Source organism: Richelia sinica FACHB-800 (assembly GCF_014698825.1).
Classification (GTDB): Bacteria; Cyanobacteriota; Cyanobacteriia; order Cyanobacteriales; family Nostocaceae; genus FACHB-800.
On the sequence record NZ_JACJTT010000044.1, the window covers coordinates 1 to 43,533 of the forward strand.

Consider the following 43,533-nt stretch of genomic DNA (forward strand, 5'->3'; position numbering starts at 1 on the left):
AAAGGAATTTATAATCACAACTTAACTAATATATTTTAATTATTCGCCCAAAATTACCATATTTTGGGCTATTTTTATCTGATTTTTCTTAACATTCAACATTTCTGTATTTGTACTATATCCTTAGAGTAAGCATTTAATCTTTTTATAGCCTGCTTGAAAACCAACTGATAATTATATTGATTTTCTGAAGAAGAAATAAATATACTAGCACGACTCATACTGCAATAGGACTTTAATAAATCAATAGATATTTCATCCAGGCATCTAATATCTACTCCTGCAAGTTTCACTAACTTATACTCTTTGATTTGCTCAACTACCTCTGAATCAATTCGATGAATTTCTATAGCAACACCATTGACTAAAAGTCTTCTGTTGAAGAATAATCCACCATCATTTTCAATCTTTTTATTACCTTGATTAATCCAATTATTGGAGAAATTGTGTCGATGTTTGAATATTGATTTGAGAAAACGAATTATAATTTTTATGTCGCTACTGGGAAACCATTTAAAATTAATGCCAATATGTATCACCTGAAGAGATATCACAGATTTCTTGACTCTCCATTCCTCTCCAGTAGAGAGACAAGCTTCTACAAATTTTTGATCTTCTTGTCTTGGATCTTCTATACCTATTAAAAAACTATAGGGCGCAATAACCGTTAAAGTTTCTCGTAAAAGAGTTTCTGTTGGGCGAAAAATTTTATTTTTTACTATTGTGCCATTTAATTGTGGACTATACTCTCCAATCCGCTGCTTTTCAATTAAATCAAGTAGAGATTCATCAACTAATTCATAGTAAATCAGAAATTGTTTTTTACGTTGTCTCTGTAACTGAAATATTCTATGATGACTATTCCCTCTCCAGCGATTACGCAAATTTTTTGCTTTTCCTACATACCAAATAATAAATTCTTCATCTACAACATAATATATTCCTGATTGTTCAGGTAACATTTTTCGACTCTTGATGGATACATAAGACAATTGTGCAATGTATTCATTCTTATTCATGACTTTATCTATTTGTAGTCAGAGTGAGTTATAGTTGTAACCTCATTATCCAGTGCGATCGCTCTCTTTATATCCCTAAAGACAATGTAAAGAAAAGTTACAAGTTTTTGTAATTTATATGTGCAGTCAAGTATCACTTGAAAAGCAGTAAAGTTTATTTCTGCCCATTTACATAGTGCTTATCCTTCTGAAACAGAAATTTTAGAATATAAGCAGCTTTGATAATTTTACTTTCATGTTCCCTGGTTGTTATCGACCGCAATAACAGCAAAATTTTGTCCTGCTCATAAAATCACCAAAAATATGAAAACAGAAATGAAATTTGTTCCCGTTTCTCACAGCTGGTTAGCAGTAAACCCTCACCCGAAAGGAGTCGTTCAATTCATCGGTGGTGCTTTTTTTGGCACTTTTTTCCCCATGTTCTTTTATCGCTCCTTGCTCCAAACAATTTTTGACCATGGTTATACCATCGTTATCTACCCTTTTAACTTCACCTTTGACCATTATGCAGAAGCTGGTTTTTTAATTAGAGAACAGTATAATGTAATTCCCGAAATAGTGAGAATTGCCACACAAAATCCTGGCTATGAATTTACAAAATATATAGATGACAAAAACTATTATTGGTTAGGACATAGTATTGGTTGTAAATATATTTCCCTCCTAGAAGGTTTTTCAGCTTTGCCAGAAAATTCTGAAGCCAGAGATAAATTTATTCGCGATTTAATTACCGAAAACCCTGAAACTAAAACCTTCACTGCTGATGCTGTCATTGCTGACGTAGAAGCCTTAATTAACCAAGTCAGACGGGATTATATTCAGGCAAAAAAATTAGTGGAATATTACATCAGAAAAGCTCATCAAACACTCAATCAGAGAATTATTCCCACAGTTCAAGAAGCTACAATTAGTCGGATCTTCATTAAAGGACAGGCTTCTGTCCTATTAGCTCCCGTCAATAGCGGTACTGATAGTGCTATTCCCAAGCCATTAGCTGCAATTGTTGATGCCTTAGGTTTAGGAGTTAAACCAACACCTTCTTTAACATTCGACCTGATTAAAAAAGCCAAATTATTCAACTTATTAGGCTTAATTGCTTTTAATGATGATAAAAAATTAGCCTTCAATACAGTTGAGTGGTTTGATAATACATACGGGAAAGAAAATAGCTCTAATTATCACCCTGATTATCAAGATTTTCGCTTTACTCGTAATGGTGGTCATTTACGACCCTTGGGAATTCGTTCGGGAAATGTAGTCTTTAATTTTCCTGACAGTTTCCAAGTTCCCGTAATTGAACCTATTGAGCGTCGCATCCTAGACTTTGAAAAGTATGTAACTAACTTGTTAAGTAGTCTCGAACAAAAGCGCCGAGAAAAGGATAAGGAATAATCAATAAAATTGATAGATTAATCTGGAGGTATTACTTGTAATGCCTCTATTTTTATAGAATGTAAACACAATTGATCGTAAATTGGGGCGATCGCTCACACCAACTGTACTACACTGCTAATATATGACTTTTTTATCAGCAAATTTCTAGTAAGCACAGATGCCAAATAGCCAATCACTATCCCTCCCCACTATGGGATGCGGTACTTGGGCATGGGGAAATCAAATCCTCTGGGGATATAAAGAAACTATGGATGACCAGTTACAACAGGTGTTTAACCTGTGTGTCAATCATGGTGTTACCCTATTTGATACTGGTGATTCCTATGGAACAGGTAGACTGAATGGCCGTAGTGAATTACTGTTAGGACGATTTGCGAAAGAGTATCACGGACTTAATCAAGACCAAATTTGCATTGCCACTAAACTAGCTGCTTATCCCTGGAGATGGACAAGCCATGCCATGGTATCAGCTGGTAACGCCTCTGCTCAACGTTTGGGTAGAAACATTGATTTGGTGCAGATGCACTGGTCTACAGCTAATTATGCCCCTTGGCAAGAAGAAAGGCTACTAGATGGGTTAGCAGATTTGTATGAGCAAGGTTTGGTCAAAGGAGTCGGTTTATCCAACTTCGGTCCCAAACGCTTGTTATGGGTACAGAAAAAGTTTCAGGCAAGAGGTGTACCCATTGCTACCCTACAGGTGCAATACTCCCTCCTTTCCACCTATCCAGTTACAGAATTAGGTTTAAAAACCGTTTGTGATGATTTGGGAATCAAATTAATTGCCTATAGTCCTTTAGCATTGGGGTTGTTAACAGGTAAATTTACAGAAAACGGCCCCTTTCCCCCAGGCATTCGCGGCTTATTATTTAGACAACTCCTACCCGGTGCAAAAAGGATTTTAGAATGTCTGCGTGACATTGCCAATTTTCGCCATAAAAGTATTTCTCAAGTAGCAATTAACTGGTGTATTTGTAAAGGCACAATTCCTATTCCCGGTGCTAAAAGTGTGGCACAAGCTCAAAATAATATTGGTGCCTTAGGTTGGCAATTGAGTGAGAGTGAAGTGACAGAGTTAGATATAGCAGCTGCCAAGACAGATAAAAAAATGGTACAGAATATTTTTCAAACAAAGTAAATTCATATCTCTGGGTGAAAACAAAAAATTATATGCAGCAAATCCATCTCCATAAATTGATTGAAATCATCGACCAAGAATTACTACCTAACTTTCAAGTAGAAAGTGTTAACCCCCATGACCCTGTAGAAGTTCGTACTCTCCCTCATCCCTGGGAAATAGTAGGCAGAGGTAATTATGCTGCCGTCGTTTATCACCCTGACTATTTAGAATTTGTAGTCAAGATTTATGCCCCAGGACGGCCAGGATTTGAAGATGAAGTGGAAGTGTATAATCGTCTGGGTTATCATCCAGCCTTTTCTGAATGTTTATATGCAAAAGATGGTTTATTAATTCTCAAAAGATTACATGGAGTAACTTTATACGACTGCATTCAACGTGGGATAAAAATTCCCAAACAAGTTATAGAAGAGATAGACCAGGCTTTAGAATATGCTTCTCAACGTGGACTTCATCCCCATGATGTTCACGGCAGAAATGTAATGATGTATGAAGGCAGAGGATTAGTAGTAGATATTTCCGACTTTCTGTTTGAAGAAAAATGCGCTAAATGGGATAATCTCAAAAGAGCATATTACTGGCTTTATCTGCCCATAATCTCACCTCTGGGCTTAAGAATCCCCCCTTCTCTTCTGAATGTGGTTCGTAAAACCTATCGTTTCTTTTCTGGACTTAAAGAGAGAATTACCAAGTTCATTCAGCCCTAACACTAGTAGTGATGTGAATAGTAAACCTTCAACTTTTTATCTGGGATACTGGATTGGTACTTGCCCTGAAGATGGTAAATTAGCCGGAGAGTTTGTGATTGGTGGTTGCACTCCATAACTACCATAAGTAGGTTGGGATAATGGAATAGACTGCTGCACACCATAACTGTTGTAATTACCATATCCTCCAGGGTTAGAGGAATTTACAGTGGCTGGTCTTGGTTTTTGGTCAATGTATGTATTATTCGGTAGATTATAGTTGCCATAGCCATTTCCTGTTGCCGATATACCTGAATTAGGTAATGTTTGACTATTATTAAGAGGATAATTAGGATTTGGTTGAATGTTACTTAAAGCAGGATTGCTATTGTAAATCTGTCCAGCTACATTTGGACTAGTTTGTATTATTTGTGTATTTATTTCTTTAGCACTATTAATATTACTGTAAATTGGAGATGCCTGATGATATTGCTCCATTTCTAATGTCAATGGACTGCTCGTACCAGAAATGCGGTTATTGGTAACTTGATTGATTAACCCTGTTGGCAGGTAATCAACTGTAGTTACAGCAGTTTGTACAGGTGATGTTCTAATATTACTAGTCCTCAGAAACCTGCTATCAGTATTATTTAGATTTGTGTATAATAATTCTTCAGTTGCTAGGACAAAAGTATTAGCAGAATTAACTGTCTTGACATTACTAACCCCTATATTAGGGCTGGACTTAGCTAATTGGTTAGAATTATTTTGTTTATTAATGACATCTTCTATAAAGTTACTGTTATTATTTTCTGTTTTTTTCGCGGTAATATTCAAGTCAGGAAAGCTACTCACAGAAAAATCATTGATAATTACAGGCAAATTATCAATATCTGCGGCGATCGCTTTATTATCATCGGATATATCATCCTTATTAGCAGGTTGACTATTGACAACGGCTAGAGGCTGATTATCTGTAAGTAAATTAGGATTGAGCCAGTATTGCCACATTCCCACACCTACAAGCAATAAAAAAATTCCTGTTCCCCAAAAAGCTGGTTTTTGGAACTGAGATAACCTAGCTCTAAGATAGCGTAAGGATGCCGGGGGATAGTTGCGGTTAGCCATAATCAGGAATGGTAAAACCTGTTGAGAATATTCAATTTCTCAACGCTGGTATGGTAGTAGTCTTATCCTAAGGCTTTATCAATAATAATTTGTAGATGGAGATGATATTTCGTCAAAAATTCATATTATCTTTGAGCAATTCTCATTAATAATACTAAACCCACTCCCAAACCGAAAAAGTTAGGTAGCCAAGCACCAATAAATGGCGAAAGGATACCAGCCTGTGCTAAAGCCCCAGATACCGATAAAAGTAAATAATAACTGAATATGACTATAACACTAATACCAAAACTTGTTCCTCTACCTGTGCGTTGGGGAATAGTGCCCATGACTGAACCAACTAAGCCAAAAATGATACAGACAAAGGGAAAAGCTATTTTTTGTTGAATTCGCACTTCTAGTTTGCGGATTTTTTGCTGATTACCACTAAGACGTTCAATTTGTAGCTGTTCTATGGCTTGGGAAATATTCATTTCTCCATAATCACGGCTATTTTCTGCTAAATTCAGTGGTGTACGGGGTAATCGCAGTTGTTGATGTTCAAAGCGGAGAATATTACGATAGGAGCGATCTGGTGCTACTAAGTAAATTGTCCCATTGTAAAAATCCCAGACTTTTTGTGAAGTATTCCATTGAGCAGATTCCGAGACAACGATTTGACTGACTCCATCGCGGGAACGGTCGATGATGGTTAACCCTTTCATTCTCTGACCGTCAAATTGGTCAGCGTAAAACAAGCGTAAAAGAACCTTATTTTTAGTCCCGTCGGCTTCTTTCACTTCCTTGTATTCTGGATAGTAAATATTTTGTTGTTTAAATTTAGGTTTGTCGGACTTGAGGGCTTGTTCTAGAGTGATAGTTGCTTGGTAGTTAGCTGCTGGTGCGATTTGTTCATTGAAGACATAGGTCATGGCTGTGACGGTAGAACTTAACACAACGGCAGTTAGCACCATCCGATAGACACTGACACCGCATCCACGTAAGGCGATGAGTTCACTTTCACTAGATAGACGACTATAGGTCATCAAAGTTGCTAGTAAGGTGGACATGGGGAAGGAATAAACCATTACATAGGGCAGTTTTAATAAGAAAACTTGCAAAGCAATGGAGATAGGTAAACCTGATTCCACAACTTTCCGCAATAGTTCAAATAAACTATCAATTGCCAAAACTACGGAAGTAAACGCACCTACACCAAATAAGAACGGCGGTATCAACTGCAAAGCCAAGTAACGATCCATGATGGAAAATGGCAGCAGCGAACTGAGGGTGTAGAAAGGTTTAATATTCTTAAAAATCATGTTTTGGGGAAAGGGGAATAGGGGCACTAAATTACTTGTGGAGGTTATCAGCTATTGTTCCCTGTTCTCTAGTTGCAACTGAATAGCCATAACCACATTTATGCGGAGAAGTTATCACCTAAATAATATTGTCTGACCAGTGGATTGTTATAGAGTTCATCCGCAGTGCCAAAGGCGAGGATTTGTCCTTCACGCATGATGTAACCGCGGTCTGTGATGGCGAGAGTTTCCCGCACATTATGATCTGTGATTAAAATGCCCATACCGCGATCGCGTAATTGGGCCACAATTTGTTGAATTTCTGCTACTGCAATGGGATCAACTCCTGCAAAAGGTTCATCTAAAAATAAAAACTTTGGCCCTTCTTTCCCTGCCGCTAATGCCCTAGCTAATTCTGTCCGTCTTCGTTCTCCACCAGATAATTGAATCCCTTTACTATTCGCCACCTTCTCCAGGCGAAATTCTCTGAGTAAATTATGCACTCGTCTTGACCAGTCCCAACGAGGTACACCAGTCTGTTCTAAGACTAGTAAAATATTCTCTTTCACAGAAAGTTGACGAAATACACTCGCTTCCTGTGCCAAATAACCAATACCTAATCTTGCCCGTTTGTGCATAGGCAAACTAGTAATTTCTATATTATCTAACCAGACTCGCCCTTGATTGGGTTTTTCTAAGCCTGTAGCAATATAAAACGTAGTCGTTTTGCCAGCACCATTAGGGCCTAATAAACCCACCACTTCCCCTTGAGAAACTGACAGGCTGACTCGATTAACAATTGTTCGCTTGCCGTAGGACTTGTGTATATTTTCTAAAACAATTTTCACTATATTTGTTTTGCGAGGGTGTAGATGCTAGTTTAAGAAGGTGTTTTGTGTCCATCTAAACTACTTTAGTTAGAGCGTTTGAGGGCTGGGGTTTTGGGTGCTGGTACTTGATTAGCTTCTGTGTCCTGCACCATATAAATAGATTCTACTTGACGATTAGATTGGGGTAGGGCAATAAATCGTCCTTCATCAATTAAATAAGTCACTTTCTCAGCCCGAATGCTATTACCACCCTGTTGCAAAATATAAACATTACCACTGAAGTCAATGCGCCGTTCTTTACTAAAGTATTGTGCCTGGGCAGATGTAGCTTGGATTTGGCGGGATGGATACAGCATTTGCACATTTCCACGAGCAGTAATTACCTGGCTTTTGGCATCATACTCTTGTACATCTGAGCGAATGGTCAGGGGACGATTCCCCCCTGTTGATTGAGCCGCAGTTGGCACTTGTGAAGGCAAGATGACGCTACCAAGAATAGTGATTGGTAGGGTTAAGGCTAGTCCAATCCGAAACATTGAGGATTTGGGAAATGAAAAGGGGAAAACCATAGCTATTGGGAAAGGAAGATTGATGCTAGTAATCTCATTATCACAACTAGGTTAATCCAGAAATATCATCTACTGCCTGGATTAATTAACTCTTCCATATTTGACCACAGCGGTGATAACTGGCAACGGTTGACGCATTCCTTGACCTAAAGGTTTCACTACCATCACATCTTTGCTAATTCCCAGGGCAATTTGGTAATCACATGCCAGTAAGTATCTTGACTAACCTTAAGATTCTTCACTACATAAGATTTTCACAACTGGCCAAACCGGGTCTTCCCCTGTATCATTAGTGATCATCTGTTCAGGGTCTGATTGTTGTAGTGTGGTTAATAATGCACCACTGTCAGTTAACAATTCTTCAACGTTAATACCAGCAAAAATAGATGGGTAACGTCGCAAGCGATTTCTGCCTTCTCCTAGTAAAATCATGGCTCCTCGCCAGTTGCGATTACCAAGATGATATAGTCCTACTGCTATTTGCAGTATTCCTTGATAAAAGGTTTTTTCTGGCTCTATTGCCTCAATCCACAGAGCCTCTAATGTGTCATGACAAGCGTAGAACTGTTCTGAATTGAATTGTTCTACACCTTGCCAAAACTCTTGGGGCATGGTTTCCTTCATACCATGCTGTCTCTAACTTGCTTGATGGTGTCTAAAGTGATTTCTTGTTTGTCACCAGCAAAGTCATTGTCAGGAGTGAGGAATAGCATACAATGACACTCTTTGCGTTCGCGCATGGGAACACAGGGACAGTTCCAGTAAGCAGCGTTGACTTCTGCTTCTTTATCTTCATAATGACGACAAGGACATAGAGGTGAACCTAGTTCATCTTTATGTTTTGCTAGTCCTTCAATTACTACTGCGGTAACAGAAGGTTCAGAACAGAAGTATGTGCCAGTCCGCTTGGCGTATTGTTCAGAAAAATGCCGCATTGCTTCTAAACTTTTATCGCTGGATTGGGTATTAGCTTCTGATGAGATCATTGGATCGGCTACTCATAATTTAAATATTTCTTTGCATTGTACATCAGGGGCAGCACTCAATTACTGGGGAAAGTTCCCCAATCTCAATTTATGCCATCTGAATGGCTATGAGTGGAAATGCTTATCTGTCTTATGGAATAGAATGCAAAAGTTGGGCAAATCAGGAAAATTTAACTTTACAAAAGTGATTGAAACTTCAAATAGATACGATTTATATTCATAATTTATTAAGTGGTTTTTGTAATTGCAGTTGCAGTTCTTCTTGAGTTTGCAAGATGATGCCAGGATAATCGCGATTAATTACTACTTCACTAGTGGCTGAGGTGGGATTTTCCCATAATAACCAACGACTACCTAATGGGAGGGAGGAGAAGGAAGCGGGGTTTTGGGTGAGCCAAATGACTGGTTTATCATCTGGTAAGGGGCTGTATTCTTCTAAAGGGTTGGTGGCAGCTAAGGTATCGAGAACTACGCTATCACCTGTGATTAGTCCTGTGGCGGCTGTCCAAAGTTGGACTTGGATTTTTTGGCGTTGAGCATAAAAATATAAGGAGGCAGCGGCAATTACAGCTTGCTCAAAGTTTTCTTCTTGCCATTGGGCGGCACTATCTAAGGCGATAATCACATCTTGCCCACCAGTGATGGTTTCTAATTCTCGCACGCGCAATTCTCCATAACGCGCGCTGGTACGCCAATGGATGAGGCGGATGGAATCACCAATGCGGTAAGGACGTAGCGATCGCACTAAACCTGAAGCGGCTAACTGTAATGGTTTACCACGGGGATCGCCTCTTTGAGATTCATCTTGCCCAATTTCATCTACCAAGGGACAGGTATTTAAAGGTAGGACTGTGGGATAAACTACCGCCCTAGCTGGACATTCTCGTTGTCGGGAAGATTCAAACAACCCGGCAAAACCTCCATGGGTCAGTTTCACCGTGTGCCAGCGATATATGCCTCGACGCTGGGTAGGGTAGTAATAAGTCCAACGATAGGTTCCTTGGGGAGGAATAATTTCTACTTGGTGTGTAACAGGTTTACCCAGTACGAAAGGTAAATTATCGATCGCTCGCAACAAGATGACAGGTCGTTGCTTTTTGTTATGGATGTCAATTTCGATTTTGATTTCATCACCTGTGGTGACTGGGTGAATGGGTTGGCGTTTCACCACTAATTGACCAAGCGATCGCGGTGCGATCACAGCAGATATACCTAAAAAAGCTAACATCACCCCACTGATCACGTATAACCAGCCGATCATCGTGTTGATGGCACTAGCTAAGAAACACAGAGCAATGCCTATTAAAACCCAGCCACGGTAATCAGGGGTTGAGGCCCGGTATTCTAACCATTCAGTAATATTTTTGATAATTTTCATCTCAGCATTGGTCTGTCAGTGGTAGATTCTCCTGACCAACCATCATAATCCAGTTACTATGGGCGATGAGTACGGCGAATTTCCGTAATTTGGTCAGCTACTTCTAATAAAGATTTGGGCATCTCTGGGCCAGTCAGGATAATGTCAACGTGAGGAGGACGGTTGGCTAAAAATTCTAATACTTCTGCTTCAGGAATTAGCCCAAAATTAATGGCCAAGCTTAACTCATCTAAAACCACAAGGGAGTATTTACTGGCTGAGACTATTTGCTGAGTGTACTGCCATAAATCCTGTAAAGCTTGGGTTTCAGATTCGTCTAAATGTGGTGTATCAATACAACGGGGTAAATTGCAACGAATCCAATCAAGATTTTTGCCCATTTGGATTGGTCGGTCATGGCCTTGCCGAATACCACCTTTCAGGAACTGTACCACCAATACTGGCGTACCTTGTCCTGCAATTCTCAATGCTTGGGACATGACACTAGTAAAAAAGTTGCGGTGGGAGCTAGTAAAAACCTGTACTAGCCCCTCGACTGGGTATGGTAAGCTATCTGTTGAATTTAGACTGGGAGTTTCTAACTGGGCAACCATAAAGCAAAGTTTAAAAACTGAGAATAAATTTAAAGAAATTGTTACTGAAAATTGTAATTGCTCATCTGATCTGGGACAAACTAAGCAAAAGCTGTATAATCATCCTGTTTTGCACAGCTAGGCTAAATTTTCAGATTTGCATTCTTAGTCAAACACTACATTTGTTTTGAGTCAAGAGTTGATTTTATTTAACAGTTGCGTGTGAGGTATCTAAACATCTATTTATTTGCAATTTAGTTTGATTTTTTTGACAAACCAACCTTTTAAAGTATTGAATTTAACAGCGTTAGGAGTGAATTGTTGTGAAATTAGTGATTCTGGGAGGTTCAGGATCGGGGAAAAGCACTCAAGCCCAAAGGCTTTGCAATTTCTTTGATGTTCCTTTGATTTCCACAGGTCAAACTTTACGGAACTTCATTTATGATGATAATACCAATAGCGGCTACGCTGAACTAGGAAATTTAATTAGTCTAGCCAAGCCCTACGTAGAAAAAGGCGAGTTAGTGCCGGATGAAATGATGATTGAATTCATCCGTGTGCGTCTGAAACAACCAGATGTGATTAATGGTTGGATATTAGAAGGTTATCCTCGCACCGCATTTCAAGCAGAAGAATTAGACTTTTTGTTGGAAAGTTTAGGACAAAAGCTAGACTGGGCAATTTATCTGCAAGTTCCAGAAGCAGTAATGGTGAGTCGTTCCTTAGGTCGTTCTCTCCCGGATGACCAACCGGAGATTGTGCAGCGACGAGTAGAGTTATTTTACGATCGCACCATCCCCATACTAGAGTATTATGACCGTCGTCGTCGTCTTTTAACTATCAATGGCGACCAATTAGCTGAACAGGTACAACAAAATATTCTGACCTTACTATCTGGAACTTAGAATTTTCTCCAGTAATCCCTTTGACTAAAGAAGCAAGTCTAAATATTTGACCTGCTGTCGTCGTTTTAGTAATTTATTTTCCTGAATCAGTAGTAGGTGTGCAGAAAACATAACTGTTCACACTTTAAACATTGTTACTCATGAACTATTGACCAGCTGATGCCATCACTGGAACAGTGCATCGCAGGTGACAGGCTTGCCCTGAGTTTCGACTACGCTCAACTACCGCGTCAGTCGAACGGTGACAGTTCTAAAATTCATTGTCTAAGTTTGAGTTTTAGTTAATGTTCTAACTGCTTTGTCTACGGCTATAAATTGTCGAGACTATGTATTTTGCCTAACTACTGATGAACAAACATCATCCCCTAAATTTGAGGTAAATCCCATGGCTTGGCAACGTCCCGATGGTCGTCAACCTTGCGAACTCCGGCACCATAGTTTTGAACCAAACTTTACACGCTTTGCACCTGGTTCCGTATTAGCAAAATGTGGTGATACCCAAGTGTTGTGTAATGTCAGTATCACCGAAGGAGTCCCCAGGTTTTTACTGGGTAGTGGCAAAGGTTGGCTAACGGCAGAGTATAGAATGTTGCCAGCAGCGACACAACAGCGTCAGGAAAGGGAACTACTTAAATTATCAGGACGCACCCAAGAAATTCAACGCTTAATCGGTCGGAGTCTGAGAGCAGCATTGGATTTTAGGCTATTAGGAGAACGGACAATCACTGTAGATGCAGATGTGTTACAAGCAGATGCCGGAACTAGAACCACAGCCATTACAGGTTCCTTTGTGGCTTTAGCTTATGGAATTTCTCGACTATTAGAGCAAGGTATATTAGAGCGATCGCCTTTAACTAGACAAATAGCGGCTGTTTCTGTAGGTTTATTAGATGGAGAGCCATTTCTAGATTTGAACTATGTAGAAGATGTGGCTGCAACGGTGGATTTTAACGTTGTCATGAATCAAAATCTGGGCATTATTGAAGTCCAGGGCACGGCTGAAGAAGGTAGTTTTAGCCGTCACCAGTTAAATCAACTCCTCGATTTTGCCGAAACAGGAATTCAGGAATTATTAATTTCCCAACGACAAGCGATCGCTAATTGGGAGAGTTTATTGACCAATAATTAGTAAGTGATAGGTGACAGGTGATAGGTGAACCAAAAAGAGCTATAGAACAAGCTTGGAGTATTCGTTACTTTTCCACATTGTTGCTATTTGGGCAAATATGGCTGCATTTCCTGCAAGGAAAAACATATTACCGCAAAATTATTCAACATATGGTCACCGCTGGCCCAGTTTCCCTTCCTCCAGTCCTGCTTGTGGGCGGTTTTGCAGGCATGATTTTTACCATTCAAACTGCTAGAGAATTAGGCAGATTTGGTGCAGTGGAAACAGTAGGAGGAGCCTTTGCCGTGGCTTTTTGCCGAGAATTAGCACCAATTTTGACCGCGAGTATTATTGCCGGACAGGTAGGTTCTGCATTTGCCGCAGAACTGGGAGCAATGCAAGTCACAGAACAGATTGATGCACTTTATATGCTCAAAACTGATCCGATTGATTATCTAGTATTACCAAGAGTCATTGCCTGTTGTTTAATGATGCCTGTGATGATGATTTTTGCTTTAGTCATTGGCATCACTGGTGGCATATTTGCAGCATCAGAGTTTTATCAAGTAGCACCAGAAATATTTTTAAACTCAGTGCGAAATTTTCTGACAATATCAGACATGTTAATGATTTTGGTCAAAGGATTAATTTTTGGGTTGATAGTTGCAGTCAATGGTTGTAGTTGGGGACTAACCACCAAAGGAGGAGCTAAGGAAGTAGGAGAATCAGCGACCACAGCCGTAGTGACTACTTGGGTGACAATTTTTATTGCTGATTTTGTCTTGTCTGTGCTGGGAATACAACCCCTGACATTTTAAAGATTATTTAAGTTCAACGATCGCCTATACATATAGTCAACAAAATTTGGCATATATTGTAACTATTGACAGTTAGTACAACTGAATACTGACAACCGACTATAAATAGTGATAAAGAAGGTTTAGGTTGATAATTTGCCTAGTTACTTATTGATGTTAAAAGTTTCAAAAGTTAAACGGGGCAATTGTCATAAGTTCGGTATTGTATTGCTGGAAGCAGGCTACGTGATGAGAAAGCCATGAACAAAACGGTTGAAGTTCTACCGGACGTATCAGCGCTGGTAAACCGGTCGCTAGATTTGATCCTGTCTAAATTGGCAACTGCCATTAATGAGAGAGGACAATTTACCATTGCCTTATCAGGTGGTAGTACACCCAAGCCGTTGTACGAAGCGATCGCCTCTCAAAAATTGCCTTGGGATAAAATACATGTGTTCTGGGGAGATGAACGCTACGTTCCGCCAGACCATCCCGACAGCAATGAATTAATGACCCGTCGTGCATGGTTAGACAAAGTGCCAATCCCGGCAGCTAATATTCACGCCGTACCAACTTTAGCAGCTAACCCAGCCGTGGATGCAGCCCAGCATGAAAAACACCTACAAGAATTTTTTCATGTTACACCAGGGCAGTTTCCATCCTTAGATGTGGTTTTGCTGGGGATGGGTGATGATGCTCACACTGCATCTTTATTTCCGCACACCGCAGCCCTGAAAGTATGCGATCGCCTGATTACCGTAGGTAACAAAGATAATAGCCAACGCATCACTTTCACCTACCCATTGATTAATGCAGCGCGAAGTGTGATTTTCCTCGTTGCTGGAGCGAATAAACGACCTGCTTTAGCACAAGTTTTCGCCCCTGTCGCTGACGACTTCACCTATCCCTCTCGACTCATTCGACCCCAAGGAGAACTATTTTGGCTGCTAGATGCAGCCGCAGGTTTGGAACTCAAACCATAATTTTTCTCTCTAGGCTAGTTGTTAAAATCGAAAGTTAGAGTTGCTCCTCTGCTTGCCAGTAATATTTTTACGATGACCTTGACCAAGGCTTAAATCCATGATCGTCTGCCCTAATTGTAATCATCCCAACCCAGACGGCGCTGTTCAGTGTGAAGCTTGCTATACGCCGTTACCAGCAACCACCTACTGTCCCAGCTGTGGGGCAACTGTGCAGGCAGATGCTGCTTTTTGTGGTCAGTGTGGTTATAATCTACACTCCAATACAGCGGCCACTGTCGCAGCAGTACCAGCAACTGTGGCACCGGAAGTTCCTGTGGAAGTACCGCCATTAGTCACACCAGACCCAATGTTAGAACTTCTGCAACCAGATCCATTGGGAATTGCCGCATCAGTTACTTCTAATTTGCCACCAACGGCAGTAGCAGCACCACCAGCGGCACCAGCACCAGCTGCACCTCCTGTAGCGGCAGCACCACCAGTAGCACCAGCACCGGTTCCCGCTGCACCCCCTGTAGTGACAGCACCACCAGTGGCACCAGCACCAGTCCCTGCTGCACCCCCTGTAGTGACAGCACCACCAGTGGCACCAGCACCAGTCCCCGCTGCACCCCCTGTAGCAGCACCAGCACCGGAAGCCGTAACTCCTCCACCCATACCAGCGCAACTAGCACCAGAACTACTAGTAGCACCACCACCAGTAGCAGCCCCTGCACCAGACCCAGAACCAATAGTAGTGGTTGCTCAACCAGAACCTGAACCAGAACCAGAACCAATAGTAGTAGTTGCTCAACCAGAACCTGAACCAGAACCAGCCCCTGCACCCGCACCTGCACCAGAACAGGAAGTAGCATCTGTACCTGTAGCCAGAACCCAACTACAACAAGTGCTAGGACAGCTATTCCATGTTCAAACTAATCAGGAACTGGAATTACCACAAAATCTTTCCGTTATTCATATCGGTAAGCCCAACGATCGCATTCCTCCAGATATTGATGTTTCTGGATTTCCTAATTCCGAAATTGTCTCCCGAATTCATGCAGATATTCGTGTGGAAGGAGATGCTTACTATATAGAAGATGTAGGCAGTTCTAACGGCACTTACATCAACAACTTGCCTCTATTACCAGGGAATAGACACCGCTTACGTCCAGGCGATCGCATCAGTTTAGGTAAGGGAGATTTGGTGACCTTCTTATTTCAACTCTCTTAGCCACTCCCCCTTTACAAATCCAGACTAGGCTAGGGTGTATTCCCACAAACGCTGCTTTATTGAATTTCATTTATCCCAACAGCAAATGCTCCTGTTGAGGATGCAGCAATTATTTACAAAAGACGACGGTTAACTATTAATCGTCGTCATCTTATTCTTTGAGATTTTCAATTGGGAATCGTGAGTCATGCCCTTGTTTTCTTAAAGAGAAAGAATAGAATTATTATTAATAATTTAGTGATTTTAAAAACGGGCTGATTCAATAAAAATACTGAAGGATTTTCACCCATGCGAGAACCCCATCAAGATTTGGCATCATTATTTACTCAAACAGCCCCACCAGCAATGGAAAGAATGGGACTAACTTGGCTGATTGCCGCCGCCATAGCCACAACGATTCTCTGGCAAATTCCCGGAGGCAATTATATTTTATACCCCTTTACAATTTTAGCCACTTGGTTTCACGAAATGGGTCACGGCTTAATGGCCTTATTGTTAGGAGGAAATTTTCAGAAATTAGAAATTTTTAGTAATGGTTCCGGTCTTGCCCATTATGCCATGCGCTCAACCTTGGGAAATCTAGGTTTTGCCTTAGTAGCTGCATCTGGACCTATGGGGCCACCAATTGCTGGTGCAATTCTGATTATGGCTTCTCGTAATTTTCACAGTGCTTCCCTGAGTTTAAAAATCCTGGGTGGTGTTTTATTACTGTCTACATTAATTTGGGTACGTTCCTTTTTCGGATTATTGGCAATTCCTTTATTAGGGTTTCTAATTTTAGGAATTGCGTTGAAAACTCCCCAATGGGTACAAGGTTTTGCCATTCAATTTTTAGGGGTACAAGCTTGCGTGAGTACCTACCATCAAATTGATTATTTATTTAGCTATACGGCTGGCCCCTTGGGACTTTCTGATACAGGACAAATGCAAAGGTATTTGCTCTTACCTTATTGGGTATGGGGTGGTTTAATGGCTATAGCTTCCTTGGTGATTTTGGTGCAAAGTTTACGTATTGCCTATCGTTAGTTATAAGATTCAAGTTTTGATTTGTGCTATCAATGATCATGGCGGGCAAGATGCCCACCTCACCAGAGTTTCAATGGTTGGTAATATCGGGTAAAATCAACCGGGAGGCCATCCCATGGGGCGGCCACCTAAAATGTGAATATGCAAGTGATAGACTGTTTGACCACCATCAGCACCGTTGTTGATGACCAGACGGTAGCCATTGCTAAGTCCAGCTTGTTCTGCTACCAGTTTGGCTGTCAATAAAAGATGTCCTAATATAGCCTGGTCTTCCGGTTCTGCGTTAGCAACGTTGACGATGGGTTTTTTCGGGATCACGAGAATATGAACCGGTGCTTGGGGATGAAGGTCTTTAAATGCTAAAGCTAAGTCATCTTCATAAACGATATCCGCAGGAATTTCTTTGCGGATAATTTTGCTAAAAATGGTCTCTGTGGTTTGACTCATGCAGATTCACCTATTCATCTGCTAGAGATTTTAAGGTATGGCTGGGGCTGTGCAAAGCATTTGGTGTGGTGGTCTGGTTGGGGGCGATCGCTTTTTTTGCTAAGTTTGTATTAGATAGGGTATGACTACCAGAAATTATAAGGTGAGATATGGAAGTTTTAAGTATATACAATTCTGCTTGATTTTATATTGATTTTAATCAGATATTACCTGCTTGAAAAATCTGTTGTGCAGTCAAATTTAATTCTGGAAAAGTTGGGGATATTATCTTTTCATTATCTTTAAATTGCTGTACTTGGTACTCACCTTCAATCAATAAGTAAATAGATATCGTAGGCTGTTTAGGACTACCTATATAGCGAACACCACCTAAACCTAAATAATCAATAATCCAATATTCAGGGATGCCAATCTCTTCATAATCTCGTAATTTAGTCAAATAGTCATCACGCCAATTAGTGCTAACAACTTCAATAATTAAGGGAATAGATGCAGCTTGAGTTACAGTTGATTGTTTTTGCCAAAGTGGTTCATTGACTAAATTGGTTCGATTTAATAATAAAATATCCGGTACATAACCTGATTCACTTTCAGGTGGTTTGACTAATGCTTGTTTAGGAATGGAGTAAAACAGATTTAATCTATCAAATTCTACAGTTATTTTTCTAGCTGTAAAACCTATGATATCTTCCTGTTCATTCAAGAAACATTTTTCATTCTTTAGTTTATCTACAGAGAAAGCATAACCTATTCCTACATTAGCAGATCGTTCAATCTGTTTAGCGATTTCTAGTAAATTAGCATTATTTTGTGACAATTTCTCTATAATTCCTTCTATGGTGTCTCTATAATTTATGTTATCTTGTATTTTGTTATATCCTCTCTCAAAAATTCCTTTATTAAATATGGCATCATTAATTCTTTTTTCAATTTCTTTATCTTGTTGTTGTATGAAAGATAATCTTGTTGAATCTAGAAAGTCTATATTGTTTTTAACAACAGAATAAAAGGAACTAAAATTTTTATCTAAACCTGTTTCTTTGCGAGTAATAATGCCAATAACTTTGTGTGTAATTGGATCTATAAGTGGACTTCCTGAATTGCCACTATTGACACTTGCATCAATCTGTATAATATGACTACGATTCCTTTCATTAAAAGATGATATAATGCCTGTATGGCAAGTAAGTTGAAAATTATCAAAATGATATCCCAGGAAAAAAATAGGTTCTCCTATTCTTTTGTTTTCATGAATTCCAAATGAAAAATTATATAATTTTAATTTTTCTTCTCTTAGTTCAGGAATATCAAAAACAATATAATCATTTTTATTTTCTTCACTCAATGCCTGAATAAATGAACCATCTCTTTTCTCTCCTTTATTAGTTAAACCTGAAAAATAACCATCTTCATCACGTTCTAATTCAATTATTCCATTTAAAGGTTTATTGCGATCACTGTCATAAGTTTTTAAAACTATTTTTGATTCTTTCGGTGCTTGATAGACAACATGATAATTTGTGACTAAATAGCCATTAACCATGAATCCAGTCCCAGATGAAACTCGTTCTCCATCGAAGTTTATATGAATAATATGAATGATTCCTGATTGAACTTTTTCTACAATATCCGCAATAGAATTATTTTCCATATATTAATTATTCCTTTAATGCTAATACAAAAAAGATTATCTTGGCATAACATCATCTAATCGCAGTTGCAGCGAAGGTAAAAGAGGAGATTTAATAAACTCACCTAAACGATATTTTTGCTGGCTGTAATCTTCACCAATTAGTTGACAAACTGTAAATGTCGGTTGTTTTGGTTTACCCATAAAAACTACTCCACCCAACCCACGATAATCAACAATCCAATATTCAGGAATTCCTAATACAGCGTATTCTTCAACTTTACGTGCATAATATTTTTCCCAGGTTGTACTCACCACCTCAACTACTAATTTAATTGATTGTCCTAAAGCAATAACTGGTTCGTTTTCCCAAAAAGGTTCGTGGTGAAGCAGCGTTTCATTTAATACTACAATATCAGGACGACGGGCTGTGGTGGTTTCTGCAAAAGGACGGATAAGACAGGTGCGAGGAATAAACCAGGGAAGTTGGGCCTCAGTGATGGCAATACCCAGTTTAGTTGCCAGTTTACCAGCAACAGCTTCATGGGGGCCAGTTGGTTCCATGTCAATCAATTCTCCATCAGCAAGTTCATAGTGGGGGTTATTACCGTATTGGATGAGGAATTCTGCCAAGGTTAATGGTTTTGTGAATGCTTGAACTATAATTCACCTACATCTCTAGCTGCCATTATTGTAACTGGACGGTTTTGAGTACATAATTCTGATTATTCATCCCGTTCTTGAGTGGTTTTACTCATGCAAATTTACTTAGATATCTGTTAGAGATTCTAAAGGGTTACAGGTAAAGTCAGAAATGTTAGCTAGGGTTTGGAGTGCGTCAATTTTTGGTATTGATGCGGTGAAAGTCGGGGTAGAAGTGGATGTTTCCGGGGGTTTACCGGGAATTGTGGTGTTGGGTTTACCTGATTCAGCAATTCAGGAATCAAAGGAAAGGGTAAAAGCGACTTTGAAAAATGCCGGTTTTGCTTTTCCCCAAAGAAAGATTGTAATTAACCTGACTCCAGCAGATTTACGTAAGGAAGGGCCGTCTTTTGATTTGCCTATCAGTGTGGGAATTTTAGCGGCTTCGGAACAAGTCAGGGCTGATTTGTTAGGAGATTTTCTGTTTTTAGGGGAAATGTCCCTAGATGGTAGTTTACGTCCTGTAGCGGGGGTGCTACCGATAGCAGCTACGGCACAAAAAATGGGCATTTCTGGGTTGGTGGTGCCAGCAGATAATGCCCAAGAAGCTGCGGTAGTGGAAGGATTGGCTGTCTATGGATGTCAAAATATATCTGAGGTGGTAAATTTATTAAATAATCCTGGACGTTATCAACCTGTTCAGTTTCAAAATCGTGAGTATGGTGAACAGGTGTTGTCTGGAGGAGTAGATTTACAGGATGTCAAAGGACAAGCCCATGCGCGTCGGGCTTTGGAAATTGCAGCTGCCGGCGGACACAATCTGATATTCGTAGGGCCACCTGGTAGTGGCAAAACTATGTTAGCTAGACGCTTACCGGGAATATTACCCCCACTTTCTTTTTCTGAGTCTTTGGAAGTGACGCGGATTCATTCGGTGGCTGGGTTGTTGAAAAATCGTGGTACTCTGGTATGCGATCGCCCTTTTCGCAGTCCCCATCATTCTGCATCCGGGCCTTCTTTGGTAGGTGGTGGGAGTTTTCCTCGTCCTGGTGAAATTTCTTTATCCCACAGAGGTATTTTATTTTTAGATGAATTAACAGAGTTTAAACGGGATGTGTTGGAATTTCTCCGTCAACCCTTGGAAGATGGTTATGTGACCATTTCTCGGACTCGACAGTCAGTGATGTTTCCGGCCCAGTTTACTTTGGTAGCTAGTACCAATCCCTGCCCTTGTGGTTACTATGGTGATACGATTCAAGCCTGTACCTGTTCTCCCCGACAACGAGAACAATATTGGGCAAAACTGTCTGGGCCATTGATGGATAGAATTGATTTACAAGTAGCGGTAAATCGTTTAAAACCAGAGGAAATCACTCAACAAGCTACGGGAGAATCATCTGAGTCTGTACGCAAAAGGGTACAACAGGCACGCGATCGCGCTATAATTCGGTTCCAAGGTGAAGGAAATCTGCGATGTAATGCCCAAATGCAAAGCCGTCACCTACAGCGATGGTGTCAGTTAGATGACGGAAGTCGGAACTTATTAGAAGCTGCTATTAAAAAGTTAGGCTTATCTGCTAGAGCTAGCGATCGCATTCTCAAGGTAGCACGGACTATTGCCGATTTGGCAGGGGATGAAAATCTTAAACCCCAATATGTTGCTGAAGCTATTCAGTATCGGACAATTGACCGAATGCAGTGAATCTATTTAGGGATATCTTTTACTACCCGCACCCACTACACCGATTTTATGACGATAGGAAAGTTCTGCCCCAAACCACCCGGAAATGCTGGTTAATGTCCCCACAATTAAGGAAAGTAATAAACCCCAAGGTAAAATTCGTCCTTCTATATTTCCCCAGCGCAGAGAAAAGTTAATTACTGTAAATAATAGTAAAGAAATATTCAAAATCATGTGCGCCCAACCTGCGGCACGTTTGCGGACTCTTTCAATTTGTAAAAAGTCGCTCATCCCAATGACCGCAGCTATGATTCCTGTGAATAATCCTAATCCAATTAACCAAAAAGAAGCTCTAGCCCAAAAAACGTCACGGGTTAACCAATAGCCAAAATCACTCCCTAAAGCTGCGGCTAAAAAGGCGATGGGAAAGATTATACTCAGAGGATGGAGAGGATGTCCAGCGATCGCTACTGTACTGGGTACACCACTATCTTGATATTCTCGATCATCGCTTTCAATAATGGGTGGAATATGAGGAAAAGGAGTAGAAGTTGTTTCTGTTGTTGTTGTGTCCATAATTTTGCATCCAAATGATTAAGCAGTAGGAATTTGGGCAACATCAGCTGCCGCTTGCAAGGTGAGTTTTCCTGTATCCACCTCTAATTGGTTCACCCGCAGACTCATGCCTTCTAAATCAAAATTACTCAAATCTAAAATTTCACTGGTTGCATCAATTAAAGCCTGGGTTAATTGTGGTGAAACTTCCTGGTTTTGAGAACTTTCTACATCTTTTAAATAAACAGTTTTTCCATCAGCACTAATTTCAGGAACTGCTGAAAATGCCACTTTTTCAACTACTCCTGTATCGACCACTAAAACGCTGGCATCGATACTGACTTTACCGTTACCAGGTAAATCAAAATTCACATGTTCGGGAGAAATTTTTGTAGTTTGTCCATTAATTAAAATCTGCTGATTTTGCAATTGATTGCGAACATATTCTGAGTTAAATGCCCGATTTATATCTGCTGCGGTTAACACCACCCTAGCCTTACCCATAGCAGGTTTAGTCAGTTCTATTTTGCCTAAAGCTACACTCAGAGGATTGATAGCCACATTGTTGATTTGCATATCCATTTCTGCCATGCGGAGGTCTTTTTGCATAACGAGACCTTCACCCGCAATGGATACCGCTTCTACCTCTCCTTGAACTAATTTTAGAGGTTCAGCTTTGATGTTGACATCTAAATTTTCTACTGCATCTAACTGACTAGATATGCCCATTTCTGCCACTTTATTCAGTGCTTGTTCTCCTATTCCAGGACTTTCTGGCATTATCAATTATTCTCCTCTGAACAATTCTGGTCTGGTATCAGCTACCTGATGTATCTGTAGAGTCAACCCAAAATCGAAAATCTCAACTCCAAAATCAGATGACTATCTTTGAGTCAATCTAGAAAAATCAAAATCATAATTTATCTATCCATAGATGGAACCAGCAAATAATATTATCTTTCTCTGAGAATAACCACAGTTTTTAGACGTAAAATCTGGTTTTATATCTATAGTTGAATCTAGCGATCGCTCAAAAGAAAGATGGAAGACAATTTATCTTTGTGGCAACCTGAGATAGGCGATACATTCCCTATCAATATTTGAGGAGAAACTAAAATGGTTACCACATTAGATGATACAAAACGTAATGCTATTGGTGCAAAATTAGCTGGAATGAAATTAATTCAGCAGTTGTTAATTGATAACGAACAACAGTTTATTAGAGAATGTAGTGATGGAGAAATAGTTGAAAATCTCCGCAGGATGCTGGATGATGATCAAAAAAATCAAGGTATTTTAGCAACCGTAATTGTTCAATATGGTATTCAAGCACAACCAAAAGAAAATTTACAAGATTTAGTGCAGCAAATACGCCAATTAATGGAAGGTAACGAATTAAGTTTTTCTGAAAAAGTATTTCAACATGAATTACTTAAACATCAACAAGTAATGACTGGTTTAGTAATTCACAAAGCTGCTCAAAAAGTAGGGGCTGATGTCATGGCTGCAATTGGCCCTTTAAATACTATTAATTTTGAAAACCGCGCGCACCAAGAACAATTAAAAGGTATTTTAGAAATTTTGGCAGTGCGAGAACTGACAGGACAAGAAGCAGACCAGGGCATTTGGGCCAGAGTTCAAGATGCCATTGCGGCTATTAGCGGTGCTGTTGGTAGTGCTGTTACCCAAAGTTCCGATAAACAGGATATGAATATTCAAGATGTTCTCCGTATGGATCACAACAAAGTGAATATTCTATTTACAGAATTGCTACAAAGTAATAACCCTCAAAAAATTCAAGAATACTTTGGGCAAATTGTTAAAGATTTGAGTGCTCATGCTCATGCAGAAGAAGAGGTTGTTTATCCTAGAGTCAGACCTTTTTACGGTGAAGCCAACACCCAAGAATTGTATGATGAACAAGCTAGGTGGCCCATTGTCTTTGAACAACTCCAATCCCTGAGTCCTTCTGCACCTGAATTCAAAGATAGAATCAGACAGTTAATGGAAGAAGTTATGGATCATGTGCGTCAAGAAGAAAGCACCATGTTTGCCGCAATTCGTAATAATTTAAATACTCAAGAAACTGAGGAATTAGCTACTCAATTTAAATCAGCTAAAAGCAGAATTCAGAAAGAAATTGCAAGAACTAGGGGAGCAAACGTTTAATCAACTGCCAGTGGAAGATTGTTAATGTAAAAATATCAGCGTAGTGAAGATTGTTAAGTAAACAGAAAATCGCATTGTCAAGAGTCAGTGCGATTTTCTGCAATTGACAACTATATCTCGGTCATAGTTTAACATTGATTCAATTTTTATGACCTGGATAGTTACTCTCTAAGTGCAGTAATTTCTTTTTACCTACTACCCCAGTGGTAATTTGGGATTGGTAAAAGGCTAATCACGATTAGCCAATTCCTAACATGCGATTTACCTGGGCTGATGGTAATGGTTTACGCTCTATAGCTTGAAAACATTCTATTTTTTGTAAATGTAAATAAGCATTTCTAAAGTTACTAAGATTCATTAATACTATATCTTCATATATGGTATCTTGAGGCGATCTCACATCTACAAATAACTCTTGTAACTGATTTTGCTGAATGGCAATTTTTAAATATTTTAAAAATACTTCCCGTTTTTTAGAACGGACATTAACCAAATACCAAGTATTATTTGTTTGTTCTGTCATTTCTGAAGCTTTTGGTTCAATGGGTGCCATGATTTAAAATGTCTGATTCTAAGGCTAGGGTCGAAATTAAAAACCAGAAATTTATTTATATGCAAATATTTTTTGCCAGGTTTTTAATAATGTGATTATAGCATTAATTTTTTCTGTAAATAATCTTATTTACGTAATTTTTATTCTTAATCAGGATTCTAAAGAATAATCAATGTATGCAATTAAATACAATAAATCCTGGAGATAGGTCAATGGTAATTGGTAGATTGTGATCAAGAAATTATCCAGATTAATTCTATTTTTTCAATGATTAATTGCTGCCAATTACCAATAACCAACCCAGACAGTGGCCACATCATTTGCTGTTCCAGTATTTATAGGCGGCGTAAGCTAAAGTCACCACACCTGTAATCATGGCAGATTCATCAACTTCAAACAGGGGATTGTGTAAAGGGTGATTAATAATTCTATCTTTGTAGCCTACACCCAAACGAAACATAGAACCAGGGACTTTTTCTAAATACACAGAAAAATCCTCAGCCCCAAGGGATGGTTCTGGTAAAACTTGAATGCGATCGCTACTCCAGGCTTCTTCTGCTGCCGATTGTAATAATTGGGTGAGTCCATAATCATTTTGGACACTGGGTACACCTTGGCGATAATTAACTTGGTACTTTGCCCCATAGGAATTGCACACACTAGCAACAATGTTGTCAATCCAATTCGGCAATTGTGCACGGGTTTCAGGATGAAGCGATCGCACCGTACCCAATAACTCTACTTTATCCGCAATCACATTGGGCGCTCTACCGCCCTTAATTTTGCCAATACTCAACACCACTGGTCGCAACGGATTTTGTGTGCGGCTAATTGCCTGCTGTAGGGCTGTAATCACCTGTGATGCAATCCAAATTGCATCAACAGCTTCATGGGGACGGGCCCCATGTCCTGACTCACCAAGAATCACTATCTCCAAATCATCCGCAGCCGCAGTTAAAGCACCATAACGAATGCCTATAGAGCCAGCAGGGATGGAAGGAAACACATGAACACTAAATATGGCTCCTACCCTATCCATCGCCCCGTCTTTGACCATCCAGTTAGCTCCCTGGGCAGTTTCTTCAGCTGGTTGGAATAAAAACCTCACAGGACCACCCAATTCTTCCGCAATTGCCGACAGCACCATGGCTGTACCTAATCCAACAGTAGTATGGACATCATGACCACAAGCGTGCATTACCCCTTCTCGTCGAGAGGCAAATTCTAACCCAGTCCGTTCTTGAATGGGCAAAGCATCCATATCCGTGCGAATTGCCAACACAGTATTGCTTGAAGGAGTTCCTTTGAGTTCACCAATTACCCCTGTTTTGCCCACCCCTTCCTGCACATGTAAACCGCTAGAAGATAAAACACCTGCCACAAAAGCCGCAGTTTGATACTCTTGACCACTCAATTCAGGGTGAGAGTGAATATGACGGCGAATTTCTACTAAGCGGGGTGCTATAGCAGTAGCTAAGTCCTTAATCTTAGTCAACATCGGCTCAATCTTGTTTGCTCAACTTTGTTCCCATGATAAAGAAGTGTTCATGAGCAAAATGCTCTTGTCAGACAAGAGGAGTCAGTAGGGGCGGGTTTACAGATATCATCAACTATGAACGAGAATTTTGGTAAACCCGCCCGTACAGGAGTATGCCTACGGCACGCTGCGCGAACAGGAGTTGAAAAATGTAAGAATTCAGCAGCAATGGCATGAATTATTCTGTAACTCCTGCAACTTCTGCAACTTCTGTAACTTCTGTCTTCTTCTTTCTGTGCCACGCTGCGTGAATAGGATTTGCAGAATTTTTCATCAATAAAGGAAATTTATTCTTGTTAAAAGATAATTTATATCCCTTGATAGATGACAAATAATGTATATAGTTAATAATTTAACTTTTGTGTTCAGAACGAGTACGGACACAACTTTTTTGGATTTCTCTGTTGCCAAGGGTAAATCTGACCTTAAGCATATGCTATGACGAATTTGTCTCACAGCTATTAGCAGTCAGCAAGGCTGATGTTTGGGGAAATTCTCATTCCCATCTGTTGATCCAAAAAAACTCAACCAGATAAATTGATTGAGTCTATGGTAATCAACAGTCCAGTTTATTTGTTTAGGACAGTGTTGATTTAGACCTGAAAAGCAGTTCCACAGGCCCAGCCCCTCAGTATAATTCTTTGATCCCAGTAAATAATTCTTCCTTTAGGTATAGTGCCTGGGCAGAAGACGAATACTCACCCTATTACTAAAATCAGGAAGATGTATCCAAGTGCAAAAATCTAGCCAATACAAGGATTTGCATTATCAAACCTGGGATGAGAGTAGGTGATTTGAGCCACGATATCTATGGTCTGACTGAGGGGTATCACCACGATTGCTAATTAGTATGAATGTAAGCTATCTTGCACTAGAAATCGCGCAGCTTCCTCAAAGTACATCTGTCATAGGAAATGCCTACCATACCTCTCGTTACCACTTGGGCTAACTTTGTGGCAATTTGATGTCACTGGGCTTCGGGGCAACTACTGGTTTATGGATTCGGCTAAAGCGGCTTTTTTGGTCTGTACGGGGGGTACTTTCATCCCAAATTACAACCCTCATTCATTGCCTGGAAAGAAATTCACAGGAATGCCTATGTGGTGAAGGAAGCTCGCTTACCACTATGTCAGCGAACTAGAAGAGGTTCTTCACACCTCGACAGCAGCGCTAACTTGGGGATAAAACTAACTGACGTTGATGGCTACCTTGGTAATGGAGTAGTACCAAGTGTTGTAGTCACTCAACCCAGAGCCACTTGGGGTGAGCATCGCCATTTATCCCCTCAACCATAATGTTTGTGCAAAAGTATCACAGGGCTATTATGTTCAATCTAACAAAAAATCTCGCTACGCTCAATTACTCTCTGGAATCAATCTCTAATTACCAGGGCCAGATTAATAACTCATGCTCATTGGATGACATGGGTGATAGAGGATCTGGAAGAATCAGATTTTGATTACTGATTTGATTGTACTTTAAGGTTGCTAGATATACAAAGATTAGGGGAGTAATTTGTGTGAAAGCTAATTCGACAAACTTCTCCCAGCAGCCCTCTCATTCCGCCAGGGCATAGCTGGCTTGGGCTTCGGGGATGGGAGGAGCAACCTGATGTCAAATATTGCCACTGTTCCTCGAGACAAGTCAAGTCTATTCATTGACTTAATACTCATAGGAATTCACCAACATGTCGGCAGTAGCTTTTGGTGTGGTGTTTGATTTTGCTGCTGACATCATCCTAATTTTTATCGTTTTCATGAAGAGGAGGCGGTTGGTTTCCCAAACTTGACAACCTTTGATAAGCTTTATCAAAACAACTTAAAAAAATCTAAAAATTGTTGGTCACGTACTCGCGCTGATTACCAAATTTGTTGTTCGAGATGTTTGTCAATCGTCGGGGAGTCAAGTCAATGAAGATATTAGTGCTGAGTTGGGAATTTCCACCGAGGATAGTAGGAGGGATTGCACGTCATGTTGCAGAACTTTACCCGGAACTAGTCAAACTAGGGCATGATATCCATTTGATTACACCAGAGTTTGGGCAAGCATCGCTGTATGAGGTAATAGAGGGAATTCATGTCCATCGAGTACCAGTAGCACCGGGAAATGATTTTTTTCATTGGGTTGTCAACTTAAATGAAAGTATGGGCAACCAAGGTGGTAAGTTGATTTTGGAGGAAGGGCCGTTTGATGTGATCCATGCCCATGATTGGTTAGTGGGAGATGCAGCGATCGCTCTGAAACGACTTTTTAAGATTCCTCTGATTGCTACAATCCATGCTACGGAATACGGTCGCTATAACGGTATTCACAATGAAACTCAAAGCTATATTCATCAAAAGGAAAATTTACTAGCCTACGATGCTTGGCGAATTATCGTTTGTACTGAATATATGCGGGGAGAAGTACAGCGTGCTCTACACAGTCCAGTGGATAAAGTCGATGTGATTTTTAATGGCATTCGTCCTGAAAAGAAAAAGCATCACGAGGATTTTCACGCTCAGGATTTTCGCCGCCAATTTGCTGCGGATCATGAAAAAATTGTTTACTATCTGGGTCGGATGACCTATGAAAAGGGAATTCCAGTTTTATTAAATGCTGCACCCAAAATCCTGTGGGAAATGGGTGGTTATGTCAAATTTGTGATTGTCGGTGGTGGCAATACTGACCATCTCAAACGTCAAGCGTCGGATTTAGGAATTTGGGATAAATGTTATTTCACAGGTTTTCTTTCTGAAGAATATCTCGATAAATTCCAAACTGTGGCTGATTGTGCAGTGTTTCCCAGTCTTTACGAACCTTTTGGGATTGTGGCCTTAGAAAGTTTTGCTTCCCGTGTACCTGTGGTAGTTTCAGATACAGGCGGTTTTCCAGAAGTTGTCCAACATACAAAAACAGGTATTGTCACTCAGGTAAATAACTCGGATTCTTTGGCTTGGGGCATTTTGGAAGTGTTGAAAAATCCTGGTTATAGTCGCTGGTTGGTGGATAATGCCTATGAAGATTTAGAAAGGCGGTTTAGCTGGCCAAAACTGGCCCAGCAAACGGAAGCTGTATATCAAAGAGTGGTGACAGAGCGATCGCTCTTAGAATGGCTGTAAAGGGTCATACTGTGCAGAAAATTTTCACTCACAATCGATTATTTTGGGCCATTGGCATCTTGAGTAGCGCCTTGATAGTCACGCTGTTTTTATCTGTGTCTCAAGGTGCTGTGTCCTTGCCTTTAGGTGAATTGTGGCAAGCATTCTTACGCCAAGGTGACCCAACTACACAAACGATTCTTTGGGATTTACGATTTCCCCGCATTGTCGCAGCGTTGGTAGTGGGTGCGGCTTTGGGCATGTCTGGCGCACTTTTGCAGGGGATGCTACGTAACAGTTTAGCTGACCCCTTTATTTTGGGCATTTCTGCTGGTGCCGGATTGATTGTGATTGTGATGATTGTTTTGCAGGTGTTCCCCGTTGCTATTCCCATTGCAGCTTGGTTAGGAGCAATTTTCACCTCTGCACTGGTGATTTTTTTGGGTCGTGCCGGTGGGGGAATTTCTGTAGAACGATTGATTTTAGGGGGAGTAGCGGTCAGTGCCTTATTTGGTGCTATCCAAAGTACCTTGTTGCTGTTAGCAGAAGATGGACAGATCCAAATTGCTTTGAGTTGGTTGGTAGGGAGTTTGAATGGTCGCGGGTGGAAGGAAGTTTCCACGGCTGGCCCTTATATTATTGTGGCTTTGTTAGTGGGGTGCTTGCTGGCGCGATCGCTGAATGTATTAGCTTTGGGTGATGATTTAACCGTGGGTTTGGGTGTATCCTTGGTGCGATCGCGGCTATTAATTGGCGGTGTAGCGACCTTACTGGCCGCAGGTGCAGTCAGCATTTGTGGTTTAATCGGTTTTGTGGGCTTGGTTGTACCTCACGGCGTGCGCCTCATTGTAGGTACAGATAACCGCTTTGTTTTACCGATTTCTGCCCTCGCTGGGGCTTGGTTACTGTTGTTTGCTGATTTACTCGCGAGACTAGGGGCTGTAGAGTTACCAGTAGGTTCAGTTACCGCTTTGCTAGGTTCACCATTATTTATTTGGTTACTTTATCGTCAGGCTGATGGAATAGGTAAGTAATCACTCGAAAGAGTTAGACTCCCTGGAACGAAAAAAATTCTCTCTGTTGCGTCCTTGCCGTTCTGAACTGATAACTTCTCTTAGTTCCTGTCTTTGGGTACGGAGAATTTCCTGCACTTGTTGTCGTTGGTCTGAGGACAGATTGAGCGATCGCAACTTACGCAGAGTCCATTCCTGATTTCTGCGATAGAGTTCATTAAATTTTTCTTGTTGTTCCGAGTTGAGAAGAGCTAATATTTTTTCTTCTGTTTCATCACGAATTTGTCGAATCTGGGTTCTTTGTCTACTGCTTAAACTAGAATTGGAATTGTTTTCTGAGTTATTGTCGAAGTTACGGTTAGAATTCCGTTCTGAATTACTGTCAAAGTTACTGTCAGAATTCCTTTCTGAATTATTTTCAAAATTGCGGTTAGAGTTCCGTTCTAAATCCCGATTTCTATCTCTTCGGAGTGAGGAAGAATTAGAATTATTATCCTCATCTGAAGAAGAAAAAGTATTGGGGTTAGAAAGACCATTGGAAGTAAGCCCTTGACAACCAGTCGTGAGAATTGCACTGATAACCAGCAGCAAGATGAACTGGAGATGAAATTTATAGTTCATAGGATGAATATTCCATCAACACATATCATATAACAAAAACAGATTTTGAATTTTATCGGTGTTTGTTTATATACAAATCATTTTTCCCTGTTTGTAACAGATTGCCTAGAAATTTTGATAAACTTGTCACAGTTAATTTAATTGCTGCAAAATAGGAAATTGATAGTATTTTTTTAATTATCATGACAAAAGTTAGAATTTGCAGATATAAAACTTCCTAGTCTAATAAATTACAAAATTATCTCTGTCCATCTGCGTTTAATTATTACTGCTGCTCACTGGAATGGTAATTGCTATATTCACTATTAGTCTGAACTTATCCTCAGTATTGCTAAAATATAGATACCAATCAACTATTCATGATTTCATTTATCATCAATGCCCCTAGAAATCCAAGATATAACAGGCGGTTATACTACTGCACCAATTGTGAAAAATATTAACCTAGCATTGCAAACTGGCGAATGGTTAAGTTTAGTTGGTGCTAATGGTTCAGGTAAATCTACCTTATTAAAATTAATTAGTCGCATACTCTCTCCTCAACAAGGATTGGTGTTATTAGATGGCAAAGCCATTCATTCCCAACCACCCAATATAGTTGCCCAAAAATTAGCACTTTTACCCCAACAACAAACCTTACCTGTCGGTTTAACTGTGCGGCAATTGGTCAGTTTAGGTAGAACACCCCATCAACCTTGGTGGCAATGGGAATTAACCTCTGAAGATTGGCAAAAAGTTGATAAAGCCATCCAAGAAACCCAAATTGCCAATTTAAGCGATCGCTTGGTGGAGCAGCTATCGGGTGGAGAAAGACAACGGGCTTTTTTAGCTTTGGCTTTAGCACAGGAACCAAAAGTTTTATTATTAGATGAACCGACTACTTATTTAGATATTAATTATCAATTACAGTTGTTGGAATTATTAAACAATTTAAATCAACAGCACAGTCTCACTATAGTTACTGTTTTACATGAATTAAATTTAGCTGCCCGTTATAGTTCTCGCATTGCTTTATTGAAACAAGGTCAAATTTGGGAAGTCGGTACACCGGAAGTGGTGTTAAATCCAGAAAATATTGCTGAAGTTTTTGGTGTAGAAGCGACTATTATTAATACACCTGTTGGGTTACAGGTGTGTGCTATTTCTTCTGTGGGAAATTAAGTTATCTCGCAGAGGCGCAGAGTCGCAGAGAGGAGAATGAGATTTAGAACTTTTCTATTGGTAATTGTGATTATTTCATGAGCATTAATCGGATTGGTTCTAAATGTACATACCAAGGAAAGGGTTGGTCTTTAATTGTTACCCATTTTTCTTTATATACTTCTGCTTGTAAATGATAATCTTGGGGATTTTGAGCAGGAAAATGTAATTTGAGAAATACGGTCATACGATGAGGTGTTTCACTGGTTCTAACTAACCAACAAGGAAAGGTATTTGCTTTTTCAGCATCTTGAGTAAAAATCAATTGATGAGCGCGAATACCAATATGGGATAATTCGTCAGGCATGGGTTCTATAACTTGCAGTTGACAATCCCAATCAATGGCTTTTACTATTTGTGGTGAAGTAATTTCTGCACGGGAAAAGTTTTTACAACCAGTAATTTGTGCCACATTTTTAGTGGCTGGATGTTGGAATATTTCGTATTTGGAACCGTAATGAGCTTCTGTGCCATTTTCTAAAACTAATAAGTTGGGGCATAATCTATATGCTTCTTCCATGTTGTGGGTGACGAATAAGGTAACACCTGGATAATCTGCTAGGGTTTCTGTCATCTGCTGTTCTAGCTGACTTCGTAGATGTGTATCCAATGCAGAAAACGGTTCATCTAAGAGTAATGCTTCTGGTTGACTAGCTAATGCTCTGGCTAAGGCTACTCTTTGCTGCTGTCCACCGGAAAGTTGATGGGGATAGCGATCGCCTAATCCCTGTAATTGTACAGCTAATAGTTGTTGTTCGATCTGCACCCGCACACTGCCCTTGGATAATCCTTTGGGTAAGCCAAAAGCTATGTTTTGCGCGACGGTGAGATGGGGAAATAAGGCGTAATTTTGCACTAAAAACCCTATTTTTCGTTCCCTACTAGGAAGATTAATTCCTTTTTCTGAATCAAATAAAACTTTGCCATTTAAAATAATTCGCCCTTTGGTTGGTGTTTCTATGCCAGCAATGCAGCGCAATATCAAACTTTTACCAGCACCAGAACCACCTAATAATCCTAAAGGTTGATCATCACTGTGAAAAGCTACCCGCAGTAGAAAATTTCCTAATCTTTTCTCAATATCAACTATTAAACCGGAGGTGGTGTTGGTAGGTAGGGGAAAGAATTGACTTGCTGATTCTAGGTTTTTAGTTGCTTTGGTTTCTTTGGGCGTGTGTCGCTTATTTTGTTTGAATTCTTGCCCAAAATTAACTAGAATAATCCCTGAGAGGGATATCGACATAATAGCGATCGCCCAAAACCAAGCTTCATTCATTGCCCCCGCTTCTACAGCGAAATAAATCGCCATGGGTATGGTTTGGGTTTGTCCGGGAATATTCCCCGCTAGCATCAATGTGGCCCCAAATTCACCTAAAGCACGGGCAAAAGCTAATACAGTACCTGCTAAAATCCCTGGTAATGCCAAAGGTAAGCTAATTCGCCAAAAAATGGTTGATTCCTTTGCCCCTAAGGTTCTCCCTACCCGCAGTAAATTGGCATCGATTTGTTCAAAAGCCCCCAGTGCAGTTTTATACATTAATGGAAATGATACGATTATTGCAGCGATCGCTGCACCATACCAAGTAAACACAATCGTAAAATCAAACGGCTCCATTAATTTACCAACCGGGCCATTTTTCCCAAACAATAGCAGCAATAAAAAACCAACCACTGTTGGTGGCAAAATCAACGGTGCAACGAATATTCCTTCTATCAAGGATTTCCCTTTGCCTCGATATCCCAGCATCCAGTAGGCAGTAGCAATACCCACAAAAAAGGTAATGAAGGTCGCTAAAAATGATGTTTTTAGTGATATCCAGAGGGGCGATAAGTCCTGTGGCATGGTTTCTCAGAACATCTGGGTGTAGATAAAAATTACTATAAAATCCCTATTTCCAACTTAGTTGGTATTGTCATTTTAACATTAATTTTGAGATCACACCCTAATTGAGAAATTTCCTATTGTATCTGCATCTCAATAAGCACTGTCACCATTAGGTAAAACGACAGGAATCAAAGGTAAATTACAGTTTTTATCTTTTAATAAATTGGTGACTGCAACAGCATAATTTCCTAGAGATTCTTCTCATTTGTGAGAGCCATATGATTTTAGAAATGAAAACAAACTCCAAATTCTGCTCAAATTTTATTTTTCTGTAAAAGTCCAAACTCCATCATCCCAGTCTCTATCAGAAGGAGGAGATTGTAACCAATGTTGACAACGGTAGATGTGTAAAAGAGCCGCTTTATCATGGGCATCTGCGGTTAAGACTTGCTCAAACTCCGCGTGGGCTTTGGTAAATTGGCGGTTGAGATAATATTCTCTTCCTTGATGATAATGCTCGATTACTTGTAATTTGGTGCTGTCAATTTGGTCAGAACGTAAGCTAATTAATTCGTAAATAGATACTGGTTCGTTTCTACCTTTGACCCGAATGTAATCTAATTCTCTGGCCCAAATGTTGTTTTCGCAAAGTTTAAAAGTGTTGTCGCTAATAATAATATCGCAACCGTATTGTTTGCTGACACTTTCTAGCCTTGAACCAAGGTTGACTCCATCCCCAATGGCGGTAAATTCCATCCGCTTGCTAGAGCCAATGTTGCCACTAATTACGGTATCTGAATTGATGCCGATACCAATTCTAATTTTGGGTTTATTGGTGGCTATGCGTCTGTTATTCAAGTCTTGTAGACGAGAGCGCATTTCTAAGCTGGTACGTACTGCCATCCACGCATGTTCTTCTAGGGGCAGGGGAGAGCCAAATACAGCCATGATGGCATCACCAATGTATTTGTCGAGGGTGCCTTTGTGTTTGAACACCGCCTCGACCATTGATTCAAAGTATTCATTGAGCATACTCACCACTTCTTCAGCGTCCATGTTTTCTGTCAGGGTGGTGTAGCCGCGAATATCGGAGAATAAGATGGAAACTTCTTTGCGATCGCCCCCTAGTTTAGCATCATCTAATTTCAATAATTCTTCAGCTAGCTCTTGGGTCATGTAACGGTACATTGTACTCTTGAGCCGCTTTTCATCGCTGATATCTTCCATCACCACCAAGGCACCACACACTTGGCTTTGGTCGTTGACATCGGCAATGGTATTGAGGGATAAATTGATACTATGTTGTTCTTCTCCCGTGGTTAGGAGTGTGCGATCTGGATAATATTGCTGGCAGCTTTTGAGGTCATTTCCCTTGATTGCATCTGTAAACCACCTGCGAAAATCTCCCTCTTTAATGCTGACAATATCACTAACTACTCTGCCTTCTATTCGTTCTTCTAAATCGTAACCTAGTAGCCGTTTAGCACTTTCATTGGCAGTAATAATTGAGCCACTTTTATCAGTAGAAATTACGCCATTGGAAAGACTCCGCAAAATGTCGCGCTGCATTTGTTCTTGTTGTTTGACTTTGGCAAACAACTGAGCATTTTGCAATGCTACCCCGGCTTGAATATTAAATGCCTCCATAAATTCTTCATCGTTGCGGTCAAAACTTGCTTGGAAGCATTCGGGAGCCTCTGGCCAAAAAGCTGGATTATAACTAGGAAAGTCTCCTACTTTCTTTTTATTCACCAGTTGGGTAACACCAATCAATTCCTGATCGCTGTTAAAAACTGGCATACACAGTAAACTACAGGTACGATAGCCATTTTGCTGGTCGATGGCTTTAGCGGTTTCTGAGTCAGGATGATTGTACAAGTCGAAGGGAATATTTAATTTTTTCCCTGTGGCTGCGACTATGCCTGCAAAGCCTTTACCAATGGGTACACGTAACTCTTTGGTGGAACCGTTATCTTGGGCAATTTTTGTCCACAATTCCCGTCGCTCATGGTCGATTAACCACAATGTACTGCGGTCAGCGTTCATCAGTTCCTTAGCTTCATCCATTACCCGCTTCAGAGTATCCTCTAAATCAAGGCTGCTTTGACTTAAGGATTTAATCGCCTTCATCAGTGCTGCGGCTGCTCTTTGTTTTTGTGTGGCGACATAAAATGAGCGTGAAGACTCTAGAATTAGTTGAATTGAAGGTGCAAATTCTTGAAATAATTGCTCATCAGAATTAGTAAAGCCGCGGGTATCAATTCTGTCTACTAAAGCATCACTAGGGTCGTGTACAGGTTTGAGTTTATTTAATAATTGAACTACCGCTACTAATTGGCCTTCAGAATTTAATAATGGCAACGCTAACATAGTGTATGTGCGGTAGCCAGTTCTTTTTTCTTGCTCTTTAGCAAAGGCAGAGCGAATATCATCATAAAAGTCAAAGGGAATATTCACTACTCGTTTGAATGTAGCTACTTCCCCGGCAATACCTTGATCAGCTGGGATACGAATTTCTAAGGAGCGATGATTGTCTCCTTCAGCTAAAATTGACCACAGTTCTTGTTTTTCTTCATCTAATAAAAAGATTGTGGTTCTATCGGCTCCTAATAACTCACCAATTTTTAAGGTGATGGAGTGTAACATTTCTTGGAGAATTGTCTCAAATCCCTGAGAATCGAGCATTGACAAGGTTTGATGGACAATCTGCAATTTTTGTTCAACGTCTTGAACAACTTGTTTAAAAGTATCTTGTGTTAAGGGCGCTAGAAACTGAGAAATTGTTCCTTGTCGTGTGGCCAGAGAAACTACAGGTGCAGAATTTTTATGTAAACCATACTTTTGTTGGTTATGAAAACCAATCATTAAATCGGTTGTTTCTTCAGCAGTAGGTTGATGCACTGACATACTTGGCACCCGATATAATAAGGATTTTAAATTTAAAAATGGTTAGCTGTATGTGTATTCGTATGATTATCTAGGCTGATAGCCATAATTTAGTTGGAGCATATAGCGAGTTTGCTCATGGGCAATTTTTTTTGCATTTATACCCCCGTGATTAATAACTTTGTTGGTGATGGTTTAGCCATAGACAGTTTTTAAACTGTAACAGTAGAAAATAAAATTGTAACTTTAGCTGAATTTCAAATAGAGACAGTAACACAAGTGACTTAGATTATAAATATACCACGTACTCTCCGGCTCAGTGTTGAAAATCCCAAATTCAAAATAGAAGTAAATATGAATTCTATTACTTGAGTCGGAAGAGGGGAAAAATAGTTGCTCAATTGTTGCACAGATAGTTTACTCATGCCTCAATCAAGTCGGCAAGCGATCGCCTGAAGTCAATACCCAGTATCTAAAGTTTCGTTGCATCACGATGACCCCGAAGAAAGAAAAAACAAAGGTTGATTATTGCCGACGAGTCAAGCTAGTTCAAGATTACATAGCTAACCACCTGGCTGAACCGTTATCACCAGTGGAGTTGTCTCAAGTTGCTAACCTATCACTCCACCATTTCCATCGAGTATTTCGTGGTGTCACAGGGGAGTCGATTTTGGAGTATGTTAGACGCTTAAAGTTAGAACGGGCAGCCCGTCGTTTACGTGTTACCAACCAGAAAATTATAGATATTGCCTTTGATGCTGGTTATAGCTCTCATGAGGGGTTTACGCGGGCATTCCGTGAATATTTCGGGGTAGCGCCTTCAGAGTTTCGCGGACAACTACCAATTTATCTAGGGTCTCCTATTTCTCCCCCAGATAGGGTGGAAATTCGCCACATTAACCCCATATCTGTGGCTCAAATTCGCCATGTTGGTGCTTATGGGGAAAGTGGCCAGGTCTTTTCTAGGCTGTTGAGTTGGGCTGTATCTGCCAATATCAATGTTGCACAAGCTCGACTGTTTGGGCTTTGTGCTGATGATCCAGATATTACCCCAGTAGATTACCTGCGATTTGATGCCTGTATTGAATATCACGGCAGAGGAGATGTGTTGAGGGGAATTACCACAGGATATATACCTGGTGGAAAATATGCGATCGCTACTCACATTGGCCCATACAATACCATTCTTGATACCTATCTGGCTTTAATTGGTGGATGGATACCGCAGACAGGCTATGAACTCCACGATGAAGCTGTGGTGGAGTTTTATCTAGACGACCCAAATCAGACACCCCCAGAACAATTACGCACTGAACTTTGGATACGTTTGCGGCTGCCATCAGATTAAAAATAGCACTATCGGTCAAGCGAGTTAGGCTTTATTGATTTTAAGATTTTCCCAGCAAAATAATAGACAGCAAGCCAATAGCAGGATATGAAATATTTATGGATATTAGGGGCAAGTGTCGCGGTATTGGCCCTTTTGCTTTGGATGATCACAAAATTGCTACCTGACCAAGTGATAGTTGTTCGCAGGACTGAAATCAACGCATCTCCGGCAGTGGTGTTTCAAACTGTCACTGATGTTGCAGGACAAACTAGATGGCGTAAAGACATTAAAGCTGTGAGAATGCCAGCTTCTGGTCGTAGTTGGACTGAAGAAACCATCCAAGGTACTGTGATTGATTTCCAAGTGCTTCATCAGCAGACCAACAGCAGATTTGAGATTGAGTTTATTTCTACTCAAGGATTCTGTGGCACCTGGACGGGAATTTTTACTCCCTATGCTCAAGGAACAATGTTAGAAATTACAGAAACTATAGCTATTCGCAACCCTATGGTCAAAATCATATCGCGCATTTTTGCTGTGACAGATCATCTGGTTGACACATACATAATGGAGTTAAAAGCAGCAGTGGAAAATACTGAAAACCCTATAGTTAAGCCGCAGCAGTAGCACGCTGGCTTTGCCCACCATAGGCATCGCTAACTAAATGCCCATCTTCCATGTATATGATGCGGTCAGCAATATCTAAAATGCGGTTATCGTGGGTGACGAGCAAAATTGTGCAGCCTTGTTCCTTGGCTAATTTTTGCATCAATTCCACCACATCACGACCAGATTGTTTATCCAGGGCAGCTGTAGGTTCATCAGCTAAGACTATTTTAGGCTGACTGACCAATGCACGAGCGATCGCTATTCGTTGTTTTTGCCCCCCTGATAAATTATCTGGGTAATAATGGAGGCGATGTCCCAACCCTACTGCTTCTAACATAGCTTGGGCACGGGCAAGCATTTCTGAGGGTGAGACTTTTGGATGAACTTCCAAACCCATACGTACATTCTGAATTGCTGTCAAACTGCCGTGTAAGTTATGGGCTTGGAAAATATAACCGTTGCTGCGGCGTATTTCCGTTAACTGTTTACTATTAGCACCGCAGAGTTCTTTACCCAACACCTGCAAACTACCAGATTGAGAAGCGCGTAAACCACCCACTAAGGTTAATAATGTGGTTTTACCAGAACCAGAGGGGCCAGTCATGATGATTATTTCCCCCGCATTGATTTCTAAATTGATATTAAATAAAACTTGTTTACGCAGTTGACCACTACCAAAATAATGGTCTAGATTCTGGATAGAAATAACTGAAGGCATAATAATTTTTCACTTATTTATGATTGATATTGATACTTTATTAGGACTTACGCTTTCTTAACGTATTTTCGTCATTGCGACCGTAGGGCAGGAATCTCAAACCTATATCTTTCGTAGCCTGTGCGTAATTGCTGAGGATTAATTATTCTGTAACTCCTGCAACTTCTGCAACTTCTGTCTTCTTCCCTGTGTCACCTATCAAAACATATCCGCAGGGTCAGCCGCTTGCAATTTCTGAGTAGCAACAATCCCAGAAATAGTACACATAATTATTGTTAATAATAAAACTGTCACCGCCCTAGCCATGGTCATATAGATCGGTAAATCCGTAGCAGCAGCAGCTAATTGATATAATCCGAGCGGAATGATAAAACCTGGAATAAAGCCTAGCCCAGCTAAGATAATTGCTTCTTCAAAAATCACTCCTAAAAGATAGGAATTACCATAACCCATGGCTTTAAAAGTGGCGTATTCCTTGAGATGGGCATTCACATCTGTGGATAGAACTTGATAAACAATTATCACACCCACCATAAAGCCCATGGACACACCCAAACCAAAAATAAATGCAATGGGGCTTTCTTTCTTTAAATAATCTTCTTCAAATTTGACATATTCTGCCTTCGTCATTACTCTTACATCATCTGTTTGTAAATGAGATTTTAATCCCTCTATTACTTTCTGGACATCATAACCTGCTTGCACATTAATCAAGCCTAAATTAATACTTCCCGCTTGTCGTTTCGGAAATAATCTTAAAAAATTATCATCACTAGAAATAAGTGTCCCATCTGACCCAAAGGACGCACCTAATTTGAATAATCCATTAATACTAATTGTGCGTTTGTCTACTTCTGTGGTGACAACTTCACCTGCATCAACTTGGCTGAAAACTTGTTGATATTCACCTCTAGCACCACGGTCAAACAAAAAAGAATCGGGTAGCTTAATTTTATCTAATTGATGATTGACTTCTGGTATATCCAGGGATGGCTGTTCTGGATTAAAACCAATGGCTTGGACGGTGGTTTTACGTCGTGTTTGGGGATTCTTCCAAGTAAGTGAACCGATATACATGGCTTGAGTGGATTTAACACCTTGTACATCTGCTGCTTGCAGTAGCCGTCGCCGGGAAAATGTGCCTAAATTTTGCATGTTCCGGCTTTGGGGACTAATTAAAACTATGTCTGCAAGCACGGCACGATTGAGACGTGTGTTGCTGTCATAAAGTGCGTTCTGAAAGCCAAGCTGCATAAAAATGAGAACGTCAGCAAAGGCAATTCCTGATAAAGCTACTAAGAGGCGGCTACGATGACGACTGAGTTGCAACCATCCCAATGGTGTACGGCGTTGTAGTTCTTGTACAAATCCTGTCATAGTTGAATCACCGCCTTGACTTGTAAATTGGTAAATTTGGCAGCTTTCTCGCTGGAAGCTTTATCTAGTCCTACATGGACTTCCACAACTCTAGAGTCAATATTTTCGCTAGGGTCGCTGTTGATGATGTTTTGACGCTGTATTTTCCAACCTACCCAATCGACTTTGCCATGTAAATCGCTTGGCAAGGAATTGCTGGATATTTTCACCGTTTGTCCTGGTTTAATTTTGCTAATATCACTTTGGTAAACTTCCACAACCACATACATCTGATTTGTTTGCCCAATTTCCACAATGCCGTCACTAGATACCATTTCCCCAGAGCGGGTATGAATATCAAACACTATGCCATCTTGGGGCGATCGCACGTAAGCCTGGTCTAAATTTGCCTTGGCTTGTTTCGCGGCAGCTAATGCCCGTTTTACTTCCCCTTGGGCTGCGGCCACATCCACAGGACGCACTTCGGCAATTTGATTTAAGGTGGCTTGGGCTGATTTAATCTGCTTACTACCTGTGGCGTTAATTCGTGCGAGAACGGTTTTGGCTTCCTCAACCTGCTTGCTGCCTGTACGGTCAATTCTTTTGAGTGTGGCGTTGGCTTCCTGCAATTGCTGAGTAATGGTATCAACACTCAATTGCTTGCTATCAAATAAAGACTTGGAGGTGGCACCTTCTTGGTAAAGTTGCTGATAGCGTTGAAATTCTATTTGGGCGTTTTTGAGTTCTGCTTCTAGTTTCCTAATTGCTGCTTGTTGCGCTGTCTTTTCACCTTCCCATTGGGCTTCTAACCTGGCAACAGCTTCTCTTTGCTGTCCTTCCTCTCCCAGTGTTTGGGCTTTGACACGGGCGATTTCGGCTGTTTGCGCTTGAATTTCACCTATTTTAGCCCCAGCTTTGACCTTTTCTAGATTGACTTGGGCAAGGTTCACCGCTTCCTGGGATTCTTGCCAAGCAGCTTGCAGGCGATCGCGATTATCTAAAATAGCAATTACCTGCCCAGCTTTTACTTTGTCCCCTTCCTTCACCAATAGCTTTTCTACTCGGCTACTTTGGCTAGATGCAGGTGCAGACAGTTTGATTACCTCGCCCTGTGGTTCTATTCTGCCCAAAGCTGTCACCGTTTTGATTTGAGGTTTGACTAAAGAGGTGGTGACAGCCTCAGAAGCCGGCGATGGCAATTGCAAAAATCTATAACCTTGAATTCCCCCTATGACTACGGTTGTAGCAGCAACAGCCATCATGATTTGGCGAGAATTGGGTTTGAAAACTAGGAAACTTCTACTTCCAGCATCATTGACCATAAGCGTCCTTGTTATATTTAGGATGCTAAATAAACTAAATAGTTTAATTTTTCATGTTTATAAACTAAACTGTATAGTACAATAATGTCAAGAGTCTGATAGGAAGATTTAACTCTCCCCTCATCCTTGTTCGTTTCAGGGTGAATCGTTATAAGCTGTTAGATATGAGAAGGAAAATGCGAACAACAGAAGACGAACATTCAGAGCGTGTGCTGTCAGCAGATAAAGTGGAAGCGATTCTTGCTGGTGCTATGCAAGAGTTTTTGGCACATGGTTTTGCTGCGGCAACGATGGATCGGGTAACAGCTGCCGCAGGAGTGTCGAAAACCACCGTATACAGCTATTTTCAAGATAAAGAAGACTTATTTACCAAGCTGATTGAACAATTAACAGAGGATGGATATGAAGAAGTATTTAATCCTCATGATCCGCAGTTTCTTCAGGGAGAACCGCAAGTTGTTCTGCGTCGCATAGCTACAAATATTCTCAATGAGACCACCTGTGAAAATATTTTTCTGAATTTGGTCAGAGTAATTATTGGTGAATCAGGACGCTTTCCGTCCCTGGCCAGAATCTTTATCGAGAAGACAGATAAACGGATTTTGGAGTTGATGACTGGGTATTTTGCCGCTCATCCAGAATTGCAACTCCCAGATCCAGAAGTAGCCGCACGGATGTTTCTGGGAACATTGGTACATTACACCATTCTCCAATATATGCTCCATGGTGCGGATATTGTACCCATGGAAGGCGATCGCTTGATCGATAATTTAGTTCACGTACTGACTAAAAATCAAACTACCAACGCAGTCTCTGTCAATCAATTTTCAGGGACCAGACAGAAATCATCCAGACGTAAACGCAATGCCGCAGGGAAATTTGAGAAAGACTATGGTAATGAGCCTAAACAGTTACGTTCCATTAGATTAACAGACACAGCCTGGGAAAAATTGGCAGAAATCGCCGCTAAACACAATTTAACTCGCAGTGAAATGATTGAAATCTTCGCTCGCAACGATGCGTTTGTGTCTGAGGAATCCAACAGTTAGGAAGTGTCTGCATTAATTGTATATACATGGATATTGGATATTTAGATATACATGGTGCAATTTCCACCTGATTATTTTTAATTAGTCAGGAAAAACTTTAGATAAATCCAAGTGTAAATCTTGAGAAAATGGCAATTTAACACAATCATTAGGCAGGAAAATCAATTTGCAACGATAGCCATATCTACCTTGTCAGAAATGTTGAATGTCGATACAAAACTTTACATCTTTAGATAGAGTAGCTCTAAAAAGCCTAAAATAGTCAACATAACATTATCTCCTCAAGCCAATGAACATAAC

At 40.4% G+C, this 43,533-nt stretch carries 41 protein-coding genes and 1 pseudogene; 18 read left to right on the forward strand and 24 right to left on the reverse strand.

Annotated elements, in window-relative coordinates; translation table 11 throughout:
- Positions 1–95: 95 nt before the first annotated feature.
- On the reverse strand, positions 96–962 hold the full coding sequence (locus H6G73_RS21115) for a GIY-YIG nuclease family protein (protein ID WP_190608039.1): 867 nt from the start codon (positions 960–962) through the stop codon (positions 96–98).
- Positions 963–1,322: 360 nt separating this feature from the next.
- On the opposite strand from H6G73_RS21115, the gene H6G73_RS21120 reads away from it, so the two are divergent.
- From H6G73_RS21120 to H6G73_RS21130, 3 genes are all read left to right on the forward strand, one after another.
- Entirely contained in the window at positions 1,323–2,411 is a 1,089-nt protein-coding gene (locus H6G73_RS21120; protein WP_190608041.1) for a DUF1350 family protein, read from the forward strand.
- Between the two features lie 160 nt (positions 2,412–2,571).
- Complete coding sequence (locus H6G73_RS21125; protein ID WP_190608043.1) at positions 2,572–3,552, forward strand: aldo/keto reductase; 981 nt, start codon at positions 2,572–2,574, stop codon at positions 3,550–3,552.
- A 32-nt stretch (positions 3,553–3,584) separates the two neighbouring features.
- Complete coding sequence (locus H6G73_RS21130) at positions 3,585–4,259, forward strand: serine/threonine protein kinase (protein WP_190608045.1); 675 nt, start codon at positions 3,585–3,587, stop codon at positions 4,257–4,259.
- Between the two features lie 36 nt (positions 4,260–4,295).
- Here the strand turns inward: H6G73_RS21130 and H6G73_RS21135 are convergent, their stop codons facing one another.
- From H6G73_RS21135 to H6G73_RS21170, 8 genes are all read right to left on the reverse strand, one after another.
- Positions 4,296–5,366: a hypothetical protein gene (locus H6G73_RS21135; RefSeq protein WP_190608047.1), complete on the reverse strand. Its 1,071-nt coding sequence runs from the start codon at positions 5,364–5,366 to the stop codon at positions 4,296–4,298.
- A 125-nt stretch (positions 5,367–5,491) separates the two neighbouring features.
- Positions 5,492–6,607, reverse strand: coding sequence for an LptF/LptG family permease (locus tag H6G73_RS21140; RefSeq protein WP_242034269.1), 1,116 nt, complete (start codon positions 6,605–6,607; stop codon positions 5,492–5,494).
- A gap of 158 nt (positions 6,608–6,765) precedes the next feature.
- Positions 6,766–7,494: an LPS export ABC transporter ATP-binding protein gene (gene lptB, locus H6G73_RS21145; protein WP_190608050.1), complete on the reverse strand. Its 729-nt coding sequence runs from the start codon at positions 7,492–7,494 to the stop codon at positions 6,766–6,768.
- A gap of 65 nt (positions 7,495–7,559) precedes the next feature.
- The gene (locus H6G73_RS21150; RefSeq protein ID WP_390840584.1) at positions 7,560–8,012 is read right to left on the reverse strand and encodes an LptA/OstA family protein; all 453 of its coding nucleotides are present in this window, start codon (positions 8,010–8,012) and stop codon (positions 7,560–7,562) included.
- A 261-nt stretch (positions 8,013–8,273) separates the two neighbouring features.
- Positions 8,274–8,669 carry a DUF309 domain-containing protein gene (locus H6G73_RS21155; protein ID WP_190608054.1) on the reverse strand — a complete coding sequence of 132 codons (396 nt, stop codon included), beginning with the start codon at positions 8,667–8,669 and terminating at the stop codon, positions 8,274–8,276.
- Positions 8,666–9,031 (reverse strand): ferredoxin thioredoxin reductase catalytic beta subunit, encoded by a 366-nt coding sequence (locus H6G73_RS21160; RefSeq protein WP_190608055.1) that lies wholly within the window; start codon positions 9,029–9,031, stop codon positions 8,666–8,668. Before H6G73_RS21160 ends, H6G73_RS21155 begins: the two co-directional genes overlap by 4 nt.
- Before the next feature lie 217 nt (positions 9,032–9,248).
- Positions 9,249–10,409, reverse strand: a complete 1,161-nt coding sequence (locus H6G73_RS21165; RefSeq protein ID WP_190608057.1) for a DUF58 domain-containing protein — start codon at positions 10,407–10,409, stop codon at positions 9,249–9,251.
- Positions 10,410–10,465: 56 nt separating this feature from the next.
- Positions 10,466–11,002 (reverse strand): P-loop NTPase family protein, encoded by a 537-nt coding sequence (locus tag H6G73_RS21170; protein ID WP_190608059.1) that lies wholly within the window; start codon positions 11,000–11,002, stop codon positions 10,466–10,468.
- 302 nt (positions 11,003–11,304) lie between these two features.
- Between H6G73_RS21170 and H6G73_RS21175 the strand changes: the two genes are divergently transcribed.
- From H6G73_RS21175 to H6G73_RS21200, 6 genes are all read left to right on the forward strand, one after another.
- A complete protein-coding gene (locus H6G73_RS21175; RefSeq protein WP_190608061.1) occupies positions 11,305–11,886 on the forward strand; it encodes an adenylate kinase family protein in 582 nt (193 codons plus the stop codon).
- Positions 11,887–12,271: 385 nt separating this feature from the next.
- A complete protein-coding gene (gene rph, locus H6G73_RS21180; protein WP_190608062.1) occupies positions 12,272–13,015 on the forward strand; it encodes a ribonuclease PH in 744 nt (247 codons plus the stop codon).
- Positions 13,016–13,032: 17 nt separating this feature from the next.
- Complete coding sequence (locus H6G73_RS21185; protein ID WP_244997443.1) at positions 13,033–13,812, forward strand: MlaE family lipid ABC transporter permease subunit; 780 nt, start codon at positions 13,033–13,035, stop codon at positions 13,810–13,812.
- 239 nt (positions 13,813–14,051) lie between these two features.
- Positions 14,052–14,774, forward strand: a complete 723-nt coding sequence (gene pgl / locus H6G73_RS21190; protein WP_190608064.1) for a 6-phosphogluconolactonase — start codon at positions 14,052–14,054, stop codon at positions 14,772–14,774.
- A 97-nt stretch (positions 14,775–14,871) separates the two neighbouring features.
- Complete coding sequence (locus tag H6G73_RS21195) at positions 14,872–15,984, forward strand: FHA domain-containing protein (RefSeq protein WP_190608066.1); 1,113 nt, start codon at positions 14,872–14,874, stop codon at positions 15,982–15,984.
- A gap of 288 nt (positions 15,985–16,272) precedes the next feature.
- Positions 16,273–17,010 (forward strand): M50 family metallopeptidase, encoded by a 738-nt coding sequence (locus H6G73_RS21200; protein WP_190608068.1) that lies wholly within the window; start codon positions 16,273–16,275, stop codon positions 17,008–17,010.
- A gap of 96 nt (positions 17,011–17,106) precedes the next feature.
- On the opposite strand, the gene H6G73_RS21205 is transcribed toward H6G73_RS21200, so the two are convergent.
- The 5 genes and pseudogenes from H6G73_RS21205 to H6G73_RS21220 form a co-directional block, all read right to left on the reverse strand.
- Positions 17,107–17,457, reverse strand: coding sequence for a histidine triad nucleotide-binding protein (locus tag H6G73_RS21205; RefSeq protein WP_190608070.1), 351 nt, complete (start codon positions 17,455–17,457; stop codon positions 17,107–17,109).
- A gap of 10 nt (positions 17,458–17,467) precedes the next feature.
- Entirely contained in the window at positions 17,468–17,629 is a 162-nt protein-coding gene (locus H6G73_RS21210; protein ID WP_190608072.1) for a hypothetical protein, read from the reverse strand.
- Positions 17,630–17,656: 27 nt separating this feature from the next.
- Positions 17,657–18,274 (reverse strand): Uma2 family endonuclease, encoded by a 618-nt coding sequence (locus H6G73_RS24585; protein ID WP_390840593.1) that lies wholly within the window; start codon positions 18,272–18,274, stop codon positions 17,657–17,659.
- Between the two features lie 174 nt (positions 18,275–18,448).
- Positions 18,449–19,108: pseudogene (locus tag H6G73_RS24590) on the reverse strand (S1 family peptidase); the annotation flags it as partial.
- Positions 19,109–19,144: 36 nt separating this feature from the next.
- Complete coding sequence (locus H6G73_RS21220; protein WP_190608098.1) at positions 19,145–19,750, reverse strand: Uma2 family endonuclease; 606 nt, start codon at positions 19,748–19,750, stop codon at positions 19,145–19,147.
- A gap of 151 nt (positions 19,751–19,901) precedes the next feature.
- Between H6G73_RS21220 and H6G73_RS21225 the strand changes: the two genes are divergently transcribed.
- On the forward strand, positions 19,902–21,431 hold the full coding sequence (locus H6G73_RS21225; RefSeq protein WP_190608075.1) for a YifB family Mg chelatase-like AAA ATPase: 1,530 nt from the start codon (positions 19,902–19,904) through the stop codon (positions 21,429–21,431).
- A gap of 6 nt (positions 21,432–21,437) precedes the next feature.
- Here H6G73_RS21225 and H6G73_RS21230 read toward each other — a convergent pair whose 3' ends face one another.
- Complete coding sequence (locus tag H6G73_RS21230) at positions 21,438–21,986, reverse strand: DUF2231 domain-containing protein (protein ID WP_190608077.1); 549 nt, start codon at positions 21,984–21,986, stop codon at positions 21,438–21,440.
- Between the two features lie 18 nt (positions 21,987–22,004).
- Complete coding sequence (locus H6G73_RS21235) at positions 22,005–22,745, reverse strand: LmeA family phospholipid-binding protein (protein WP_190608079.1); 741 nt, start codon at positions 22,743–22,745, stop codon at positions 22,005–22,007.
- Positions 22,746–23,081: 336 nt separating this feature from the next.
- On the opposite strand from H6G73_RS21235, the gene H6G73_RS21240 reads away from it, so the two are divergent.
- The gene (locus H6G73_RS21240; protein ID WP_190608081.1) at positions 23,082–24,134 is read left to right on the forward strand and encodes a hemerythrin domain-containing protein; all 1,053 of its coding nucleotides are present in this window, start codon (positions 23,082–23,084) and stop codon (positions 24,132–24,134) included.
- A gap of 238 nt (positions 24,135–24,372) precedes the next feature.
- Here the strand turns inward: H6G73_RS21240 and H6G73_RS21245 are convergent, their stop codons facing one another.
- Both H6G73_RS21245 and H6G73_RS21250 read right to left on the reverse strand, forming a co-directional pair.
- Positions 24,373–24,687 (reverse strand): chromosome segregation ATPase, encoded by a 315-nt coding sequence (locus H6G73_RS21245; protein WP_190608083.1) that lies wholly within the window; start codon positions 24,685–24,687, stop codon positions 24,373–24,375.
- Between the two features lie 316 nt (positions 24,688–25,003).
- Positions 25,004–26,185 carry a M20 family metallopeptidase gene (locus H6G73_RS21250; RefSeq protein ID WP_190608084.1) on the reverse strand — a complete coding sequence of 394 codons (1,182 nt, stop codon included), beginning with the start codon at positions 26,183–26,185 and terminating at the stop codon, positions 25,004–25,006.
- Positions 26,186–27,324: 1,139 nt separating this feature from the next.
- On the opposite strand from H6G73_RS21250, the gene H6G73_RS21255 reads away from it, so the two are divergent.
- The 3 genes from H6G73_RS21255 to H6G73_RS21265 all read left to right on the forward strand — a co-directional run bounded on the left by H6G73_RS21255 (position 27,325) and on the right by H6G73_RS21265 (position 30,338).
- Complete coding sequence (locus tag H6G73_RS21255; protein ID WP_190608085.1) at positions 27,325–27,519, forward strand: hypothetical protein; 195 nt, start codon at positions 27,325–27,327, stop codon at positions 27,517–27,519.
- 615 nt (positions 27,520–28,134) lie between these two features.
- Positions 28,135–29,325: a glycosyltransferase family 4 protein gene (locus H6G73_RS21260; protein ID WP_190608099.1), complete on the forward strand. Its 1,191-nt coding sequence runs from the start codon at positions 28,135–28,137 to the stop codon at positions 29,323–29,325.
- Positions 29,326–29,336: 11 nt separating this feature from the next.
- On the forward strand, positions 29,337–30,338 hold the full coding sequence (locus tag H6G73_RS21265; RefSeq protein WP_244997444.1) for a FecCD family ABC transporter permease: 1,002 nt from the start codon (positions 29,337–29,339) through the stop codon (positions 30,336–30,338).
- Here H6G73_RS21265 and H6G73_RS21270 read toward each other — a convergent pair whose 3' ends face one another.
- Positions 30,339–30,938 (reverse strand): hypothetical protein, encoded by a 600-nt coding sequence (locus H6G73_RS21270; RefSeq protein WP_190608087.1) that lies wholly within the window; start codon positions 30,936–30,938, stop codon positions 30,339–30,341.
- A 378-nt stretch (positions 30,939–31,316) separates the two neighbouring features.
- Between H6G73_RS21270 and H6G73_RS21275 the strand changes: the two genes are divergently transcribed.
- Positions 31,317–32,099 (forward strand): ABC transporter ATP-binding protein, encoded by a 783-nt coding sequence (locus H6G73_RS21275; RefSeq protein ID WP_190608088.1) that lies wholly within the window; start codon positions 31,317–31,319, stop codon positions 32,097–32,099.
- A 70-nt stretch (positions 32,100–32,169) separates the two neighbouring features.
- Here H6G73_RS21275 and modB read toward each other — a convergent pair whose 3' ends face one another.
- Together modB and H6G73_RS21285 are read right to left on the reverse strand one after the other, a co-directional pair.
- Positions 32,170–33,981 (reverse strand): molybdate ABC transporter permease subunit, encoded by a 1,812-nt coding sequence (gene modB / locus H6G73_RS21280; protein WP_190608089.1) that lies wholly within the window; start codon positions 33,979–33,981, stop codon positions 32,170–32,172.
- A 303-nt stretch (positions 33,982–34,284) separates the two neighbouring features.
- Positions 34,285–36,870, reverse strand: a complete 2,586-nt coding sequence (locus H6G73_RS21285) for a GAF domain-containing protein (RefSeq protein WP_190608090.1) — start codon at positions 36,868–36,870, stop codon at positions 34,285–34,287.
- Between the two features lie 472 nt (positions 36,871–37,342).
- On the opposite strand from H6G73_RS21285, the gene H6G73_RS21290 reads away from it, so the two are divergent.
- Positions 37,343–38,197 (forward strand): AraC family transcriptional regulator, encoded by an 855-nt coding sequence (locus tag H6G73_RS21290; RefSeq protein ID WP_190608091.1) that lies wholly within the window; start codon positions 37,343–37,345, stop codon positions 38,195–38,197.
- 87 nt (positions 38,198–38,284) lie between these two features.
- Positions 38,285–38,806 carry an SRPBCC family protein gene (locus H6G73_RS21295; RefSeq protein WP_190608092.1) on the forward strand — a complete coding sequence of 174 codons (522 nt, stop codon included), beginning with the start codon at positions 38,285–38,287 and terminating at the stop codon, positions 38,804–38,806.
- Here H6G73_RS21295 and H6G73_RS21300 read toward each other — a convergent pair.
- The 3 genes from H6G73_RS21300 to H6G73_RS21310 all read right to left on the reverse strand — a co-directional run bounded on the left by H6G73_RS21300 (position 38,790) and on the right by H6G73_RS21310 (position 42,184).
- On the reverse strand, positions 38,790–39,506 hold the full coding sequence (locus tag H6G73_RS21300) for a DevA family ABC transporter ATP-binding protein (RefSeq protein WP_190608093.1): 717 nt from the start codon (positions 39,504–39,506) through the stop codon (positions 38,790–38,792). The genes H6G73_RS21295 and H6G73_RS21300 overlap by 17 nt on opposite strands.
- Positions 39,507–39,704: 198 nt before the next feature.
- Positions 39,705–40,883 carry an ABC transporter permease DevC gene (gene devC / locus H6G73_RS21305; RefSeq protein WP_190608094.1) on the reverse strand — a complete coding sequence of 393 codons (1,179 nt, stop codon included), beginning with the start codon at positions 40,881–40,883 and terminating at the stop codon, positions 39,705–39,707.
- A complete protein-coding gene (locus tag H6G73_RS21310) occupies positions 40,880–42,184 on the reverse strand; it encodes an ABC exporter membrane fusion protein (protein WP_190608095.1) in 1,305 nt (434 codons plus the stop codon). The genes devC and H6G73_RS21310 overlap by 4 nt, the downstream gene beginning before the upstream one ends.
- Before the next feature lie 176 nt (positions 42,185–42,360).
- Between H6G73_RS21310 and H6G73_RS21315 the strand changes: the two genes are divergently transcribed.
- Entirely contained in the window at positions 42,361–43,233 is an 873-nt protein-coding gene (locus tag H6G73_RS21315; RefSeq protein WP_242034270.1) for a TetR/AcrR family transcriptional regulator, read from the forward strand.
- The last annotated feature ends 300 nt before the right edge of the window (positions 43,234–43,533 follow it).

What these genes read in the sequence shown, in the direction of transcription:
- H6G73_RS21115 (WP_190608039.1), bottom strand. Translation starts at nt 962, where the DNA reads ATGTTACCTGAACAATCAGGAATATATTATGTTGTAGATGAAGAATTT.
- H6G73_RS21120 (WP_190608041.1), top strand. Translation starts at nt 1,323, where the DNA reads ATGAAAACAGAAATGAAATTTGTTCCCGTTTCTCACAGCTGGTTAGCA.
- H6G73_RS21125 (WP_190608043.1), top strand. Translation starts at nt 2,572, where the DNA reads ATGCCAAATAGCCAATCACTATCCCTCCCCACTATGGGATGCGGTACT.
- H6G73_RS21130 (WP_190608045.1), top strand. Translation starts at nt 3,585, where the DNA reads ATGCAGCAAATCCATCTCCATAAATTGATTGAAATCATCGACCAAGAA.
- H6G73_RS21135 (WP_190608047.1), bottom strand. Translation starts at nt 5,366, where the DNA reads ATGGCTAACCGCAACTATCCCCCGGCATCCTTACGCTATCTTAGAGCT.
- H6G73_RS21140 (WP_242034269.1), bottom strand. Translation starts at nt 6,607, where the DNA reads ATGGATCGTTACTTGGCTTTGCAGTTGATACCGCCGTTCTTATTTGGT.
- H6G73_RS21150 (WP_390840584.1), bottom strand. Translation starts at nt 8,012, where the DNA reads ATGTTTCGGATTGGACTAGCCTTAACCCTACCAATCACTATTCTTGGT.
- H6G73_RS21155 (WP_190608054.1), bottom strand. Translation starts at nt 8,669, where the DNA reads ATGAAGGAAACCATGCCCCAAGAGTTTTGGCAAGGTGTAGAACAATTC.
- H6G73_RS21160 (WP_190608055.1), bottom strand. Translation starts at nt 9,031, where the DNA reads ATGATCTCATCAGAAGCTAATACCCAATCCAGCGATAAAAGTTTAGAA.
- H6G73_RS21165 (WP_190608057.1), bottom strand. Translation starts at nt 10,409, where the DNA reads ATGAAAATTATCAAAAATATTACTGAATGGTTAGAATACCGGGCCTCA.
- H6G73_RS21170 (WP_190608059.1), bottom strand. Translation starts at nt 11,002, where the DNA reads ATGGTTGCCCAGTTAGAAACTCCCAGTCTAAATTCAACAGATAGCTTA.
- rph (WP_190608062.1), top strand. Translation starts at nt 12,272, where the DNA reads ATGGCTTGGCAACGTCCCGATGGTCGTCAACCTTGCGAACTCCGGCAC.
- pgl (WP_190608064.1), top strand. Translation starts at nt 14,052, where the DNA reads ATGAACAAAACGGTTGAAGTTCTACCGGACGTATCAGCGCTGGTAAAC.
- H6G73_RS21195 (WP_190608066.1), top strand. Translation starts at nt 14,872, where the DNA reads ATGATCGTCTGCCCTAATTGTAATCATCCCAACCCAGACGGCGCTGTT.
- H6G73_RS21200 (WP_190608068.1), top strand. Translation starts at nt 16,273, where the DNA reads ATGCGAGAACCCCATCAAGATTTGGCATCATTATTTACTCAAACAGCC.
- H6G73_RS21205 (WP_190608070.1), bottom strand. Translation starts at nt 17,457, where the DNA reads ATGAGTCAAACCACAGAGACCATTTTTAGCAAAATTATCCGCAAAGAA.
- H6G73_RS21225 (WP_190608075.1), top strand. Translation starts at nt 19,902, where the DNA reads ATGTTAGCTAGGGTTTGGAGTGCGTCAATTTTTGGTATTGATGCGGTG.
- H6G73_RS21230 (WP_190608077.1), bottom strand. Translation starts at nt 21,986, where the DNA reads ATGGACACAACAACAACAGAAACAACTTCTACTCCTTTTCCTCATATT.
- H6G73_RS21235 (WP_190608079.1), bottom strand. Translation starts at nt 22,745, where the DNA reads ATGCCAGAAAGTCCTGGAATAGGAGAACAAGCACTGAATAAAGTGGCA.
- H6G73_RS21240 (WP_190608081.1), top strand. Translation starts at nt 23,082, where the DNA reads ATGGTTACCACATTAGATGATACAAAACGTAATGCTATTGGTGCAAAA.
- H6G73_RS21245 (WP_190608083.1), bottom strand. Translation starts at nt 24,687, where the DNA reads ATGGCACCCATTGAACCAAAAGCTTCAGAAATGACAGAACAAACAAAT.
- H6G73_RS21250 (WP_190608084.1), bottom strand. Translation starts at nt 26,185, where the DNA reads ATGTTGACTAAGATTAAGGACTTAGCTACTGCTATAGCACCCCGCTTA.
- H6G73_RS21260 (WP_190608099.1), top strand. Translation starts at nt 28,135, where the DNA reads ATGAAGATATTAGTGCTGAGTTGGGAATTTCCACCGAGGATAGTAGGA.
- H6G73_RS21270 (WP_190608087.1), bottom strand. Translation starts at nt 30,938, where the DNA reads ATGAACTATAAATTTCATCTCCAGTTCATCTTGCTGCTGGTTATCAGT.
- H6G73_RS21275 (WP_190608088.1), top strand. Translation starts at nt 31,317, where the DNA reads ATGCCCCTAGAAATCCAAGATATAACAGGCGGTTATACTACTGCACCA.
- modB (WP_190608089.1), bottom strand. Translation starts at nt 33,981, where the DNA reads ATGCCACAGGACTTATCGCCCCTCTGGATATCACTAAAAACATCATTT.
- H6G73_RS21285 (WP_190608090.1), bottom strand. Translation starts at nt 36,870, where the DNA reads ATGTCAGTGCATCAACCTACTGCTGAAGAAACAACCGATTTAATGATT.
- H6G73_RS21290 (WP_190608091.1), top strand. Translation starts at nt 37,343, where the DNA reads ATGACCCCGAAGAAAGAAAAAACAAAGGTTGATTATTGCCGACGAGTC.
- H6G73_RS21295 (WP_190608092.1), top strand. Translation starts at nt 38,285, where the DNA reads ATGAAATATTTATGGATATTAGGGGCAAGTGTCGCGGTATTGGCCCTT.
- H6G73_RS21300 (WP_190608093.1), bottom strand. Translation starts at nt 39,506, where the DNA reads ATGCCTTCAGTTATTTCTATCCAGAATCTAGACCATTATTTTGGTAGT.
- devC (WP_190608094.1), bottom strand. Translation starts at nt 40,883, where the DNA reads ATGACAGGATTTGTACAAGAACTACAACGCCGTACACCATTGGGATGG.
- H6G73_RS21310 (WP_190608095.1), bottom strand. Translation starts at nt 42,184, where the DNA reads ATGGTCAATGATGCTGGAAGTAGAAGTTTCCTAGTTTTCAAACCCAAT.
- H6G73_RS21315 (WP_242034270.1), top strand. Translation starts at nt 42,361, where the DNA reads ATGCGAACAACAGAAGACGAACATTCAGAGCGTGTGCTGTCAGCAGAT.